Below are 57,671 nucleotides of genomic sequence, written 5' to 3' on the forward strand. Positions count from 1 at the left end.
ATCAGAGCCATGTTTAAGCGAATGTGGATGATCGCGTTGGTCTGGCTTTATCGTCCCTTGAATTGGCTATTAGGATTGTTCGCAATCCTTTGCTTGATCCTCACAGCGTTCATGCTTGCGGAGGGACAAAGTTCGATTCGGCTACGCCCGGCATATCCGTCCGCGACTCAGCAGTGGCCGGCGGGCACCCTGCGCAATTCGGACCGATTCATGCAAGTCGTTCGGGATGGTGTCGCCGAGCCATCCGTTCGCGGACTTGATTTTGACGCCATGAATTGGCGAGAGCCAGGATCGCCATTGGCGGACTTGTCGCCCTGGGTGGACTCACTGGCATTGTTTCCCAAAGCACGTTGGGCGAAATTCTCCGGCAATCAATTGATGGAGATCGGACCGGATCGCCTGGCCAGACTCGCTGCCTTGGAGGCGATTGTCATCGAAGCATCAACGATCACTCAAGATGACATCGACAGCATTGCCGGAGCGAAAAACCTGCGATGGCTGGAACTGATCACGTTGGACATGCCCGCATCTCTGCAGTCGCTGCAGCAGTTGCCGCATCTGGAAACACTGGTGTTATCGCATGGTGATTTTACGATGACGGACGAGCCGATATCGAGTTTGTTCGCACGCGACCGGTTATCCGAAATCAGCCAACTGTCTGGCGTGCGTTCTTTGGTCTTGGACCCACAGTATCTCCCCGGGCGTGCTTTTTTTGCTGGCAGCAAGACCCCAGATCCGGCATGTGATCCCGTCATCAAAGAAAACGCGGGCGAGCTACTTTCCGGAATGCCCCCACTCAATCAGCTTTGGGTCGGCACATCACGCACCCGCAACGGTCCAGCTGAGTTGGCTCAACTACAGGCAAAGCTTCCTGGAGTGAACGTTCGATCCTCCAAGTACAACGAAAACAGCGTGATGCGACTGTCATTCACTGCGTTGTATTTCTTGATCTACATGGCGCTCGTGCTTTACAACATGCACGGACATTTTGCCCTGCCTCAGACGCGAGTCATTCCCCGACACGGATCATCTCACCTACGATTTGTATTGGGAGTGGTTACCCTCTGCGTCGTGATCATGACGTTGGGATTTTGGTCGGCGGGCAACGTTCATGTGCTGCCATCGCTAGGAATGATCCTGGCCATCGCCGCCTTGGCGCTGCTGTTCTGGGCATGCATTTCCTTGTGGATGATCGATCACCCTGGGCTCGGTTGGTTGCCGACGATCCTGATGATGCCAATCTTTCTGTTGATGGGCGGCCAGACCTTTCTAACGAACCATCTCCCTTCACTTGCACCTGCGATTGATCATTTCTTGATGGGGCATCAGTTGTGGTTGGCCGGCGTGATGATCCCAACGTTCATCGCAATGATCGTGTGGCTGGCGTCTCGCTTTGCCGGCGAAGATCGTTTGGTCGCGGAGAACGCATTGGCTCCAATGTTGACCATTTCTGACTTTCAAACACAGCAAGAAACGCTGACGTTTCGTCGACGAGGAAAGTACTTTGATCGGCAGTTCGCTGCTTGGCAACAACAATTGGCGACGGCGAGAAATGCAACCACAAGTTGGTTGCACCGAGTCCGTATGCAGTGGCTTGGTGACTCGATCATGACGCTGCGACAATGGTTGACGACGCTCGTCGTTGTGTCGTTTGTCATCTTCGGCTTGGATCGATTTGTCTGGAACTCCGATGAAGCGGGTCGGCACGGTCAGATGACATTCCTGTTTTTCATGATCCTGACCGTGTCCATCATGATTCCTTGTGTCTCGGGGATGGGGCGCAGAGAAATGCTGGGGCGCGAGTTATTGCACCCCACCAGTCGACTGCAATTGGTTCGAGACCGGATGCTGTCGATGACCGTCCGCTATGCCGTGATGTTTGCGACTTTGTTGCTCTGGGTGATCGTCGCTCGATCGATTCGCGGTCCCGAACTTTCCGTGGAATCAGTCGCGCGAATGGTCGTCGCTCTTTCGGGACTGACGATCGCGGCAACGGGACTATCCCTGTGGGTATCGATCTCGCGCAGCGTCGTGTTAGCAGCCATCCTGATTTGCGTGGGTGCCCCGGTGGTGATGTTGACGGCGTTGATCTGCATCGAACAGACAGGTGATGCCCCGAGAGATGTTGCGAGGTTTTTGACAACAGCGATTCACAACGTATGGCCTTACCTCGTGCTTTACACACTTGCGATTCTGCTCACCTGGACCGGATATCGACGTTGGATGTCGTGCGAGGTGGCGCGACAGTAAATCAGTGAACGACGCTGAGCGATTGCCTGCTGCCGAGGGACTGAACAAAAAAGCAGGGGCATAGCGAAGCGATGCCCTGGGGGAGAGGATCGTCGAGCATGCCCAGTCGGCGTGATCAAGCCTTGAAAAAATACTGCAGGATGTAGCGAGAGGGAGTGACAGGAGCCATTGTTTCACGCAGCCGTTACACGGTGATCCTCAGAAACCTGTTCACCCCGTCTCGATACATCCCAATGCCCTTTTGGCGGCTGAGAGGATCGATGCCGCAGGCGAAGAGTACATAACCATACTCCTGCCAAAACGGGATTCCAGTAGAGGATGCGTAAAATGCTGCCAACACCGCAAACTTTTTACTTGATTTTCACAGCACCCTACTTATAGGGTCGGCGCAGGGCGTTTTTCGATATCAGATCGATGACAGAAGTCGCTTTGGCGAGCGGATTCGCATTTGGAATCACTCGCTGACGACCAATTGTCGAGCTCGGCGTGCCAATTCCACGAACTCGTTTCGCAATCCGAAGGGGTCCTCGCCCCTAGATTCTTCCGCTGTCTGGATCACATCGCTCAGCGTCCACGATCCGGCCAGTGGACTGTTTCGCAATTTCATTCCGAATCCTGCCACGGCGGCGGCGAACCGCACATCCGTATCGGATTCTTCGAACGACTTGCCTGCGTCCTTCACAGCGAATTCGATCTTGGTGCTCGTGTCCGAGTCCGGTTGCTTGTACCGCAGACGCAATGTCAGCACTTCATCGCTCTTGGCGGCTTCCGTGGGCAGCGGCTTGGTTTGATAAGGCGACGGGTCCACCGGTTCGGGCGATGCATCGTTGCCCACTCCCTTGGGAACCAATTCGTACAAAGCGGTGACTTGATGTCCCGCACCGATCTCACCGGCATCTTTGCGATCGTCGTTGAAGTCCTCCTTGTTGAGCATCCGGTTCTCATAACCGATCAATCGATACTCGCTGATCTTCTCTGGATTAAAGACCACTTGAATCTTGACATCTTTGGCAATCGTCACGAGCGTTCCATTGGTCTGGTCCACCAACACCTTCTTCGCTTCGTTGACCGTGTCGATGAAAGCGTAGTTGCCGTTTCCGCGTCCACTGATCTGTTCCAGCATGGCGTCATTGTGGTTGCCCATGCCAAATCCGAGCACGGACAAGAACACGCCTCCCTTGGCTTCTCGCTCGACCATCCGCACCAGTTCGTCGGTGCTGGTCGTACCGACGTTGAAATCACCATCGGTGCACAAGATCACTCGATTGACTCCATCGGTGATGAAGTGCTCACGTGCGGTTTGATACGCCAATTGGATGCCGGAGCCGCCATCGGTGCTGCCGCCGGCGGAAAGCTGCGTGAGGGCCTTGTTGATTTTGTTGTTCTTTTTTGCCGAAGTCGCATCGAGCACCAAGCCGGCTGAACCCGCGTAGACGACGATCGAGATGGTGTCTTTTTGGTCAAGTTGACCGGCCAGCATTTTCATGCTCTGAACAACCAACGGCAGTTTGTTCGGTGCGTCCATCGAGCCGCTGGTGTCCAACAAGAACACGAGGTTGCACGGAGGACGTTGGTTGGGTCGCATCGTTTTGCCTTGGATGGCGATGCGGGCCAAGCGATGTTCGGGGTTCCATGGACAACTCGTGATCTCCATGTCCGCGGCGAACGGATGCGGCGACTCTGTTTCAGGAGCCGTGTAGTCGTACTGAAAATAGTTGACCAGTTCTTCGATACGCACCATGTCTGGTCGCGGCAAGGTGTTGGCGCGAACCAGGAAGTCACGGATCTTGCTGTAGCTGGCGGTATCGACATCAATGGAGAACGTGCTGATGTCTTCATCGGCCACGCGTTTGAATTCGTTTTCCGTGATCGTGTCGAACTTGTCTCCCGGGCGTCCCGGTCCCATGCCATCGGGCGTGGGAATGCTGTAGGGGGATTCTTGAGAGGGCAACTTGGGCGTCGGAATTGCATCCATGAATATTCGATTCACGGCACTTGCCCGTGCGCCGACAGCTGGCTGCTTGCTTAAAATCGCTTCGCCACCACGTTTCATCCGCATCCCTCCCTTCGTCATTTCTGGATCGGAGACAACGGGCGCCATCCCTGGAGTTGGTTGAAACGGAGCTGGTGTGGGACGGGCTGCTGATGTGGATGGCGTCGGCGTCGACGAGAACATATCAGCAGACGGCAACGGCTCTTCGGCGTATGGCTCGGCGGGCATCGCAGCGATGCTTTCGCTCGTTTCTGTCAGCCCAAAGGGCTCCGTGGCATCGTCATGGGGCGAATCGGCTTCCTTGTCAGACGGGATCGATGCGTTTTGCGGTTGGCTTCTCGACATTCCCGATGCAGGCACCATTGAAAGCTCTGCACCGTCGGTTGCGGAAGCACTGTCTTTCTTGAGTGAGCGACCGAGTCCATCCACAACTTGGGAATCTACGCCGAGTGGTTCAGCGGTCGACGTGGAGCTGGGTGGTGATACCGCCGCGCCCGTGGGTTGCTGCGACATCGCCGTCAGATGCTCTTTGTTCATTCCGATCCAGAACGGCAAGCCGACCAGCAACATCAAACCCGCCGCCGTGGTCAGGATCAACAACGGCAACCGCATGCGTGATGCTTCCGCGGTGACAATCGGTGTGGTACTGGCGGCAGCGGTCCCGCCGGTATCGCCGGTGGAGGAGGAGGCCAGTTGGTTTTCACTCGACAGGATCGTGGCGCGTCTGGCTTCATCCAGCGGCGGCGTTGTTTCTTGAGCAAACAACTGCGTCAACTGTGTGGTAACGTCCTTCGCTTGCTCGACAGCCTTGGCCAACGCGTCATTGCCATGCAGTTCCAGTTCGAACTGTTCGCGTTCCGCTTCTGACATTTCACCCAGTGCGTAGGTGGTGATGCGAGGATCCGCCCAAACTTCAGGATGTTTAGCACCTGTCGCGGGTGGTGTCGGGTCGGCAGAGTTTTGAGAGTTGGATTCGCTCATCGTATTGATTCACAAGAATGTGCGGTGGGTGGTTTGATTTCGCGGTTTGATTTCGCCTGACGGTGTGGCTTGTGGCGATGCCATCAAGGCGATACGGCGAGGGAATCTTTCAAGCTGCGAACGGCGGCGTGCAGATGAAATCCGACGTTGCTGACTGTCAGCCCGGTGACTTCCGCGATCTCGCGGTAGCTCAATCCGGCTTGCAGCCTCAGTCGGATCACCTCCTGTTGCCTGGGCGTCAACCGCTCGACTTCGAGCGCCAACTGGGATTGTTCCTCGTCGTCGGCGGCGGCGGTGCTCGCGTCGGGACGGGGGTCGGCAACCATCACCTCCGACGTGTCCATGGGCCTGGCTCGCTTGGTGCGTTGCATATCAATCACTCGTGTTCGGCATACGGAATACAACCAAGGCACGACACGATGTTCGATCTTCCGGCGATCTTCGCGACAGAGCCTCAGAAACGTTTCCTGCACCGCGTCCTGCGCCCCCTGCCAGTCACCCCCGAGCATTCGCTGGGCATATGCCAGCAAAGCACGTTCATGGGTGCCCACCAAATCCGTCAGCACGTCATCGGGCCATGAAGCGTCACTGCCATGCCGGCCATGGGCATCATGGTTGGCAGCGGCGGAGACATCGGGGGGCCCGGTGGCAGCGTCTGGAGTGGACATGTGTGGTGAAGACAAGGAGAAAGAACGCGGTTCAATGAATCTGTTCAGTAGACACACGAGCGGCCTGGGTGATTTGTTAGGGCGTGCAACAGAAAACTACCAGAAAGTTCTTCACTTGACCTGGAAACCGCCTCGGAGCTATCACTGAACGCGTCCGAGTCGGAGTGCCCGAAGCGACGTTTTTCGCAGAAACCGCATCCCGCGGTGAACGTCCACACACCACCTCTGCTGCAAATAAAAAATCAAACCACGGAAGGTTTTTGAAATGGCTCAGCCCACCACGAGTGTCCCTCTTTTGGACATCAACCGCGATAATCGTCCTCATCGTGAGGAATTCATCGAAGCCATCACGGCGGTACTCGACAGCGGCCGTTTTCTGTTCGGCCCCGACGTGGTCGAACTGGAAAACGAGATCGCCCAGTACAGCCAAGCCGAGAACGCCGTCGGCTGTGCCTCAGGCAGCGATGCACTGCTGCTGGCCCTGATGGCTTTGAACATCGGACCGGGTGATGAAGTCATCGTGCCGAGTTTCACATTCTTTGCATCGGTCAGTTGCATCGTGCGACTGGGTGCCACGCCGGTCTTTGTTGACATCTGCCCTGATACCTTCAACGTCGACCCCGAGTGCATCGCAAACGCGATCACGCCACAGACCAAAGCGATCATTCCCGTTCACTTGTTCGGACAGTGTGCACAAATCGATCGAATCTGCCAGATCGCTGCCGAGAATGACATTCCTGTCATCGAGGACGCCGCACAAGCGATCGGGGCAGCGTATCACTCACGTCCGGCGGGCAGCTGGGGACTGGTGGGGTGCTTCAGTTTTTACCCGACCAAGAACCTCGGCGGCATGGGCGACGGCGGAATGATGACCAGCAATGACGCTGCCATCGCAGATCGGCTGCGGTTGTTGGCCGGTCATGGAATGCGACCTCGCTACTACCACCAAGCCGTGGGGATCAACAGCCGCTTGGATACGTTCCAGGCAGCCGTGTTGAGAATCAAATTTCGACACCTCAATGACGCGGTGAAGTCTCGTGCAAAGATCGCCGAGCGATACATGCGGATGTTGAAAGACGCAGGTTTGGTCGGTCCCGATCAAATCGTGTTGCCGACCGTTGACGAAAACGCGTTCCATGTCTGGAACCAATTCTCTATTCGCGTGATCGGCGGACGTCGCGATGCCTTGAAAGCTCACTTGAGCGAAAACGGTGTCGGCAGCGAAATCTATTACCCCGTTCCCATGCACCAACAAGAATGCTTCCGTGACATCAAACACGATCGCAACGCGTTGGTCGAAACCGAACGGGCCAGCTTGGAAATCTTGAACCTGCCGATCTTCCCATCGATGACGAGCAGCGAACAAGAAATCGTCGTCGATACGATCCGCAACTACTACGCCGCCGGTGCCAAAGCCGGTGAAAAGGCCGCTGCGTAGTCGCTGCGTAGTGCTTTGTCACAGCTGAGAATTAGGGATGGCTCAATCAGCCGCAGCGCGATAGCGTCCGGTTTTCCCGACGGAACCGTAAGCTAGCGCTCAACGGCTGACCCTAAGATTGAATCGTGACACAGCACTAGTGCTGCGATTTTGAATTGACCTTGATTGGAAACGATGCAAATACCAGCACCAAGCGCAAGCGAGTGAACAAAACGCCGTGAATCACTCGCTTGCGATTCGTGCTGGTATCAAAGCTCAACTCGCGTTCTTGGCACGCCAGACTGACGCTGTGGTTATCACTGAATGATTGGCGATCTCCATCTCGCTGGCGTTCAACGTCGCGGCGGTGGGAAGAAAGGCGGTGGTGGCGGTGAGCGTCGCCCGCCGCGCCCGCCTCGCGGAGGACCACCAGGAAATCCGCCTCCCGGTGGCGGCCCGTGTCTCATGAACGATTCATCGGGCGTGCCTCGAAACAAACGTGGTATGTACGGAAACTGCTGCGTCACCACATAGTGATAAATGCCCTCGGGATACTCCGGCGTGACTCCGATGCGGCCGTTGCACTCATCCAGATCTCCAGCACCGGCAACGTACTCCCAGTCCTGGACGAAGCGACCATCGTAGGTCCCTCCTGGCCCTGCCTCGCCGCTGGTTCGCTGGCCTTTGCGGACACGATAGCTGCTGACAAGTTGTTTCATCGGTGACTTGAGATCCCCGGCATCCGAGTGTCCTTGATCGTTGTAGATCGGAAAGCCGTCCGCCGCGTAGCCGATCAACAGCATCTCTGGTTTCTCGGTTTCCTTGCTCAGCGTCTCCAGCAACAGTCGGGGTGTTCCGTGGTAGTGATAGGCACCTGTTGGCTGCACATGACCGTTGCTTTGGTCCAAACCAAGATCAACCACACCTCCCAAGGCTTCGTATTGCCAACCTGAACGCCGATCGCGATTCCAAAACTCGGCCGCGCCGGGATCCAGTGGCACGCCGTTGATCGCCACGCCGAATGGATGCATCTGTAATGGTGTGGTCTTTTCAGCGACCTTCGGAGCGACGGGGACTCGAAAGCGGTGTGACTGAGCGGAAATACGATTCGGGTTGCGCGGGCCTGGAAACTGTCCCGTTTTGTGGTTCGGCAAGCCATCCGACTCGATCACGCGGAAATCCCCTTCGATGCCAATCGTGACGTGCCCAGCGGCAACCGATTGATGTGAATGTTCGTCAGCATGAGATTCGGTACCGATATCGTGGCCATGAGCAGCGTGACCGGAGGACAGCAAGACGACCAAGATCATCCCGGTGAATCCGGTAACGACACCAGCCTTGTTGAATCGAGCGTGAAAGCGAGCAGGCACGGCATGAAACCTTGATTTAGAATGGAGTTGATCATTACACCTGATAGCGTGAACGGCTATCCTTGCGGAATTCCACTGTCATCGGATCGGCATCGATCCATTTGTGGCAACTTTTTCAATTCCCCGTGGATCCAGCGGGGCCGATCCGTTACCAAGCTTGGAGCGATTTGTGCAATCGGCGTCATCAAACGATCGCAGTGAACCGCCAGACCAGTCGGCCGATAAATCGGAGCCGAATGACACCGCGCACAGCCAGCCCGATCCACTGGTCCTGGAGCGATTGCGGATCGAGCCCGCCGCAGTGCTCGCCGATGCGTTCGCTGCGGAACACGATCGACTTTGGCAACTGGCAATGTTTCGCATGGACCACCGAATTGCCGGACGTGTCGACGCGGATGATGTCTTGCAGGAATCATTCTTGGCTGCCGAGAAACGCGTCCAACACTATCTGAAATCACCCAAGTGCTCGTTATTCGTTTGGCTTCGCATGATCGTCACGCAAACGTTGGTCGACATTCATCGCCGGCATTTCGGTGCGGATATGCGTAGCGCGGCTCGCGAAGTCAGCTTCGGCGGCCCCCAACTCCCCGAATCCACTTGCGTGTCGATCGTTCGTCAATTGACCGGCAGCCAAACGTCCCCCAGCGGCGTGATGATGCGTGAGGAATCGACGATGGCTTTGGAAAAAGCGATCAGCGAAATGCCAGCCCTGGACCAGGAGACCATCGCCCTGCGTCACTTCGAAGGACTCAGCAACAGCGAAACCGCAGAAGTCCTCGGAATCAGCGTGACTGCGGCGAGTAACCGCTACGTTCGTGCACTGGCGAGATTGCGAGATATCCTGGAGGCTTGGGAAAACAGCGACAAGAACAAACCTGCTGGTGACGATGCCCCCCATTCAACCCACTGACGAAAGCAGCGCCGAGGAATCAGCATCGCAGCGATGGTGCGATGCCGATTCAGGGTCCTTCTCGTCGTCCTCGGCCGATGGGCTGCGCAATCCGGTTGAGTCCCTCGCGTCACAATGGTTGCAACGTGTGCGTCAGAGCGAAAGCGATCCTCGTGCAAATCACTTGGATGTCGCCACGGCGAACGGACCGACACCGACCGGTTCATCGGACGACGATACGGCAGACGTGGCGGCCAAACAACTCAGCGACCTGTTGCCGGTGCTGAAACGACTGGAGTCCGCTCGTCGTCAAAACGCGCAGCGACCATCCGGTCTCGCGTCCCTGGGTTCCAAACGACCAGAGCGTCTGGGCGACTTTCGCATCATTCGCCAAATCGGTCGCGGCGGCATGGGCGTGGTGTTCGAGGCCGAGCAGATTTCGTTGGGCAGAACCGTGGCGATCAAGGTGCTGCCGCAATCGATGTTGCAGGAGGACAAGCAGGTCCAGCGTTTTCATGTGGAAGCCCAATTTGCCGCTTCGCTGCACCACACCAATATCGTTCCGGTCTTTGGATTCGGCGAAGACGCCGGGTACCACTTTTACGTGATGCAACGCATCAATGGACAGGGATTGGATCGTGTCCGACTCTCCGGCAGCCCTTTGGACGTGGACTTGGTGATCAAGATCGGCAAGCAAGCCGCATCGGCACTCCACTACGCCCATCGGCAAGGTGTTTTGCATCGAGACGTCAAACCGGCCAACCTGCTGTTGGATCAAGACGACAATCTTTGGATCACCGACTTCGGTGTCGCCAAAGCGATCGAGTCGGTCGGCCAAACACGCACCAACGACGTGGTCGGGACGTTGCGATACATGGCGCCTGAGCATTTCCTTGGTTCCGCCAATCCTCGCAGCGATGTCTACAGCCTGGGGTGCACGCTCTACGAATTGCTGGCCGGACACCCCGCGTTTGATGATGAATCCATCCGTGCCGCACTGGTCCGCCGCATGCCCGTCGAAGCGGCCGCACCGATCCGCAAGATCAATCGCAGCGTCCCCCGTGACCTGGAGACGATCCTGAACAAAGCGATGGCGGCTGATGAATCCGATCGTTACCAGGATGCCGGCGAGTTGGCCGATGACTTGGAGCGATTGGCCAATGGCGATCCCATTCACGCTCGCCGACACTCGCCCCTGGAACTGACGCTTCGATTCGCCAAGCGGAAACCGGCCGTCGCCGCGTTGACCGCGCTCTCGACACTCTTGCTTGCTGCAATCGCGTTGACCTCCACTTGGGGTTACCTCCGCAACCAAAGTCTGCTGAGCGACGCGGTCGCATCGCGCGCCGCGGCTCGATCGACGGCCACCGTGGCAACCGATGCGTTGGATCAACTGTTCGCCCGATTTGCGGGAGACGATTTGCTCAGCGACATCATGCGGTCCTCCAACGGCGAGATCTCCAGTTCGTCCGCCATCACACCGGCGGTCAGCCCCGAGACGGCGGCCATCTTGCAGGACCTGTTGGGTTACTACGATCGGATCGCAAAGATGCAGTCGTTTGATTCCGTCGTTCAAGCAACCGAGGATGTCGACGAATTGGACTTGCACACCATGCAGTCCGCCGCGACCGCCAAGTTTCACATCGGCAGCATCCATTGGCGACTGGGACGATACTACGCCGCTGCCAACGCCTTCAAACTTTCACTGGCCGATCATAGGATGCTCGATCGAGCCAGCGGGCAATCGTCGACGGTTGAGTCGGTTGTACGACAAGTCGGTTTGCTCAACAGAATCGCATTGGCCTTGTATCAGTTGAGCGATCACGAAGACGCCGACCAGTACATCGAGCGCGCGTTGAACCTGATTGATCAATCTCCCGCTGATATCGCCAAGACACCCGCCTGTCGTTTCGCCAAGGCGAGATCGCACTACCTGCTCGGTTTCCACTTGCGTCCGGGGATGACCGCCGATTCCATGCCGTCCGCCATCATGGTCAACTCGATCGCTGCGGGGCGAGACCGCCTTGCACCACCGGGCCGCCCCGGATTCAATTCCCCACCCCGTCGACGTCCACCGCCCGATAAGTTCGGCGATCTCTTTGATCCTGGTTTTGATCCCGAGTCGTTGTTCGACCGAGCCAGTGATGTCACATCCGCGGATCCTGAGAGGAAATCTCCCGGCGGCAACCTTATGGCCCGTGCAGATGCCGCAGAACATCTAGCGACCGCCACGGAAATTCTGCGGCGACTGGTCGATGAGTATCCCGATCGGCCTGCCTATTCCTTGCAGTTAGCGATCACACTGCGAGAGCAAGCCGTTGATGTGTTGATGCCTGAGTCCTCCGAACAATCACAAGCCGCGGATCAGGCGATCGAGATCTTGGATGTTCTGCAAACGCAGTTTCCTGAGAACACTCAAATTCGCTGGGAGCGAATCCGTACACTTGCCGACATGAACGTGTTTCGAGTCACCGATGCAACCAAGCAGCAGGAGGGACTCAAGCGAATCATCCAAGCCGCAGCGTCACTGGACGCTTTGATCAGTCGCTACCCGGGTATTGATGCCTACCAGTCGCAACACGCACACATGGAGTTCAAACGTGGCACCCTGTTACGGCTCGCCGCAGAGAACGATGGGCGTCGCCGGCGTGAAGACATCGACTTTCAAATCTCTCTCGCGTTTCGAAATGCGGCGGAAAGCATGGCCGCGGTCGTATTAAGAAACCCAGATGCGAGAGGTTTTCAAGCATGGCATGCGACTTTCCAAATGTGGCTCGGTGACAGCCTGCGACGCATCGGTGAAGGAACCGAAGCGGTCGAGCAGTTTCGCCAAGCCAACGAGACATGGAAATCACTCGCCGAGAAAAGCGATGCGCCAATCATCCAACTCGGCATGCAACACACCGACGACGCACTGGTCGACCTCCTCACCGAAGCCTTCTAGCCCCCGCGCTGGTGTCCCGCCTTCAGGCAGCCGAGCCATGGGGCAATCGCGGCTGATCCCTGATCACTTGCCGCACATCTTTTCCGGTGCATCGGCACCTCACCTTTTACCCGGACCTAAGCTTAAAAATCCCGGCCGTGGGGATGCCCGCGCTGCTGAACCGTCTAACTTCTCGGCGCCAAAAACGATTCAACCCCTGCAATCAGAACTTTCCGGCCTCGCAACCTTCATCGAATACTTCATCCGTGCGCCCAGACCTGTCCACTGCCGCAAAACAGACCTTTCAGGTCGTTGCCCTTTTGGCGACGGTGTTGGTGGTAGGCATTCACTACAAATCCGACATTCCGGACTCGGATTCGGTTGCGATGGCAACCTGGAACCAGCTCACGCAAGAGTTCCTGTTTGGTGGCATAGCACGGGTCTCCGTCCCGTTGTTCGCTTTCGCCGCAGGGTTCTTCTATTTCCGCAGCCATGACGGCAGCCTCGCTTGTTCGATTCAAAAATGGCGTCAACGGGGTCGCACCGTCGCATTGCCTTATTTCCTCGTTGCAAGTCTGGCGATGTTCAGTTGGTTGATGATCCGCCGCATCAGTGGAGAGTCTGTGGACTGGACCTGGATGCATTTCATCGGTCAGTGGTTACTGCATCCACCCGCAGAACAACTCTGGTTTCTACGTGACTTGATGGTACTGGTCACGCTCGCACCGATCATCAATTGGCTGGGTCAGTCAGGACGTCGTTGCTACGTTGCCCTCGGCACGCTCGCGGTCGCATGGGCAGCGAATTGGCAACCATTTCCGACCCTGTTTGGTTGGCATGTGCTGCACATCGAGACGTTGTTCTTTTTCGTCGCAGGCATGGTCGCGTTGCGGCACATTTCATGGCTGGAATCAACATGCCAATTTCGGACGCAAACGATAAGTGTGTTGCTGGGCCTTTGGTCGACCCTGTTGGTCGTACGGATCTGTATCCGCCCGGACTTTGACATCTGGTACATCCATCGTTGCGGGTGGAGCGATCTGCTGTTGCACAAGGCATCGATCCTGATCGGTTGCGTTGCGTTGTTTGCCCTCTGCTCACGGGTTCGTCATTCGGCATTGACGCGGCTTTCCGGCGCGTCTTTCTTCGTCTTTCTTTTTCACGAGTTTCCTTTGCGTGCCGTCGCCCATCGATTGGTGGAGCGAATGGGTGACACGACGAATTCGTGCTGGTACCTCACACCGTTGGTATTGCTGATTTGTTTCGGCGGTGCGAGTCTCATGAGCCACTGGTTGCCGGCTTGGTTTGCTTTCCTGACCGGTGGCCGAACACCGCACCGAGCCACGTCGATCGTTGGCGTAGTAAGAACAAATGACTCTGCCTCGCAACGCTGCAACGCCGGATAGAGAATCATCATGGGATTTTTGACGTTTCTGTTTGCCATTGCAGCACTGGTTTGGACGATTCCTATCGTCCGTGCCGGGCGAATGTTTTTGATGCCGTTGGCGATACTGGCGGTGGGGACCGTCCTTGGTCCCGCCTTCTTTGCAATCGACGGACCGATCCAACTGAGTCTGGACCGCGTGTTGTTCTTTCTGATGGTTGCCCTGTCCGTGATCGCATGGCGAACCGGTCAAATCAGCATGCCGAAGCTCAATCGCGTGGACTACCTCGTGATCGCAACTGTCGTTTGGTTCTATTGGAGCGCGATCAGCGGTGGCACTTCGCCCAGTTCCTCGCCGACCGCGCGATGGTTGTTTTACATTGCCATGCCGGCGGGCATGTATGCGATCGCGCGTGTGATGCCGGTCAAGCCCCAGGACATTCGCTGGTTGCTGATTGGGTCTTGCGGTTTGGGGGTCTATCTCTCTGGCACCGCAGTTTTAGAGATCAGCGGAATTCACGGACTTGTATTCCCGCGGTTCATTGTCGATCCCGAAGTCTGGGAGTTCTACGGTCGTGGCCGTGGTCCCTTGCTCAATCCGTCGGGCAACGGGATTGTGATCAGCATCGCGTTGGCCGCCGCCACGATCGGCTTCATGAGCGTACCTGGACGCAAGAAAACGGTGTATGCCATTCTGATGCTGTGCACGTTGCTAGGCGTCTATGCGACGTTGACTCGCAGCGCGTGGATGGGTGCCGTCGCGGTCGTCGCGGTGATGGCGTTGTACCACGCACCGCGTTGGGCTCGCGTGCTGGCGATATCATCGGGATTGATTCTTGGTGGGCTGTCAGCGACCGACCTGAAAGACCAGTTCATGCAAATGAAACGTGACAAGAATCTGACGGCATCGGATGCGGAAAAGTCCGTGCAACTTCGTCCCTTGTTGGCCATCGTCGGCTGGGAGATGTTCCAGGATCGGCCGATCGTCGGTCATGGCTTTGGTCACTACATGGAAAAAAACGGGCCGTACTGTGACGATCGCAGCTACGACATGCCACTCCCAGAAGCACGACCGTACAACCAACACAACGTCTTTCTATCGGTCTTGGTCGACACTGGCTTGGTAGGCTTTTCGTTCTTTGGCGGTTGGTTCGCCATGTTGATTTTCACCAGTCTGCAACTGGTACGAAACCGTCTCGCCGCACCGGAAGTAAGACAGATGGGCTGGCTATTGTTGGGCACGATCTTGGCATACACATGCAACGGCATGTTCCAAGATGTCTTGATCATCCCGATGGTACACATGTACCTATTCTTTCTCGGCGGACTGGCGGTCACGGCATTGCAAACCCGACTACGGCCCTCTTCCCAGAATGAAAGCCCCGTACGTCAGCCTTTCCAGGTTGATACTTTCCCCCCACGTACGTCAGCCTTTCCAGGCTGACATTCACACCTGTACGTCAGTCTTTCCAGACTGACATTCACACCTGTACGTCAGTCTTTCCAGACTGACATTCACACCCATGTCAGGCTAGAAAGCCTGACGTACGAACCTCTGCCCGACACATCCCTGCCTGAAACGGTACACTGCCCTTACGTTTCACCCTCGCAGAGAGCGAAACCCGAGCACTTGAATCCGATGCGCAAGGACACCCACTGATGCAGAAACTCGTCGACGGCATTCACAAATTCCAGCGAGAAGCTTTCAGTGTTGACGAAAAGCTTTTCGAGACGCTTGTCCGAGGTCAGGATCCACTCGCCTTGTTCATCACTTGTGCGGACTCACGGATCGTCCCCAGTCTGTTGACGCAAACCAATCCAGGTGAGTTGTTCATCCAGCGGACTGCCGGCAATATCGTGCCTGCATATGGAACCGTGTTCGGCGGCGAAGCGTCGACGATCGAGTACGCGGTCACGGCGCTGAAGGTCAAAGACATCATCATTTGCGGCCATTCTCATTGTGGTGCGATGGCCGGGGTGTTGCATCCAGAGAAACTCGATGGGATGCCGGCCGTCCAAGCTCATCTGCAACATGCCGACGCGACTCGTGAGATCGTCGAGAAAAATTACCAGCACGTGACGGATCCGGCCGAGCGTTTGATGTTGGCGGTGGAAGAAAACGTCTTGGTTCAACTGGAGAACTTGCGGACCCATCCATCGGTCGCCGCCGCGATCGATCAGGGAGACTTGAAACTACACGGTTGGGTGTATGAGTTCGAGACCGGGAAAGTCTTTGCGTACAACCCACAGTTCAGCCAATTCGTGCCCTTGGATGCCGCGCCGCAATCCATCGTCGAAATGGACGCCGCACTGCCACCGATCTAACCTGAACCAAAACCGGGTCGTAGAATTTTGATCCCTGCAATGAACAAGATGCGGAGTGCGATCCGTTGTCCCGAGCCCAGATGATTCCTGTCAAGAACGCCGAGAGGTATTTGCTCCCATGAACGCAATCAGCAGATTTCTGGCTTCGGAAATATACGCCGTTGCCGGTGCATCCAATCGTCAGCACAAGTACGGCAACAAAGTCTTTCGCGCACTACTGGCCTCTGGACGCAAGACATACCCGCTGAACCCGGCCCAGGATGAGATCGAGGGGCACAAGGCTTACCCGTCGATCTCTGAGTTGCCGGTTGTTCCGGCAGCACTCTCGATCATTACCCCGCCCGAGGTCACTCGTCGAGTGGTCGCCGACGCGATCGAGGCCGGGGTGAAACACATCTGGATGCAGCCCGGCGCCGAAGACGAACAGGCGAGCGAATCTGCACGCCAAGCCGGCATCAACGTCATTGACGACGGCAGTTGCATCCTCGTGCTCTTGGCTCGTCAATCATGACGCGCTTTCGACGAGCCAATCAGCCCAATGCAATCAGCCCAATGCAATCAGCCCAATGCAATCAGCCCAGCAGTTTGGCCAGTGTGGTAGCAAGATCTCTCAGGGCATCCTGACTGGGCAACGTGATCTTCAACTGCGGCCGTCCTTGTTCATCGGTGTCGATTGCTTTGGACAATTGCTCGGTAAGTCGATCCACCGTTTCGGACTTTGCCGCATTGGCATCGTCCCCACCGATCAAGCTGCCAGCGAGCGTGAGCGCCGCTGAGACAAGGTCTCCGGTTGCTTTGGAAACACTTTCTCGGCGTTGACTCAATTGCTGAATCTCTGCTTCGACCCGCCGCTGATTGCTTTCGTCCACTGGAGCGGCGAGCTTTGGCAACGCCATTTTCTCCAGGCGACGTCGCAGGTCGTCCGTGCTACTGCTCACCGCGACTTCACCGACATCGCTGTCGATGTCCAGCGATGCATTGGCCAGTTCCTGTTTGGATGCCAGTGTGTCCAGCAGTTCTTCTTCGATCGTTCCCGCAGAGACCATGTTGTAGATGTGCACGGGATTCTTTTGTCCCATGCGGTGGGCACGGGCGATTCGTTGCTCCAGCACGGCGGGGTTCCACGGCAAGTCGCAATTGATGACGACGTTGGCGGACTGCAGATTCAGCCCGGTGCTGCCGGCGTTGGTCATCAGGATCACTCGGCACTCGGGATCGTCCTGGAACTTTGCCACGATCGGCGGCCGTTTCTTTTGCGGTACACTGCCGTCCAGCCGAACGTAATCACATCCGATTTCGTCCAACCGTTTCTCCACGCGGTCCAGCATTCGTTTCCATTCGGAGAATAGAACAATCTTGCGTGACGGATCGTCGATCAAGCCTTGCAACAGTTCTCCGAGTCGTTCCAGCTTGCTGCTGTACTCGGGTTCTTGCTGGTTCACCAGGAATGTACTGTCGCAGGACATCCTCGCCATCGCGAGGGCACGCCGCAAACGCAGCAGGTCCATTTCGGTCAAGTATTTCTTACCCACGATCTGCGCCACGACCTGCATCTGACCGGCGTGGATCTCCATCTGTTCATCGGTCGGGGTCACGCGGACGATTTCGTCGGTGCGTTCGGGCAACTGCTTGGAGACTTCGCCACGTGTGCGACGCAGCAGGATCGGCTGCAGCGTCTTGCGCAGTTCGTCCAAGCGGTAGTAGCCGATGGTCTTGCCATTGTCGTCGACCACGCGGTGACGATTAAAGAATTTGAATGCGGAGCCGAGTCGATGCTCATCGACGAAGCGGGCGACGGTAAACAGTTCGCCGAGATTGTTTTCCAATGGCGTGCCCGACAACACCAAGCGGAACGGGCTTCGCAAAGACCGGATCACATTGCTGGTCTTTGACTCCCAGTTCTTGATCCGTTGTCCTTCATCCAGAATGATCAAATCCCAATCGACCGACTCGATCGGCTCCAAGTCACGCAGGACTTGCTCATAGTTGCAAACGGTAAAGAACGTGTCGCTGCGGTATTGTTCACAGCGTTCGGCCGCGGTTCCCAAGACGACTTGTACGCTGCGGCCACAGAACCGCGCGACCTCGGTCCGCCACTGGCTTTTCAAGGACGCGGGGCAAACGACCAGGACTCGCTTGATATCCGCCATGCGTGAGAGCAATTCGGCGACCCCGATGCCTTGGATCGTCTTTCCCAGCCCCATGTCATCGGCCAAGATGGCTCGACCGGCGGAGGCGGCAAACGCGATGCCGTCCATTTGATACGGCAGCAGTTCGGCGCTGAGCAACTCGGTCCGCAGCGGATGGCCGTGCGGGTTTTGGCGAATCTCAGCACACTGGCGCGTCAATTCATTCTGTAGCAGTTGGCGTTGGATGAAATCTTCCGCATCGGGATAGATGGTCACCTCTCTGCCATTGGACTCCAATGCTTCGATGCGGTGCATCACGTCGACTGCGTCAGTGGATGATACATCCACCAAGTCGCCAACGATTTCTTCGATCGCGGGGTTGCGACGAGTGGGAACGTTGAAACGGAGGCCAAAATCGTCGCCGTATTGCAAACGCAACGAAACGTGTTTTCGTTTGTACGGTGTCGATATCGCGGCAACACTGAATCGTTTGGACGCCTTGCCCAGTGCGTGCAGGATGTGCTTGCACGTGCCCAGCCCGTTGGTGCGGAAATCGGGGCAGGAACAGTAGGACTGATGCGGCTCGGTTCCCCGCAACGCCACGCGGTAGGATTTGCCCGTGTTGTGACTGGTCAACACATAGTCTGCCCACGGGGTGCTGGCATCGCTGCTGCGAACTGTCATCGGTTCTTCGGCCGCCCGCTTTTCTCGCTCCGCCAACGCGCGTGCATGCAGTTCATCCTCGGTCAAATTTTCCAAGGGCACGGACTCATCCGGCGGAACGGCAAGCCCCAGGACGCTCTTGGCATCGAGCAAATAAGACAGCGCGGCGCCGAGGTGATGGCAGGGGGCATCACAGTGGTCGCAATTGTGCTGGATCTGTTTCGCACGGGCAGATTGCAAAGTCAGCGTGACGATCGCGGTCCCTACACGCGGCGGAGCGTCATCGGCGTCCAAATCACGTTTGTCCGAATCACGGACTTTGACTCGCAGCAAGTCGCCGCCGAGGAAAACATCTTGGCCGGGATCGATTTCCGTGAATCGATCGCCCAGACGCATCAGCTTGGCGCCCTCGTCACCCAGTTTTTGGCACGCCTGGTGGTAGGTCAGCGAGCCCAGTCGCTGGTGGAAGACGTTGACCTTCTTTTTTCGAGGGTCGGGTTTGCTGGTCGTTTTCTTGCCGTTGCCCTTCTGACGCGTCGTTTGAGTCTTTGTGGAGGCCATCGCCATTGATTCCTTGCTATTGCCCAAGATTGTCCCGTACCGCACTGTCCCATGCCATGGCAAATATTGGAGCGATTCACGGCTGATCGATCAAGCGACATCGGGGGTTCCAACCGCTGATGCAAATCAGATTCTTTGATTAAACTGCCGCCCATGAACAAACGACTTACGAAAATCAGCAAGTATTTGAGCTTCGTCCTGAAGCACCATCCCGATGCCATCGGCCTGAAACCGGATCCATGGGGCTGGATCAATATCGAAGAATTGGTTGCCAACGCAGATGCCAACGGAAAATCGATCACGGCCCAGCAAGTCAAAGACGTCGTCGCGCAGAGCGAAGTCCAGCGTTTTTTGCTGAGCGACGACGGCCTTTCGATTCGTGCCTGCTAGTAACCGAGAGTTTTCACCGTGCCGCTGTCGCCCATTCCCATTCCTGATTCCATCACGCAGTTGCCCATCCCTGGGCAGACTGAGCAGTTGATCGACACCGCTTATGAGCGGATCGAAGCGTTCATGCTGTCCGATCAAGAGGTCATCGAGAACTTTGTGAATTGTGATTTTCATTTGATCGCTCAGTCGATCGAGTGGATCTTTGAAAACCATTTGTTGGCAGGCAACCGCTTCTGCGAATGGGGATGCGGATTCGGCGTGGCCGCCATGCTGGCCGCGGCTCGTGGCATGGAGTCGGTGGGCATCGAGATCGAATCGGTCTTGGTGGAGCAGTGCGAGGACTTGGCCGAGCTGGTCGACAATGCCGCGGAGTTCTATTGCGGCAGTTTTGTGCCACGCGATGTTCCCGGCTTGACCGATCTGGCCGCCGAAATGAAGCACGTCGATGTTCAGGAAGGCGACATTTATGATGAGATCGGCTTGTCGATCAACGACTTCGATCTCTTCTTTGCGTTCCCCTGGCCGGGCGAACACGAATTCTTTGAAGCCATCTTTGAAGCTTGCGCGGCCGACGGTGCATTGCTGCTGACCTATCGAGGCCGCGAGGGGACTCATTTACTGCGGAAAGTGGGCTGACGCGGATTATCCATTAGCCGAAACGCGATAGCGTCCGGTTCCCGATTACAGGCGTGAGAACCGGACGCTATCGCGTGGCGGCTGATATGTGCAGACTGATTCCGTACCAATCCGCGTAAGCCGTTTCGTGCAAACGTATTGCGAAGACTGTAGTGAGTCGCGTGAATCATCCGGGCCTAGCGGATCGCTTTTCAGAGAAGTTCGCCGACGTTCAATACCGTCATTGCGAAAATGAGACCTCTGGACGGTCTGCTAAAGTGAACGTGTCTGGCTTGGATCACGCCAAATGAAAGCCGAGCGGCCTGATCGCTTGACCTGCGGTCGACAAAGCGAGTGCCGCGATCAAACTTAGGCGTGTTGCTCAATGAAATTGGCGATCGCAGGAATTGGCGCTGACAGTAAATCTTTCTTCCCTCAACCTCGGAGTCCGACGTGTATCCTGTGGAAATGGTGTCTAGGTTTCGCTGTTTGGTTGCCATCGGTTTGGTTTCCGCCTGCGTTATTGTGTCGGCAGACGATTGGCCTCAGTTTCGAGGAACAAACGCCGATGGAATCGCTGGTTCGACATTGCCCACGCAGTGGGCTGCTGATGAGGGCGAAACTCAGAACATCAAATGGCAGGTGCCGATCCAGGGCGAAGGCTGGTCGTCGCCCATCATTTCGAACGGCCAGATCTTTCTCACGGCAGCCGTCCCTGTCGACGAGGACAAAGCAGATGCTGCGAAGCCGACTGAATACAGTGGGGGTGGCGGATCGCGGCGAGATGACTTGACGTCAACTACCTTTCACTACGACGTGATCTGCTTGGATGCGGCCACCGGCAAAGAAAACTGGCGTCGTACGGCCAAACAAGGTCGACCGCCCATGCCCCGCCACAGCTCCAACACGTACGCAACCGAAACCCCCGTCACCGATGGCAAGTCGATCTTTGCTTACTTCGGGATGAACGGAGTCTATTGTTACGATCTCGCCGGCGAGCTGCGTTGGCAAAAGGACTTGGGTTCGTTCGAGATGCGGGCCGGCTGGGGAACGTCCAGTTCGCCTGTTTTGTTCGACGGCAAACTTTACATTCAAGTCGACAACGAAGAACAGTCGTTTGTTATCGCGTTGGACGCGGATTCCGGAGAAGAAGTCTGGCGAGTCAATCGAGAAGAAAAATCTCAATACAGCTCTCCGATCATCTGGACCAACAGCAAACGAAGCGAACTGATCGTCGGTGGAGTGGTCTACCGATCCTACGATCCGATGACCGGCGACTTGCTGTGGCAGCTCGACATGGAGAAAGGCCGCAGCTCGGCGACACCGATCGCCGTCGGTAATCGTCTGTTCGTCGGCACCGAATTGCGTAACCGTGGTGGCGATGACGACGGCGGCGGATTCTTGTTCGCCATCAAGCCGGGCGGATCCGGCGATATCACTCCGCCCAACGACGCGACCGACAGCGAATTTATCGCCTGGAAAACGGACTCCAGCGACATTCAAATGGCATCGCCCACTTTCTGTGACGGACATCTCTATTTCTTGGAGCGACGCGCAGCCAGCGTCACCTGCGTGAACGCGGAAACGGGCGACATTGCTTACAAACAGCGAATTCGCGGAGCCCGGGCGTTCTGGGCGTCGCCTTGGTCGGATGGCAAAAACGTCTATTGCTTGGACACAGGCGGAACGACCTACGTCATCGCAGGTGGTGCCGCGTTTCGACTCGTCAGCGAAAACGTGATCGATGAACAAGCGTGGTCGACTCCGGGCATCGCCGACGGTGCGATCTACCTGAGAACCCTCAGCCATCTCTACAGCATCGCTGAACCATCTAAATCAAGCGAGTGAGGCGTTGACCGTTTCCTTTTCAATCGTGGGCGGTTACAAAGACAACTTGTCGGACAGCACGTAATCACTCCTCGATTCAAGAATCACACCATGGCCAAAAAGAAATCCAAAGTCGCAAAGAAGGTTGCCGCCAAAAAGGTTGTTGCCAAGAAGGACGCCGCAAAACCATCGCCCGTCGAACCTGATGCTGTCGTAGACGCTGCGGAATCCAGACCTGCGGCATCCAAACCTGCGGAGAAGAAGAAAGCCGTCAAGAAGGCTGCCAAGAAGAAGTCGACGAAAAAACAGCCGATGACGCTGGGCGACATTTACGACCAAGTGTCACGGAAAGCGGATACCCAGGGCGTGAAGATCAATGTTGCCGAAACCAAACGCGTGATGGCATGTTTCTTTGACGTGCTGGAAGACTACAAGCCCGTTGACGCATTCGATTTCATCGCCAAAGGCCTCAAGCGCGCCGGCACCCGCCGTCGCTAAAGTACGTCAGCCTTTCCAGGCTGACATGCACCCGTACGTCAGCCTTTCCAGGCTGACATGCACCCGTACGTCAGCTCTTTTTCAGGCTGACCATCCCACCGTAGGTCAGCCTTTCCAGGCTGACCTGCGAATCTGCTCGGTCCCAATGGGACGAAACGTACCCTATGAAACGCATCCGCAATTTTTGCATCATCGCTCACATCGATCATGGCAAGTCGACCTTGGCGGATCGACTGATCCAGGCCTGTGGTGGCGTGACCCAGCGTGACTTTCATGATCAGATGCTTGATTCGATGGATATTGAGCGTGAGCGTGGAATCACCATCAAGAGCAACACGGTTACGTTGAACTATCGTGCGGCCGATGGCAACGACTATCAGCTCAACTTGATCGACACGCCCGGCCACGTGGACTTTTCTCATGAGGTCCGCCGGTCACTGATGGCGTGCGATGGTGCGTTGATCGTGGTCGACGCGTCACAGGGCGTGGAAGCTCAAACGGTCGCCAATCTGTATTTGGCGTTGGAATACGACCTGCAGTTGCTGCCCGTGATCAACAAGATCGACCTGCCGGCGGCTGACGTGGATCGTGCCCGTGAAGCGATCGATGCCGAGCTGGGCCTGGACCCTTTTGCCGCCATCCCCGTGTCGGCAAAAACCGGGGTCGGGATCGAGGACGTTCTCGAAGGAATCGTGAACCACCTGCCGCCACCCAAGGGTGATCCTCAGGCTCCTCTGAAAGGCCTCGTGTTCGACGCTCATTTTGACAAGTACCGCGGCGTGATCCTGCAATGCCGTGTGATGGAAGGAACGCTCAAGAATCGTGACACGATCCTTTTCATGCACGGAGGACACGACTACAAAGTCGACGAGTTGGGTTACAACCAACTGAAGCTCAATCCGCAAGCTCAGCTCCGGGCTGGCGAAGTCGGCTACATCGTGGCGGGTGTCAAGAGTGTGCAAGACATCGAGATTGGGGACACGATCACGTTGGCCGACCGCCCGGCGTCGGAGCCCATTCCAGGCTATCAACCAGCCAAACAAGTCGTGTTCTCGTCGGTCTACCCGATGAGCACCGATGAGTACCCCGAGCTGACCAAGGCCCTTGAAAAACTGGCGATCAACGACGCCGCTCTGACTTATGAAAAGGATAGTTCGGCGGCGTTGGGTTTTGGGTTTCGCTGCGGGTTCCTCGGCCTGTTGCACTTGGACGTGATCCAAGAGCGGTTGCAGCGTGAGTTTGACCTCGGTTTGGTAATCTCCGCGCCGTCGGTCAAGTACAAACTGACGCTCAAGGATGGATCGACAATCGACGTCGACAACCCCAGCTACTGGCCCGATCCGACGAACATCGATTCGGCAATGGAGCCCTATATCAAAGCGTCCATCTTGACGCCGGAGGAATACGTCGGGCCGGTCATGGAGTTGTGTCGCGAGCATCGCTCGGAAAGCCAAACCATGAACTATCTATCGGCAGGACGAGTGGAAGTGAGCAGCGAAATGCCGCTGGGCGAAGTCCTGTTTGATTTCTACGGCAAACTCAAGATGATCACGCGTGGCTATGGATCCTTTGACTACGAACCGATTGAGTACCGGCCAACCGATGTGGTGAAGGTCGATATCTTGGTGAACAAGGAGCCGATCGACGCACTTTCCTACCTCGTGCACCGCGACAAAGCGAGAACGCGTGCGTTGCACTATTGCGAACAATTGGCCGAAGAAATCCCGCGTCACCAATTCAAGATTCCTATTCAAGGTGCGATCGGCGGGACGATCATCGCACGAGCAACGATTCAGCCCTACCGCAAGGACGTCACCGCGAAGCTGTACGGGGGCGACGTCACTCGGAAGAAAAAACTGTTGGAGAAACAAAAGAAGGGCAAAGCAAAGATGAAGCAATTCGGCAGCGTCAACATCCCCCAAAAAGCCTTCGTTTCCGTCCTCCGCGCCGACAAAACCTAAACGCTACTCTGGAAATTTGACATGGAACCCAAACTGAGGATTCGTCTGACCGGGTGCGCCGACCTTGTTAGAATGGTCCAAGTCAAAGCTCTTTTTCAATCGGCTTGATCGAGAAAATTGAGCATTACGAACCCAAACAGAAAGAGGGCTTCCGATGATCAGGCAAGACCCGATTCCACTCGAAGACCGAGTGAGTCAGCTAGAGCAAGAGGTCAGACGTTTGAAGTCTCGATTGCCGGATTGCAACGATGAAATGGGATGGTTGGCATCTTTTGACGGAGTTCTAGAAGACGATGCACTGACAGCCGAAGCAGAGCGTCTCGGTAGGGAGTGGCGAAAATCCCAGCAAGACGGGGCTAATGAACCGTAATGTTTATCCTAGACACGGATCATTTGTCGATCATCGAACGACGGACCGGTGATGAATACGAGCGGATTATCTCGAAGGTCAAGGAGCACGGGGCAGGCAATGTTTTTGTTACCGTCGCCAGCATGCACGAGCAATTCTTGGGATGGCATAACGCGATTGCGAAGTGCAAGGACGAGGTAGCACGAGTGCAGCCGTACCGCCGACTTGCGGCATTGTCTGCAACGTACCGCCAAAGCCAGATGCTTAGTTGTACGGATGCTGCTGCTCGAGAATTCCAAAGACTGCGAGGTGAGAAAATCCGCATCGACACGATGGACTTGCGGATTGCTTCGATCGCATTGGTAAATCAAAAGACGATTGTCACACGCAATCGTATCGACTACGAAAGAGTCCCGGGATTGCAAGTTGAAGATTGGACGAGTCAGCCATAGAGATAAGATTGTCGCCGACAGAACCTAAACGCTCCTCTGGAAATTTGACATGGAGTATCCATTCGCCGGTTTTGTTCCTCCATTTGGGAGATACGCCGAAGGCGTTTAACATCATAGCCCAGGGTAAGGTTCCCACGAGTGCAACGAGTGGGACCGCCACCCTGGGTTCAAAACTCGTCGCCGGTTCTGTAGTGCGGCCGAATTCGAAACCAGTATCACGCAACGAATCTCCGAACGATGTCCCATCAAGATGCCCTCAGTAGCCCTGGCTCGAACCCACCCGAGGCTCCCGTCACACCGGACTTGGCGTTGGTGCGAACCGATTTGGCCAACGAGCGTACCTTGCTTGCGTATGGACGCACCGCGTTGATGATCATCGGCACGGGATTTTCGTTGATTCAATTTCTTGAGCCCACACCGGGGTTGCTGATCGGCGGTTGGACATTGATCGGATTGGGGGGAGTGCTGGGGTTGGTCGGAATTCATCGATTCACCTCGTTGCGTCGGCGGCTTCACTAGCGGGCTGTTGATTAAGTGAGCCGCGACGCGTAAGCGGCCGGGCCTACCGTATTGCCCGGTGCCTGACGGCCCACGGCTCACCCTTGCGTTCCCAATTTCGATGAAATCAACAGGCCACTAGCGGGGCGGAGTTGTCGATCCGGCAAGCCGAGCTTTTTCGACACTTCTCGCTGATCGCCACCCCGCAGAACGCTCGTTCCCAGGTTCGCGCCTGGAAACGCACTGTCATGGAGGCTCTGCCTCGCGAAAATCAGCGTGGCTTAGAAAATGTCAGCAGATCGGCAGGCAGGAGCCTGCTGATCATTGGGTTCCCAGGTAGGAGCCTGAGAACCAGTGGTGGCAATCAGCGAAAAGTGTCGCTTTTTCCAGTGAATTCTGGTGGCTTTGCCTCGTGTTTTACGCGATTTCCGTGTTCCGCCGCTGGCTCGGCTGTCAACAAACGCTAGCCCGACGCCTATACTCGGATGCCCCTGGCGAGCCCCCTTTTTTGCAAGAGAACGATTGACGTGAGTTTCGAAGATACCCCTGTCGCACACCATTCCAGCGAAGCAACCGCGATGAATTTGCCCGAAAGTGTCTCCAGTGGCGGATCACGTTGCGATGTGGAGGCGCCCATTCACGTTGACCCGAACGAGCCTCGAAACGAACGCGTTGATCTGAAACGGATCGAAGCCGCGGTGCGTGTCATCTTGGACGCTGTGGGAGAAAACCCTGATCGAGAAGGACTACTGGAGACGCCTGCACGCGTCGCCAGAATGTACGCAGAGATGTTCGCGGGGCTGCACAGCGATCCTGGTCGTCACTTGGCCAAGGTTTTCACCGAGCAGTACGACGAAATCGTTTTGGTCCGCGACATCAGTTTCTGCAGCATGTGTGAGCATCACTTGCTACCGTTTACAGGACGTGCCCATATCGCGTACTTGCCCAGCGGCAAGGTCGTCGGGTTGAGCAAGTTGGCTCGGGTGGTCGAGGAAGTCGCTCGTCGTCCACAGGTACAGGAACGCTTGACCCAGACGGTTGCCGATTTGATCGAGGATCGTTTGTCGGCTCGCGGTGTTGCCGTGGTGGTCGAATCGACGCACAGTTGTATGACCATGCGTGGCGTCCGCAAGCCCGGCAGCATGTGCTTGACCAGTGCCATGCGGGGGACTTTTCGAACGGATAGCAAGAGCCGCGCCGAAGTGTTGAATTTGATCAATCGGCACACGACCGGTTGACTTGGTTGCCGTTTGCGATCGAAATACACTCTATGGAGATTGATCGGCAACGGGTTCAAGACGACTTGCGGGGAATCGTACGCGGCGACGTGATGTGCGATCGCGTTTCCGCGCAGATCTACGCGTCGGACGCCAGCATCTATCAGATGACGCCCATCGGCGTCGTCCGGCCACAGACCGCATCCGATGTCATTGCGGTGATGGAGTATGCCGACCAGCATGACTTGGCGATCCATGCCCGAGGTGGCGGGAGCGGTTCGGCGGGGGAATCCATCGGCCGCGGACTGGTCATGGATTTCTCGCGATACATGCGTCGCATCGATGCATCCTCTGACGGCGCTCTGGTGACGTTGCAAAGCGGCTCGACGCTTGCCGAGTTGAATCGCAATGTCGCCAAGCATGGTCGATGGTTTGGCCCGGACCCGATGACACGCAGCATCACGACGATCGGTGGCGTGTTGTCGACCAATGCATCAGGGAGTCATTTTCTGAGAAGCGGTTCGGCACGCGATGCGATCTCGTCCATGCGAGTCGTGACCGCGGATGGAAATCTATTGGATCTGTCGGTACACCGCGTCGATGAACCGGGGCCGGCCGGTCGGCTCGCCCGCGGATTGCTGGAAATCCGAAATCAGTACCGTGAGCAAATCGAAGCCCAGTCGACGATGCCCGCGTGTCGAGGCGGCTACCGCCTGGACGGTTTGTTCGGCGAAGACACCACGGGGCATGGAGTCACCGTGGATTTGGCCAAGTTCATGGTGGGAACCCAAGGCACATTGGCATTGATCGTTGACGCAACGGTGCGCACCGAATTGATTCCCAAGCATCGTGGCGTGCTGTTGCTGTTCTTCCATCGCTTGGAGTTTGCCGCTCGGTGTGCCGTTCGCGCCTTGGAACATGGCTTGGTCGCCTGTGACATGATGGACCGACGGCTGTTGGAGATCGCACGTGAAACGGAGTCCCGTTTTGCCTCGATCCTGCCGCGGGAAACCGAAGCGATGTTGCTGATTGAATTGCAAGGTGAATCCCTCGCCGACTTGAACGATCGCCTGGCGTTGGTCCAACGCGATTTGTCGACCGGCCCCGACGCGGCGTTCGCCAGCACGGCAACGACCGAGCAGTCACAGCGAGATATGTTTTGGGCGTTGTGTCGACGAGCGATCCCGCGTCTGGCACGGGTCAAAGGCGCTGGCGCGCCGGTTCCATTCACCGAAGACATCGCGGTGCCACCAGAGAAACTGCCAAGGATGCTGACGGAGATTCAGGACACGCTGAAAAAGAACCAAACAACGGCAACGATCTTTGCGCACGCCGGTCACGGCCAATTGCATGTTCGCCCCTTCCTGAACTTGAGAGACCCTGAGGACCACAAACTGTTGGTGACGCTCTCTCAGCAGATCGCAGAAGTGGTCTGGCGATCAGGCGGACACATCGGGGGTGAGCATGCGACCGGGCTGAGTCGCAGCTATTTGATGCCCAAACAGTTTGACGAGTTTTGGCCGGCAATGGGCCAGATCAAACGATTGTTCGACCCACAGCATCGACTTAACCCCGGAAAGCTTTTTGGAGCCGTGCTGCAACGGCCCAACGAAAACCTGCGACCGTTGGAGCGAACGATCGAAATCTCCGCCGACAGCCGCGTGATCACCAAAGCCCATGAATCGGTGATTCAAGCATCACGGTTGACAGGTCGCAACGTGCCTCAGCTACCCGTGTTGCAGAGCTGGCCGCCCAACGCACCGATCAGTCGACAAACCGAATCCTGCAACGGGTGCGCTCGATGTCGTACCACGACCGACTCTGAACGCATGTGCCCGGTGTTTCGTGCGACGCGTCGCGAGGAGGCGTCGCCACGCGCCAAGGCGAACTTGTTGCGGGGCGTGCTGAGCGGACAGATTCCGATCGAAGATCTGGCCGGCGCGAGGGCCAAGGAGTTTGCAGACCTTTGTTTCAATTGCCACCAATGTCGTGTGGAGTGTCCAGCGAACGTCGACATTCCCAAGATCGTTGGTGAGCTAAAGGCGCAGTATGTTGCCACCAACGGGTTGCCATTCTCGGATCAGTTGATCGGACGTATCGACACCGTTGCTGCGATCGGCTCGCGTCTGCCTTGGATCTCCAATCTGGTGATCCGAAATTCCGCCATGCGATGGCTCGCGGAAAAGCTGTTGGGTTTGTCCGCTGCTCGAGAGTTGCCGCCGCTGGTCGGTGAAACATTCATCCGCCACGCCGCTAAACGACGGTGGACCAAATCGCTACCGCACGGCGGCACCAAAGTCGTCTATTTTGTGGACCACTATGCCAATTACCACGATCCGGACATCGGCCGCGCCTTTGCTGAGATCCTGCAGCAAAACGGGATCGGACTGTATGTCCCGACATCGCAAGCCAACAGTGGGATGCCACGGATCACGGCGGGCGACCTCAAGGGCGCTCGAAAGATCGCACGCCGAAACGTACGCTTGCTGTCCGACGCCGTTCGGCAAGGATACACCGTCGTCGCCACCGAACCGGCGGCAGCTCTGTGTCTAAAACACGAGTACCCCAATTTGCTCGATGACGAAGACGCTCATGTGGTCGCCAAGAATTCGCACGAAGCGTGCCAGTTCCTGTGGTCGCTGCATGAGAACGAGCGGCTCAACTTGGATTTTCACGATGTCGATACGACGGTCGCCTACCACCAGCCCTGTCATCTGCGTGTCTTGGATCCGACGCAATCGAGCACCAAGCTGCTGGGTTTGATTCCCGGCCTGGGTGTGGAAACGATCCGAGGTGGCTGCACCGGAATGGCGGGCACCTGGGGCTTGCAACGCAAGAACTATCGAAATAGCTTGCGAATCGGATGGCCGATGATCTCGGCAGTGCGAAATTCACCGGTCCAGACTGCCTGTACCGAGTGCAGCGCGTGCAAGATGCAGATCGAACACGGCAGCGGCCGAGACACGCTGCATCCACTGAAGCTGCTTGCCTATGCGTACGGTCGCTTTCCTAAAATCGAAACCATGCTGATGCCGAGCGAATGATGCGTTTGCGAGTGCTCCTGTTTGCAGCCGTCCGCCAATCCGCTCAACAAGATTGGATCGATGTCGACGTCGCCGAGGATTCTCCCGTCGCCGGCGACGTGCTGGCCGCGGTCGCAGATCAACTGCCCGCGATCGCTCCATTGATTCCTAGCTGCCGATTGGCCGTGGACGACAGCTACGTCGGCAACAACACGCCAATAGACGATACGTCGATCATCGCGTTGATTCCCCCAACAAGTGGCGGATGATGGACAATATCAATCGAACGTTCGTGCAATTGGTGCAGACTCCGATTCGCATGGAGCCACTGCTGCCTTTGCTGGACGATCCCGACTGCGGAGCGCAAAGTTGGTTTCACGGCGTGACCCGTCGCACCACGATGGTCGACGCCCCATCGCAATCCGAACCGGGCTCGCGTTCGCAGTGCCAAATCACCGAGACGTTGTTCTACGAGTCGCATCAGACGATGGCGTTGAAGCAGTTGCATGAGTTGGCCGACAACGCGTTGCAACGATTTGGGCTTTCTCGGATCGTCATCGTCCATCGCTTGGGTGAGGTCCCCATCGGAGAGGCCAGCGTGGTTATCGGATGCTGCAGCGCGCACCGCCGAAACAGCTTTGACGCGTTGCCTTGGATGATGGACGAGTTGAAATCCAATGTCGCCATTTGGAAGCAAGAGCGTTTGCAGGATGGCTCCACGCTTTGGGTTCATCCCACTACACCATGAAAGACGAACACGCATCCGAAACAAGCGGCGATGCGGACACCAACCGAGGACGCCGGATCTACTTGGACCACGCCGCCACGTCGTGGCCCAAGCCAAATCAATGCATCGAAGCGATGATCGATTTCATTCGCGAATGTGGCGCCGCATCGGGTCGGGGTGCGTATGCAAACTCTGTTCGGGCAACCGCGATCGTCGATTCCTTGCGTCGAGAGATCGCACGTTGGTTGGGCGTTTCGTCACCACGGGACATTTCCTTTCATGCCAACGGAACCGCGGCAATCAACGCCGCGTTGGGCGGCTTGCTGAGAGTCGGCGACCACGTCGTCACCACCGGGGCCGATCACAACAGTGTGTTGCGTCCACTGCATGCAATGGCTGGGTCGTCGCTGATCGATTGGACGATTGTTGACTGCGATCGATCGGGGCGTGTGTCACCGGACGATGTCTTGGCGGCCGTGACTGACCGAACGCGAATGGTCGCGGTGACGCACGCGGCCAACGTCACCGGTACGGTTCAGCCGATTTCAGAAATCGGCCAGCGGATCGCCGATCATCCCGCGATCTACTTTTGCGACGCCGCCCAAACCTTTGGTTACTTGCCGATCAACGTCCGCGAGATGGGAATCGATGTGCTCGCCGCGCCAGGACACAAAGGTGCGTTGGGGCCGTTAGGGACAGGCTTTCTGTATCTCGCAGAGAAACTGCACAGTGAAATCCGGCCGACAATCCTTGGCGGCACCGGTTCGGCATCGGAATCACTGGACATGCCAAGCAACTATCCAGACAAACTGGAATCGGGCAATCTGAATGTTCCCGCGTTGGCCGGTTGGCTGGCGGCGATGCGAGCGATGGGATCACCCGACGCGCAATCGGTGTTGAAACTGAAAACGATTGCGGCGCGGCTGCATGCCGGTTTGCGATCGATCGATACGATTGATGTTATGGGCGATGAATCATCACTGCCGATCGCCAGCATCGTCATGCAATCACTCGCACCACACGACCTGGCCTCCATCCTGGACGCGGAATACGGAATCGAAACGCGATCAGGATTTCATTGTGCGGCAAGAATCCATCATGCGTTGGGCAGCGAAGACGGGGGAACCCTGCGGATCAGCGGCGGGCATGGCACAACGGCCGAGGAAATCGACGCTTTGATCGCAGCGATTCGCGAGATCAGCGATCAAGTCAACGGCTGATCATTGTTTGCCGCCTGGTAGCGATTCAAGAACTCGTCGACTTGTCTGCGAATCTCGGATGCCACCGAGCCAATGTCTTGCTCCGCATCGATGACCATCGTCTCGGGGCTGCTGTGGGGCAGCTGCTGCAAGAATGCTTGGCGGACTGATTCCATGTAGCCCGTCCCGCGTGATTCCATACGATCGGTGGGCCCGGTGATTCGTTGCATCGACGTGGCGGCGGACAAGTCCAACAGAATCGTCAAGTCGGGGATCAGACCGTTGTTGGCTAGTCGGCCCAACTGCCACAAGTCGGTCGGCGCGATGGCCTGCTTTTCAGAATCGCCGATGCTCTGATAGACAACCGTGGAGAGCAGGAAGCGATCTGAGATCACCACTTTGCCGAGGGCCAGCGCCGGTCGGATGATCGTCTCGACCATCTCGCATCGACTGGCCATGAACAACATCGCTTCGGTACGGCGATGCATCGTCAAATCGGAATCCAGCAGCAGGGATCGCAAGCGGGCTCCGATCTCGGTGCTGCCGGGGTCTCGGACCGTGACGACTTGATGTCCGGCATTTTCCAAGTGCGACTGCAGAGAGGCAATCTGAGTGGACTTGCCCACTCCGTCGATACCGTCCAAGGTGATGAACATTCGGGCTCAATTTCCTTCTGATCAGCGGATCCGCTGGCGGATTGCCGCCAGTTTTTTTGGTTTTTTGGGCGGCCAGTGGAGAACCGTAGGAGTGGCAATAGAGTGCAAAATCCTAGTGTTTTGGGCCCCCGAGGGCACAATTTGGGCGGCTGGCGAACACTCGTTCAGGTGGCAGGCATGAGTATCTTGGCAGGAAATGTTTGCCCTAGCGAACCCAAAAGGGTAGGATCTCGTCCACTAGTCTAGCGTAACGGAATTCTCTTTTCTGTGGAGTGGCAGATGAATCTAGGTACTCACATTCGATTTTGTCAGTCGTGTCCGACCTGCGGTCGACGTGTTCAGATTCGCGCATCTTTACTTGGGACGCAAGTGGCCTGTCGCCATTGTCATGCGACGTTCACGGCCAGCGCCTTCGAAGACGAGCCGGGCGCAGTGGACGACGCGAAACGCTTGATGGATCGCGTCGAACAGATGCTTGTGCGTGCAGAGCTGGATGCTCCCATGACAAGTGAAACGACATGTGCCTGAGCTGAACGTTCAGGCGACTCAGATCCAGCCGGGCTCAGGGACGCCCCCGACTGGATTCTTTTTTGATGAGATCCTCTTCTTTGTCCCTGTGATCACGTTCTGTCGCGTTCACATCTCACGTGTTCACATCTGTTGGGTTGTCTCCAGAGGTGCCTCTGAGTCGATCAAGTCACCCAGGGTCGGTGCCGGCGCGATGATGACCTCTTGTTCGTCGATCATGGACATGGGCATGTAGGACGGCTCCTGCGGAGGCGTTCTCAAGCGGATACCACAGTTCGTGCATTCGCCCTCCAGCATCGCTGAAGCGTCGGTTGTTCCTGGCAACCCGATCAGCATCTCTGCGGAAATCGGACCTGGGTCGATCCACATGCCTTCTGGAGTCAGTTGCATGGTGCCCAAGTCAAAGTCCAGACCACGCCGGATCACTTCATAGTTGACGTAAACGTTCAGCAATGCGTTCTGAGCAGTGAGCAAGTCGTTGAAGGCCGAGATCGTGTCCCGAGCAGCCGTTGGACCACTGTTGAGCCCCCGGGCGTCTCTCAAGATCCGAATGTCTTCGTTGAGTTCGATCTGCATTGCGGCAATCCGGACGCTTTCGCGTTGCAACTCAAACGTCAACTGGTTGGACTGCAGTTGGCGGATCTGGCCTCGAACGAGTCGCCAAATTCCGTCCTCGAAAGCATAGTAGCTTCGTCTTGCCTGTTCGAACTCAATCAGCGACTGACGGTAGGTGTTACGTTCCTGCAGTCGTGTGATGGGAGCATCCCACTGCAGCCCGACACGCAGCGAAGCGGTATCTCCACGCAGTGCGAACGGGTTGTTGCCGTCGTTCGAGATGCCTCCGTCAAAGGTGAGGTCGAGTGAACTCTCCAAATTGTCCGCGTTGAATTCAATCAGACGCCACGCGTCCACCAGTGAGGCTCGGGCGTTGGCCCAATCGCGTCGGTGGGTGCGTGCAATCTCAAAGGCAGCATGGGGAACAAGATCGACTTCTGGCAAGACAACACTTTCGGTCCGAGCGCGTGCTTGGATCAACTGCATTGCCAAGACATCGTCGGCCAAATCCGACAGCAGATCTTGGGAGGCGAGAACCAGTTTCTCTCTGACGGCTTTGGCGGTATCTGCCTCTGTTGCATCCCCGGCGCCTTCTTTGGCAAAGGTTTCCAGGTTCTCACGTAGTTCTGCCAGTCGCTCGGTATGTTGCTCGAGTCGTTTCAGAAGCGCATCGAAGTCGGCTCGCAACTCTGGTTGTAGTTCGTCAAGTTCGCTGATGTCGAACACTGACTCGTCCACCTCGGTCAGATTCAACAACGTGCACTTGTTTTCTTTTTCGAGTGCATACAGTTTCCGCAGTCTCTTGTTGCGAGCCTTGCGTTCGGGGATCGATTCGCTGAGCTTCTCGATATCCGAGTCGATTTTAGGCGCGTCGACTTCGGTCAGCTTGGTCAAGAATTCCCGCAGCGGGTTGATGGTCTTCTGCAGGTCGCCAACGGCTTGAGCTACATTCTCATTCCATTTCAAAGTCGATTCGGGGAGTCCGGTGTCTGGATCGATGATCGCCTCACCTTCCTCCAACAACCTGACATTGTAGGCACCCACCTCGGTTCGCACGCGAATCAGCTCTTCGCGACGAGTTCGAAGTTCACGATCGATCAACTCAAAGCGATTGAGCATCGGGTCATCGATTTCGACACACAAGTACGGCGGCAGTCCGAGGTCCCCGAGAAAGGCATCCAGTGACGCTTGGAAACCGGTTTGACGAGCGACCAAAGCGTTCTGCTGACCCAACAGAGCCGATCTCGCCTGGGCAACTTGCAATCGCTGACGAACGATCGCCTCAGGATCCTCGGGGATCGTGGTGAGCAACTCGATGAGAGTGCTCTCCAGGACCAGCAAGTTTTCACTCAGTCGAGCGATGTTTTCTTCCAGGTTGCGAATTTGCAGTTGATCCTGTTGCAGACCCAGGAATCCGCCCGCGTCGGGCACGCCGCCGCCGGTGCCGAATCCACCACCGCCGCCGCCACCGCCGCCGCCCAGACCTGCGAATCCGCCACCGAGTCCCGTGAATCCTCCGAGTCCCACTCCGAACACGCCACCGCTACGCTGGACCGTGCTCTCAATGCCACGGCCAATGGTGATGTTCAGATAAAAGCTCCGACGATAACGTTCGAATGCACGAACATTGGCCAGCAGCCGGCGTTCAGAAAGCGTCAGACGTTCCATCACTCGATCGCGTCCGGCGCCTCGCAGCAATGGTTGGATCAGCGAAAAGTCAAGTATCGTGGTCGCGCTCTGCGTGTTGGGACCACTGAGTTGCCAAGTGATTTGGTTTGCCAATCCGACGACGAGATCCGCCCCGGTTCCAAAGAAACGTTGCATCCTGAGATTGTTGTTACCCAGGGAAACGCTTGAATCACCGTTGCCGCGTACGGTTCCCGAGGCACCAAGCCCGCCAAAGAACTGTGTATCGAACTGGAATCGTTCGCTACTGACGTCCAATGCGGCCAAGTACAACTGCTCCAATTGACGCTGGTAATCGGGCGAGTGCAGCAGCGCCAGTTGGACCGCCGTATCGGCGTCCAGGACCAAGATCCCCTCGTCATTGAGCGGCAGATGCTCCCACCATCCGGGATTCTCCACCGCGTTGGTGACGCCGGCGGCTTCCCACATCGGATAGCCTCGACGGCCGTCCACGCATTGCATGTATCGGTGGGAAGCAGGATCGTCCACCGGCATCGGCTGAAAATCCAAGTCGAACGGATTGAACATCCGGCTTCGCTGATCAATGTCGATCCGCAACGCCGTATTGGGTGAACGTGCGATGTGGTTGCCCTTTTCCTCGATCAGCAGGTGAGCCTCCTGGTCGGCCTGCAACCGGTAATGCTGACGGTGACACCCACTGAGGCTGAAAAGAGCGATACCGAGGACCAAGGGCCAAAATGCGTAGTGCAACGTTGTCTTCACTTTGATCCGCCAAACCGAGGGATTTGATAGCAAGCTCACAATCGCGATAATGCGAACGCGTTGGGACGCTGTTTTCTCCGTTCGGTGATGATCCGGTGCCAACTTCACCGATAACAACGATGGCAGCCGCCGAAAGAGGGCCGTTCAGACCTGTTTTGCCGGATGTGCGGCTTATTCGGTCGGGCGAAAAAGGTTCGACGGACTAGGTCAACAAGGCCACACGGGGGGGTGCTGCCAAGATCAAAGATGCGTGCAGAGTGTGCCGATTGCACAGAAATGCTTGACGGTCCAAACCACCCAACTTACTATCCAGTGAAACGTTTCGTCTCGTCTACTGCATTCATTTCGTCCGTGACTGGCTCTTTGCAGCCATTCTCATTGACGCCGGCATCGGACGCATCCCTTTCCAGCGCGCGTCGTAACCTCGAGCGATCATGAAGTTTGTCATACTCGGTCTGCTGATCGTTCTCTTCATCGGCTTCTGCGTGGCTGTTTGGAAAGCCGCTCAGAATTGGCGTTGGTACCACATCACCGCAGCCGTGATCACGATGATCCTTTCGATCGTCTTTCTGTTCCCCACGGCGAACGTCCTGAAGTCACGTCAGGCGTGGCACAAGATCAAGGAAGAGTTGGAGGAGCGATTGGAGAAAGCTGAGCAGGAGACGCACCTGATCAGATATGGCGATCTGAGCGATCCGACAGCCGCCGTCGGATTGAGCGATCTAACGCTTGAGTTGAGCAAGATCGGTATCGAGGCAGGACGGAGATGGCGAAACCTGCGTATGCGCAGTGGCGATGCCAACACGGTTTCCTTGACCAAGCCGGTTCTTCAACAGCCGGTTGATCCCGCGCTGGCAGCTGCAGCTGATCCAGCGGCTCCCGCTGCTGCTGATCCGGCTGCCGGTCCCATGGTTCCCGTTGGGCTGATCGTTTATGGATTCGCCGAAGGCCCATTCCCCAATGTGGATCGTCCGATACCGGTGAAGTACTTGGGTGAGTTCAAGGTCACCGCGAGCGACCCCAACTCGGTCACGCTGACACCGACCAGTGCACTGGAACAAACCCAAGTCGCCGCGATCACGGGTGGACAAGCCGTCTCGTGGTCGTTGTATGAAATGTTGCCCTTGGATGGTCACGATCCATTCATCGTCGATGCGAGCAAGCCCACCGACGACAACATTTTGGGCCGCGTGGACGAAGCACTCGTCAACGCACTGCTGCGAAACGCTCGACCGGATACGCTTCAGGCCTACCTGAACGATGGCAAGAAGGGCAAATCGAGTAAGACCGAAAACAACTGGGTCAAGATCGAATTCATCAAGAAACACCAGATTGATGTCGACAGCCCGGAGCAGCGAGGCGCGTTGGACGGAGGCTTCTTTGACAACAACGGACGTTCGGTTGACAGTCGTTTGCAAAGAGACGATGACGGCATGGTCCGATTCGCTGTCGGTGATATCTTGGTCGTTTCCGAGGAAACCGCCAAGCAACTCGTCGACGTCGAAGGCGTCGCCCGTCTGTTGGACAACTACTATTTGCGGAGACTAAACGATTACCGTTTTGTTCTGCGTCGTCTGCGTGTACGAATCAGCGAGTTGGCGATTCGTCGTCAGGAACTGGAGTACGAGCAAGAGGTCCTGCAGGCTGCTGACAACGCGAACGGCAAGATGCTGGAACTGGGGCAAACGGAAAAGGTCATGTTGGAACAGGACCTGACTCAAACACGCGTGGAAGCCAAAGCGATCGGCGACTATCACGACGCCCTCGTCGAGGATCTGCGTCAAGCCCGTGAAACGCTGACTCGTCTCTACAAGAGCAACATCATGCTCGAGCAGCAATTGGACCAGCTCAACGGAACGGTGGCCCGCTGAGGCGGTAGTGGGATTCGCCAGAATTCCGTTCGGACAGTCGCTCGATTTTCCAAATCGATATTGTAGATCCAAGCGTTTCAAAAACTCAACAGCTCCCCATGGGCGACTCGGCCACCTCTCGAGTCTGGAAACGATTTCTTAAGGCCCAGTCGGCGATTCGAACCGCACTGGCAGCGATTTGTCCGCCGCCAAGGCAAGCCACTGCCTGCGGCGACCGGCTTGCTGCCCTGGCAACCATCGCCCATCTCAAAGAAGCCTTCAAAGCGTCGACGCTCAACCTGATCGCGGCCTACCAAACCCATACACAAAGCTTCTTCTAAGTCGCGACGTCGCATCTCTCTGGTATTGGTCAGCGACCGGCCAAAAGCACGCTTCACATCAACGGTGCGACCATCGATCTGATCGCTTTCATCGATGATGCCAGCCGCGTGCTCTGTCACGGCGAATTCTTCTTCGAGGAAAACGTCGACTCGATGGTCCGCGCTATCCGCAGTGCGTTTTACAAACGCGGACTTCCCCAGCAGTTGCTCGTCGACAACGGATCGATCTACTGTTGCCAGGAGATCACGTTGATCTGTGCCCGGGTGGGATGCATCTTGCGACACACGGCGGTTCGAGACGCGGCGGCCAAGGGAAAGATCGAACGCTTCTTTCGCCGAGTCCGCGATCAGTTCTTGATCGACCTGCGTGGCCGAAAGATCGTGCTGCGTCACGAATGTCATCGCGATGGCGACGTGATCGTCTACGAAGGTGGCCGCCGGATCGGTAAGGCCCGCCTGCTGGACGCCGTGGCCAACGGCATGATGCGCCGGAAAGAAACCTCGTGAGCCTCAGGCGCTAGCCGTGGGCCCCGAACCACAATCCGCACCTCGATGCCTCGTGGCCTCAGACGCTAGGCGTGGATTGGCACGAAGACAGTCTGCGCATATCAGCCGCCACGCGATAGCGTCCGGTTCTCACGCCTGTCATCGGGAACCGGACGCTATCGCGTGCCGGCTGATGAATCATCCGCGCCTAGCCGTGGGCCCCGAACCACAATCCGCACCACTCGTCCACCCTTCTCCCCCAGCTTTTCTGGGGGAGAAGGGCTGGGGATGAGGGGGCTGAGCGCTGAAACGTTGCTTCACCCAACACGCATCCATCCCAAGCGACTTCGAGCACGAAAAGCCAACTACCAACTTCACTCCTCCCATTTCCAACATCCACCCATGATCAGATCCTACTTTCTCTGATTCGAAGCTCCTTCCGTCGAGCTTGTCTCGGCGGAGGAAACAACTGACGGCTACTTGCCCAGGCCAACAAAATTTCCCCACCGCCCGCGAATCGCCTTGGGCGATTCGCGGGCGGTGGGGAAGTGAATGCGATTGTGTTACCGGGTAGCTGCCAGTTGTTGCTCCGAACCGGGGCAAGCCCGTCGGAAGCAAAGAATCCATCTTGCGTCGACCGTGAATGCCGCCAGCCGCAACCTTTTGCAGCCCGGCTTTCGACAGCCAAGCGTCCCCGTAACTACCCCCGTCCCATTTTCTCGTCCAAGCGGACGGATACTTTCGTTTTCAGTGTCCCCGTTGCGGCGAAGTACGTGCGACGGTGAATCCGAAAAACAACATGGCACATTGCTTCTGTTGCGGGGAGAACACCAACAACATCGACTTGATGATGCACTACGGGCACGACTTCTTGCCGGCGGTGAAAATCCTGGAAGGTTGGCTGGAGCAATACCGAAGCGACCTCGGCCAACCCGCCCCGTCGCAGCAGGCCTCATCGCAATCTTCGTGAGCTAAACCTGTTGCCACCGCATCGTGCCGGTATCATCGGAAACAAGCAGATCGCAATGCGACCGTTCCATCAGGACGGTCGCATTTTTCATGCGCTGTCGAGTCGATCCGGCCCCAGCGATCGCAGAAAGAGACCGTGAACAATGAGTCACTTCTGGTCAATAAAACCATCCGATCTCAATTCGGCCAAGAACATCCCAAGAGAATCGATTGAGAAAACGCCGTCGAGAAGTCTCTCCAATCTTCGCAACAATTCGGCCACGCACCCCTCAAGAGAACCAAAAATCCACCCAGTCTCAATTCGGCCAAAAATGCGACATCAAAAAGGCCGGTAACATATACTTTCTTCCTCCATACTCGCCAGAGCTGAATCTAATCGAGATTGTCTGGAAGAAGATCACGCATCAATGGCTACCATTGCAAGCTTATAAATCCGCGCAGAGTCTGTGGGATGAACTCGGAGCAGTCTTAGCAGAGATCGGCAAAAAACTATAAGTCAACTTTGATCCACTATGATTTATGATTCATGCATAAAACTTACGTGCAGGTGCTTTATCGTCCGAAGCCGCCTATGTCCGTTGCAGCTATTCTACTTTTAGTCGATCCGAATATGGCCTGTTTCCCCATCCAGAATCTTTGAAGTACTCTTCTCCATAGCCCATTTCTGCGAGCTTTTGTATCATTCGATCTGGCTTCGGCTCACCTTCAATATCCGAGTAACTTCTTCGACTAAGTGAATCCAGAAAATCGGCAGTGTCGTGCTTGGCGGTCGGCGAGGCTTTGTGATCAAGAAGGCACACAACTTGATCCCCGTTTGCGTTGAAACTTGCTTCCCTAAGTGGCGTTTGCCCAATTGAATCAGATGGTAAATCTGGGTCGGCGCCAGACTTCAATAGTATCTCAAGGCAATCCAGTCTTTCATTTATAATTGCAAAGTGAAGCGGTGTTCCCAAAGCCGATCCGCCTCCCTTGCTCTTTAAGTTGACATCGATATCGCCTTTGACAAGTTGACTCAGCCACCAAGAATCAGGAGCACCAGACGCATTGTGAACTATCGCAAGTCCATTTTTGTCGAAAACGTCCACTGCCGCGTTGATCTCCAGCAGCTTCTTAAACGACTCTTTCTGCTTACACTTGAATGCGTACTGTAAGAGCGATTCCTTTGAAATCGGCTTTTGAAGCCTTAAGTTTCCCCCTCCCTCGCCGAATTCTTCAATGGCACTCACGTCCCCTTCGCTAATCGACTTCCAAATGCTGTTAGAGAAACTGCTGTTCATGCCATTGTTGTAGCTACATCCAACAGTTGCCAACAAGATTACGGGAAGCAAGACAAATTTGTTTCTCATGCTCATGGCACATGTTCTTGGATAAAAAGGACGGAATACGAAAGCTGGTCAAATCTGATTTAGTCCGTCGAATAACACGTCACTCGTATGGCGAATGAACGTATTTCCCTCTCCGGGTAGGTAGTAAGACGTACCATTGCTGTCAGGCATGACGTAACCGACGATCGATCCTGAATCCTGGAATGTCGACAGGAATTCATCTTGGACTCTAAATGCATTGACTCGCTGGTCGATACCGGCAAGCGTTGCGTTGTATGGTGCCAGTGTCAATCGGTTTACACCTGCCGCGTTGTAGGTCGTCGCTTTGGTATTGTGCACAGCAGCAGCTGCGACTGCGAGCCCACCACCCAATGAGTGCCCGACAAATCGAACGTTGTTCGCACCAAATTGATTCACGATTTTTTCACCGTCGGCAATCGCGTGCTTATAGTCCGTCCCTCCGCCAAATACTCCCTGGAAAATGTCCGTGATTAAATCTGGGAAATCATTCGTTCCAGCGTAGGCAGCGACCCAGGGCGATTGCACGGCGATTTACCGACTGAAAACGACCTTTTCCATGTAGTCATCGTCCCACCCGGCGGTGAGCCGCCTGTTCTTGACTCCACACTTCGCAGTTTTCTCTTGCTTGAGCAAGCTTAAGGCCGTCCGTCTAAGCGTGCTGAAGTTCTCGTCACCATGACCTTTGCGAATGCGACATTGGTCTTCGCCAAACGTCACGTCCAACTGCCAATGACAGCTGTTCTCGATGCCCCAGTGGTTACGCACAGCACAGGCAAACGATTCTCCTTCAAGTGTTTTGCTGAGTATGTAATAACGCACTGCGATCTCGTCGCCCTTTCGACGTTCCGTGTTGTTGATCGACATACCGATGGCACTGAGATTTTTCCAACGACTGGCGTCTGGAAGATCGCTGGGAACCTTGCACAAGTAGTAGCTACGCTCATCCACACGTCCGTGATCGGTCTCCTTCGTGTGATGTTCAAACACCTCGATTCGGGCAAAGTCATCCTCAAGATGATCCAAGAAGAAGGCCTTGATTCCCTCGTGAAGTGTCGGTTGGTTCCCTTTCACTGCCAAGCAATAGTCCGCACCTTCGTCAACGATCTTTGCAGCGATCTCTGTTTGGCAGCCCATTGCATCAATCGTTACCAAACCTCCGGAAACGTCGATGATTTCCAGCAATTTAGGAATCGCTGTGATCTCGTTGCTCTTCGCATCGACCACCGTTTGTCCAAGGCTGATGTGGTTAGCCGTCGCCCATGCACTGACCATGTGGATGGCAGCTTTGCCGGTCGCAGTGTCGTAGCTTCTGCGAAGAGTCTTGCCGTCGATCGCAATGACTTGGCCATCGGTGATCTTGTGAAGCTGAGTGATCCATTCGAGCAGCATCGGTTCAAACTCTTCAGGTTTGACCGCATTGAGGATGGCGTTGAAACGATCGTGCGATGGAACTCCTGCGGTCATATCCAGGAACTTGGAGAACCATTCTTTCTTTGTGTTGGCAAACTTAGCGATCGCAACGAAATCATCCGCACCAGCGATCACCGCACAGATCGTCATAAAGAGAATATTGACAAGCGGATAAATCGGCTCGCCCGGTCGTGGATCGGAAACGGTATTAAGTTTTTCAATCAGTGAAGCAGAGCGTTCCATCAAGCCAATCCTGAGCGAGTCGATTCGCCCAGCCACTGCATCTCAGCGACCCAAACACGAATCTTCGCTCATCTTCGCAAATTACCCAGTGTGGCGCAATCGCCCTGGGCAGCGACCACTTCTCCCGTTGCATTGTTCTCATAGACTCGCAGTTTGTAATTTGGTGCATCTTCATGAGTAATTTCCTCTCGAAAAAACCAGTTGTTCAACGGAACATTTCCTCGGAAATCTCGCGGATCATCTTGGTAAGTCACGTAGGCAAATTCCATGTATAGCCTACCTTCGTCTGCTATACCTTGAGGTACGGCCCTTATCACTTGCTTTGCAACTGTTTCCGGGAGAGATGCGTAGAGGTCGATCAGAATTTGGCCGAAGACTTGAAAGGCCAAGAAGGGGTTCAGCACTGCAACGACTCCGATCGCAGCACCAATTCCAGCGGCGACAGCTATCGTGTTTGGATTCCCACCTGCCGAAACTGCGAACGCAGCGCCGGCGATTGCACCTGCGATAGCGCCAACAGCTAGACGCCCGCCTATGCTGAACTTTCCGGTAGGATCTAAGTTGCCAATCGGATCCCCATGCACGTAGGCGTATTTGTGCAAACTCTGCGGATCCTGCATATTGCCCGTGTAGGGGTCTAGTCGATTGAATCTGCCGTTGGTCGGGTTGTAGAACCTTGCTCTTAAATACTGCTGTGATGCTTTGGCGTCGAAGTGTTCTCCGCTGTAGCCGAGCGATGAGAGCCGATTGGTGACGGCGATCGATTGAGCGACTGCATTGTGCAGCGCGATCATTTCGCCATAGGCGGCGAAGGTGAAGACTTGTGCAATGGTGGCTGCGGTATCGTAGAGGACGCGGACGCTGCCGTGGCCGTCGTGACCGAAGACGTGGAGTTGGTCATTAGTCACTTGTCCTTGGTCATTTGTGTCGACGACTCGCTGAGTGATTTCATCTTGACCGAACGTGTAGTCGATCGTTTTGACTACGTTGCCTTGGTCGTCGTACGTCGTCTCACGGATCGTTTGGGTGTAGCCGGTGTGGTTGTGGTGATCGGCTAAGAACGAGGTTTCAGACTTCACGCTCCAGGTTTCAGTGGTGGGGTCAGCGGAGAGCGACGTGCCGTCTTCAGTTAGCAGATTGTCATCATCTAAGGGGTCAGGCCTCTTTGTTGGGATTTTCCGGGAACCGGACCCGCTTTCGGCCCTTCGGTCGCATGGTCGATTCCAGATGAAGACGGCGGGCAATGCGTTCAACCCAACCCTCATCGCCCAGCGGCTTGCCACGTTGGGCCGACAGGCGGCACGCGGCCAATTCTTCGTCGCTGAGGCATTGATTGACTCGCTCGGTCCAACGGGGAAGCCGCGATTTCGGCCAGCGCGAAAGCAGGTTCGGATCCGGAGCGTGCAGCCAGTGCCATAGCGATCCCCAACGCCAGTCCTCCGCTCGCTCGACCAAACCCGCTCGCAACGCGTTGCGTTCGACGTACCGGCAAACCACGAAAAAATGCTCATCGTCTTGGATCGGAAAGCTCTTGTATCGTTGTTGATAAACATGTCCCGTGCCGCCGGTGTGGTAGTGCGAATGATACCGCATCGTGTGCGTTCCTCCGACCCACGCCATGAATCGACTCATCTCCCCATCGACCAACGGTCGCAGAACCAGATGGTAGTGGTTGGGCATCAACTGGAAGGAATACAACTCGATTTGGTGAATTTGCAACGCTTCATGCAGGATCCACTCGAAAGCAGCGTAGTCGGCATCTTTGTGAAAAATCGTCGCTCGCAAGTTGCCGCGATTCAGCGCGTGATACAAACCGCCCGCTTCATCGGCACGTGGTGGTCGGGGCATGGAAAGGTTCTCCGAAAAGGGACGTTTGACACAGCGTAACCTGCGAAGAACCAAAAACAAAGAGGCCTGACCCCTTTGATTTCCCCACCGCCCGCGAATCGCCAAAGGCGATTCGCGGGCGGTGGGGAAGTGAATGCGTTTGTGTTGAGGGTAGCTGCCAGTTGTTGCTCCGAACCGGGGCAAGCCCGGCGGAAGCAAAGAATCCATCTTGCGTCGACCGTGAATGCCGCCAGCTGCAACCTTTTACAGCCCGGCTTTCGGCAGCCAAGCGTCCCCAAAACTACCTCCGTCCCATTTTCTCGTCCGTCCCATTTTCTCGTCCCTTTCGACTCGGAGAGTCGAACAACAGTCGCTCGATTTTCCATATCGATAGCGTGCCCTTCGCAACGTCTTGCCCGTATTTCGTCATGCAGAGCATGACCTACAAATACTAGAGCCGTCGTCGATTTTTAACGTGGGGCAGATTTGCAACCTGCCGATGGAGAGAGGCAGGTTACAAACCTGCCCCACGTCACGGACACTACTTGCGCACTGCGACTTTATCGACGCTCGGGCCGGCAGCTTCCAATGCGTTCAGGACGCCTTTCTGGGTGACGATGTCACGCAGGATGATTGGCTTGTCGGGCGTGGCACCGGGATAGATCGCCAGCAGCGGAATCGACTTGCTGTTCAACTCGTCCAGCTTGTTCTTGATCGTCTTGTCACGATCTGTCCAATCGGCCAGCATCGGGATCGCATCGAGTTCTTTGATCCGCTGCAAAGTGGTCTCGGTGTCGATCGCGGTTCGTGAGTTGAAAATGCAATTGACGCACCATTTGGCGGTGAAGTCCAGCATCACCGTCTTGCCTTCGGCTTGCAGCTGCTCCAAGCGAGCGGGATTGAAGGGTTCCCACTGGATGTGTTCACCGGCGACATATTGAATGGCATTTCCGGTGGCACCTGCTACAACGATCGGCGGCTTGGTTGCCAGATAGGAGAACGAGAGAATCCCAATCAGGATGGCCGACGCAATCCCGCTTCCCCAGGCGAGCAAACGCTTGTTGATGGTTTCCCACGCGGGGACTTTGCCGATGATCCAGCAACCGAACCAGACGCCGATCAAGGCGACGAACACGGGGAGCTTTTCACCGTCACTGAACTGATTAAAAAAGTAAGCCACGGTGGCCAGGAACAGGAACGCCAGGAATTCTTTCAGCGTCACCATCCAGTCGCCCGGTTTGGGCAGGAAACGGATCAGGCTGGGGAAGATGCCCAGCACGACGTACGGCGACGCCATCCCCAGCCCGACGGTCATCATCACCAGCATGGTGGCCATCGGGGAGAGCGTGGTGGTGAATCCAAGGACGATCCCCAACAAGGGACCGCTACACGGGGTCGCCATCACGGTGGTGAATGCGCCCTTGAAAAACGCCCCCGTCAGACCTTCTCGGCTCTGCAGTTCCTGAGAAGTTTTGCCGGCAGCCATTCCAGGCGCGGGGATCTCCCATACACCGAGGTAACTCAGCGCTAGTGCAAAGATGCCCAGCGTCAGCCCCAGTCGGACCGGCCAGTAGGTGAATTGTTCGCCCCAGGAAAATGAGAGGAACACAGCCAGAACGGTCAACAACGCAAAGATCAGCAGAATACCGCCGACGTACGCCAAGTTGAGCAGCAGCACTCGCTTGCGATCCTCACCGGCTTGCGAAACAAAGCTCATGACTTTCAGCCCCACCACGGGCAACACGCATGGCATCAGGTTCAAGATCAAGCCGCCGACGAATGCAAAGGCCAACATGGCGGGCAGTCCGAAGCGGTTGACGAAGGCGTTGATGGAAGCCTGCAAGCCCATCGACTGAGTGCCGGCGTCGTTGCCGTCGTCAACGAGCGTGGTCCGCGGAGCGTCCGCGATGGCGACCTTCGGCTCTCTATCTTGGTTGTCCACGGAAGCCTGCGCGGTGGTGTCGGGCGTCGTCGAATCAGGAGAGGACGGACCCGACGGCATCGAGTCTGGTGTCTGATCGGTCGGCGTCGTGGCGTCTGTCGGCGGGACGGACTGATCCACCCATTTCGTCGCACCGGCCAGTTCCATCGCTGCGTCGGAATCGGCCGCCGTCAACTGCACGGCTTGGGGAGTCGCATCGGTGGCGTCGCCCACCGTGATCGTGGCCGCGAACTTCAACGCCTCGGGGACCATGCAGGAACCCTCGTTGCAGGCTTGGTAGGCGATCATCCCGGTGACGGGAAACTCACCTGTCGCGTGACCGGCGGGCACCTGAATCGGCAGGGTCCAGGTCACGGTGCCTTCGTGAATACTCACAGCGGGCAATCCGATATCCGGAACGCCCGGTGGCAACTTGGGCTTGTTGGTGATGACTTCTTGATCGGGCTCAGGCCGCATCACACGCAAGCCACTCTTTTCGGTGACGACGAAGTTCGTTGCGGATTTGGCATCATCGATCGCGGCGGCGTAAACGTGGAAAGTCTCATCAGGGGTGGCCATGAACCGCAGAAATCCGGTTTCACCGGCAGCAATAGACGCTGACGTCCATGCTTTCCACTCGACCTGATAGTCCTCATTACGGAACGCCGGCAGATCGGCGATCGCCGGGTCCGCATCCGCTGAGGGACCGCCACCGACTTGATCTTGCCACGCTCGCAGCAGATCGGCCGAGGAGTCGCCGCCTGGAGTCAGGCCGGCGCCGGGCAAGAAGCCCGAACTTGGCAACATGCCGGGCATCGAGCCGGTAGATTGCGGCTTGTCCGTCAAGGACGCCGAGACGGGCGCGGGTGTATCTGCGGCGGGAGGCTTACCGGCGAAGTTTGCCGAAAGTGTCACGTCGATCGGGACGCAGGTTCCGGTCTTGCACGCCAACGCCGCAACCGTGACCGCGATATCACTTTGGAAATCGGTCGGCAATTCGATCGGCGCCGTCCAAGCCACCGTGCCGCTATGCTCTTCGATCGTCACATCTTTGTAGATGTCCGACACGCTCTTGTCCGGTTCCGAATCCGCGACGAACTTTCCGGTCAGCTTCACCGTGTCCGGCCCACTGATGGACAACACCGTCGGCGATGGCCCCGCAGGATCTTGCGTGACGGAGTACACATGCCAAGGTTTGTTCAGCGTCGCCTCGACGACCAACTGTCCTTTGCCCTCGGCAGCGTAGTACTTGGCCGACCATGAGGCCGGCTCGCCGCCATTGTCGCCGAATCCTCCCAGGGTGACGCTGGGAAAGACGTTGCCGCTGAAATCGTCCTGGGCAATGGAGATCCCGGGCATCACCATTGCGAAGGCGACGGTGAGCAAGGAGACGAGGAGTCGTTTTGGTGTTGTCATGGCTTTCTATGTCAAGGAATCGACTTGCCGAATTCTACTTGTCGGGCAAAACGAGCGTCAATGTTCACGCATCGTCAGGCAAAGCCGTCGCGGGGACGGGTGGTGAGCTGATCCAGCAACTCGCCAATGCGTTTGGCGACCTGCTGTGGCACCGGAAACGTACGTGATTCTACCAGGAGCCAAACCACCCAGTTTGCCAGGCTGATAAAGATGCTGGATTTAGCCAACGCAAAAACCAGCTCCCGAAACTCGGGGGCAGCCATCTGGGCGACCTGGGCATCAGAGAATGACGTTTGATCCACATAGCCCGCCAGGGTCGCCCTCCAGATTTCGTCGCTTTGACACGGCCATTGGGGAAAGCTGGTGACCCAGCGGCTCAGATCCGACGCCGGTGTATCAACCCGAATGGCATCAAAATCCAAGATCGCCGTCGCCCGAACCCCCAAATGATCCGTCCCGAAATCAAATAAAACATGCTCACGATGCACATCCCGCAGCACATATTGCGTGGATACGGCAAGGTCTTGATAGCATTTCAGCTCGTTTCGGGTTTCGTCAGCCGCTCGCATCCCGTTCAGCCCCAGCCAGTGGGTCGCTTGTTCCAGCGGCGGAACCAACTCGCTGGGCACGCGACCGGGGAGCGACTGAGGAATCGTACGAGTCATGTCGCCACGCAAGAGCGTGTTCAGTTCTTCAAGACGCTTCAGTCGTGATCGGACGGCCAGACAGGGCTGCAAAGTTTGACCGATCGACGCGGCTGCGACATGAAAACGTCCGATCGCGTTGCCTCCCACACCGATCTCTCCGATCGTTGCATCGGGCTTCAAAGGTCGTCCGGGCATCCACTGGGCCAGCTCCCAAATCCTGTTTCGCGAGTCGGCCCAGAACGTCGCTCCGCTGCCGTCGATCGGAACGTAACGCGGAACAAGCTTGCATCCGTTGTCTCTCACCCGTGAGACCACACGATGGACTTCGGCAACCCGTCGGGCCAACGTCGTTACGGGCCACGCTCTCAAGGCGAATACTGGCTCTGCTTTTGAAAGACAACAATAGACAGACGCACCGCTCATCCCCGGAGTCGCACACTGTGTCTCGTCGACCGCATGGAACTCTCTCAATCGCGTGGCGATGAAAGCAGGGATGTTCGGATCGATCATTCGGCCGATTGATCCCGTTCATCCACGAGTCGTAGATACTGACGTTGCAACTTCTGAAACGTTTCGTCGAACCGCACAGACGCCGACGCAAAACGTAGAGACCTAAGATCGTCGGCGTTGCCACTTGCCGAGTCGGCATCAAAGTCGATGTGAATCCAGATGGTTTGACGGGGCATCATCGATTCGACGCGATCGGCCCATTCGATCAGCGTCCACGCTTGGGGATCGTCCATCAACTCTTCGACACCCAACTCCAAGAACTCGTCTTCGTCTGCGATGCGATAGACGTCCATGTGGTGCAGCGTGATCGGTCCCGAAGCGATGGACGCGTCGTAGCTATTGAGCAGCGTGAACGTCGGGCTCGTTACGTCGCCTGCATCCACGCCGGTCGCCGCGGCGATCTGTTGAACCAGTGTCGTCTTGCCGGCGCCGAGCGTACCCACCAAACCGAACGTGACTCCCGCAGGAATCGTGCGAGTCATCGCTTGGGCAAGTGATGAGATCGCGTTCAGATTCAAGCCACGTAGTTCCAGTGTTTGCATCGTTCCGTCGCCGGGATGGTGATCAGGGAATCAGCCAGAACGCGCCGGTCATGAACGCACCTTGAGCGATGGCTCCGCGGGCGCTGATCGGCACCGGTGGGATGATCCACGGAGCACAGTTGCCCGGTCGATAGTACCCCAGTGCGTACTGGCACTCGTTGGGTGCATGCACGCCCATCTTGTAAGGCAGCACGGCGATGTTGGCAAAGAAGTGCGCGGAGGAAACCACGGGCTGCAAAATCGGTCCGGCGGTGTGCCCGTAACGCTCCAAGTTGACTTCCTCAAAGTACTTCGGCTTGTGACAGATGTTGGACGCTTTCCAAGTCATCGTCATCGGGGTCCAAGTCCGCGGTGTATAGGCCACTTGTTGGACCAAGCATTCACGTGGCAGTCCCCAATTCTCGGTCAAGTAAGCCACGTCGCCTTCGCTGAGTTTATACAGCGGCAACGTTTCGCGAGCGCCGTACTCTGTCTCGATGATGGCTTCTTCGTATGCCAAGTCGATCAGACGTCCGGTGCCCAGTGGAGTTCCGTCGATCGCAAACCACTGTCGAGCGGTTTGGCTTTTGTCAAACAACTCGCGTTCTTCTGCGTACTTCTTGGGGTCAAAGATGTCCGGTCGGAATGGTGGGCTGATGTCCAAGGTCAGCTTGTCGATCGTCTCACTGGCTATTCGATCGCGAAACTCGTCACAAGACAACTCCTCGGGACGAATCCCACCGGGACGGCGAACATCTCCTGCCGCTCCGCCTTGACCGTTTTCAGCTTGCTGACGCAGCCGATCACGATCAGCTTGGTCGCGATCAGAAAATGGGTTTTGAAATGGAGGAAGGTCCGAAGGAGAATCTTGCCCGTTGGCCTTTCCTGCATCAATTGCCCGAGGATCGGTTGCATCCGCGGGCTCGGACTCCGCGGGCTCGGGCTCCGCGGGCTCGGGCTCCGCGGGCGGCAAGGTCTGAATGGAGTCGGGTGTCGGAGCGTCATCAACCGGTGGCGGTTCGCTTTGGAACAAGTCTCGCATGGTCGTCTCATCAGCCGCATTTGCCGCATTGTTTGGCTGAGCAGCATTGTTTGGCTCAGCCGCTGCTGGCGGCAACATGGTTTCGCCGGTGTCCACTGCCGCAGGCGGCGGTGGCAGCTCGAGCGTTTCGCCGCCAAACCCGGGCAGCTGCATCCCTGTGTCGCCACCACGATACGGATTGGCCGGTGCATCACCAGTCGGTGCTTTTGCGGACGGCGCATTGGCGGGTGGTTGCGGCAACGCATTGAACACGTCGTCGGTCGGATTCTGCGTCAGTTGCTTTGACGCATCGTCCATGAAGGGGTTGCTAAAGAACGCGTCGGCAGGCGACTGCGTGCCTTTTGACGCAGTGCCCGTCGTGTGATCGACGCGACGAATCGGAGCAGCGGAACCGTTGCCATCTTGTTGCCATCCGCTTTGGCGAATCGAAGGCTGAGCAACCCGTTGTTGCGCGACCTGTTGGGTTGTGGGACGAGTCGGTTGCTGCGTCGATGACGAGGCCGGTCGCACGTTGTTGTCGAATTTATTGTCGAATTTATTGTCGGCGAACTTGTTGTCGGCGAACACATCGTCGGTCGGGACATGAATCGGAGCCGGCGTCACCCGACTGCTTTTCCGCCAACGCAAGTTCCAGCCTTGCGGCGTGGTGTTGATTGGGGTCGAGGCCTGGGTCGCGGTGGGGGCAGGTTGCCCGAGCGTCGCGGTGGGTTGGCCTTGAGAGACACGCGAGCGTTGCTGGAAAGCATTCTGGCTCGCGTCTTGAGCAGCTACGTTGTGAGACAGGGTGGCTGCGAGCAGCACATTCACGCTGCACAGCATTCCCAGTGCGCGTCGCAACCAGCGGCGCGACGCGTCACGGGGGCGATCAGTTCGGGTCGCCCAACGATCCGTCGGGGCTGTAGTTCGGTGCTTCTTGTGTGATCGCGATGTCATGTGGATGGTTTTCCCTCACCGTCGCTGCTGAAACGCGGATGAATCTTGCATCACGCCTCAGCTCCTCAATCGTATTCGTTCCCACGTATCCCATTCCCGATCGCAGCCCACCCACCAACTGATACACGTAATCGTTGAGTGGTCCTTTGTACGGCACTCGGCCTTCGACGCCCTCGGGGACAAGCTTGCCCTCCATGACGCCTTTTTGCCGGTACCGGTCACTGCTGCCTTTCACCATCGCTCCCATCGATCCCATCCCGCGGTACGTCTTAAACGTACGACCTTGGTACAGGATCACTTTGCCGGGGCTCTCCGTCAGACCGGCAAACAGGCTGCCGATCATCACGGTGTCGGCCCCCGCAACGATTGCTTTGGTGATGTCACCGCTGAAGCGAATGCCGCCGTCAGCGATCACGGGTGTGTTCGTCTTTGCCGCAGCTCGGGCTGCGTTCAAGATCGCCGAGACCTGGGGCACGCCGACGCCACTGATCACGCGTGTCGTGCAAATCGATCCCGGGCCAATGCCCACTTTGATCGCATCCGCTCCGGCCGCTATCAGTGCCTCGGCTCCCTCCGCCGTCGCGATGTTGCCCGCGATGACGTCGATGTCCCAACTTCTCTGCGTCTTGATCTCCTTGACGGTCTCGATCACGTTGCGACTGTGACCGTGCGCCGAATCCACCACCAGCAAATCAACGCCCTGGCGGATCAAGCTTTCTGCACGTTCAAAATCACCCACTCCGATTGCCGCTCCGACCCGAAGGCGACCCAATGGATCTTTGCAAGCAAGCGGGAAACGCTTCATCATGTCGATGTCGCGAATCGTAATCAGTCCCGTCAGTTTCCTTTCTTCGTCAATTAGCAAAAGTTTCTCGACCCTTTTTCCCGTTAAAATCTTCTCAGCTTCCTCAAGCGTTACAGTCCCCACTGCAGTCACCAGATTCTCACGAGTCATGACTTCGGAGACTGGGAGGTCTGGGTCTTCTAGGAATCGCAGGTCGCGTCGAGTCAGGATCCCGGCGAGGGTTCGGTCGGCGTGAACGATCGGGATCCCCGAAACGTTGGCTTGGTCCATCAGCTCGGCAGCCCGGCTGACCTTTTCCTGGGGGGGCAGAGTGACCGGATTGACAATGATACCGTTGGCCGATCGCTTGACTTTCAACACCTCAACGGTCTGTTCTTTGACCGACAGGTTCTTGTGAATGATCCCCAAGCCGCCTTCTTTGGCCAGCCCGATCGCCATCTCGGCTTCGGTCACCGTGTCCATGGGCGAGGAGATCAAGGGGATTTGCAAGCGAATTCGCTTGGTCAACCTGCTGCTAACATCTACGTCGGACGGGACGACTTCGCTGTAGCGTGGTTCCAGCAAAACGTCATCGAAAGTGACACCATCGTAGGCGATTTTATCTTCAAACATGCCGGCTCGGACCAATGGGGGGGGCGAGTGTCAGGAAAAGCCCAGGAGTATGACGGACGAATCGACTTCTTTGAAGCCCGCCACGAGGCGACGCTTCAGAATGGGCAGGACTCGTGGCTTGGGCTGGAATCGACGACCTCAGCCTATTCTTTCGGGGCACCAATTGGCACTCCCTGTCCACATTGTGCCCGATTTCGGTTTACACGCGTGCCGCCGCTTTCCTACACTCCCGCAGACTGTCGGTTTTCCTGCCGTCGTGAGCGGCAAGGCGCTCTAGCGAGCTGTTGATTGAGTGTGTTAACGAGTTCTTGTGAGCCGATGGCGCTAGCCACGGGCCTCGAAGAAATGCGTAATCACCATTGGGCCCGCGGCCAGCGCCGTGCGGCTCACTTAGTCGACGACCAAAATTTCGAAACGATGCCAAAGGATTGGCCATGTACCGCTGGTTGCTCTGCTTCCGCTACCTCAAGACACGTTATATCGCGCTAGCGTCGATCATCAGTGTCACGCTCGGTGTGGCGACATTGATCGTCGTCAACGCTGTGATGTCCGGTTTCAGTGTCGAAATGCACGAACGCCTCCACGGCTTGGCGTCGGACATCATGATCGAATGCCACAGCAGCCAAGGCATGCCGGATCCAGACGCACACTTGGCAGAGATTCGCCGTGTCTGCGGAAATGACATCGAAGGCGCCTCGGTCAGCGTCAGCGTGCCGGCCATGTTGGGCTTGGAATACAACGGTCAACGCATCAATCGGCACGTCAACCTGATCGGGCTCGACCCGGTCACCTACGACACCGTCAGCGATTTTGGCAAGTATCTGCTGCATCCGGAGAACAAAGAGAACGTCTCTTTTGAGCTTCATGAAAACGGTTACGCTCCCGATCGTCCCGAGCTGGCGCAATCCGGCTGGGAACATCGTCGGCTTTGGACGAAACGCCAGAAGGAGAATCAGGCGGAAAACGAGCGGCTGCAGAAACTAATGACGCCCAGTGTGCCGATGGCACCGCCGGAAACACTTGATGGTGAGATGACCGCAGACATCACAGCGGGGCCGAGTTTCTCACCGGCGATGCCCGGCGGATTTCCGGGCATGGACATGGAGGCGGAGCAACAAATCTTTGATCCCGAAAAAGACCAACTGCCGGGAATCATTTTGGGAATCAGCACCTGCAGCACGCGGTACCGTGATGCCGACGGCAATGTCGTGGATCACTACTACAGTCGTCCCGGCGACGATGTCCGCATGATGTTTCCCAACGCTGCCCAGAACCCCAAGGTGATGGACCAGAAATTCACCGTGGTCGATTTGTACGAATCGGGCATGAGCGAATACGACAGCACGTTCGCGTTCGTGCCGCTGGATAAACTGCAAGAGTACCGTGGCATGATCGACCCAATGACGGGCGTCCGCAGCGTCACGACGATTCAACTGAAACTCAAACCCGAGTCGGACTTGAACGCCGTCCGCGACGCCTTGCGACTCCGCTTCCCCGCCGAACTGTACGCCTACAACATTCAAACCTGGCGAGACTTGCAGGGGCCACTGCTTTCTGCCGTTCGTTTGGAGACCACAATTTTGAACATCCTGTTGTTCTTGATCATCGCGGTCGCCGGTTTCGGCATCCTCGCGACGTTCTTCATGATCGTGGTCGAAAAGACTCGCGACATCGGCACACTCAAGGCGCTCGGCGCATCGGGCCGTGGCGTGATGAGCATCTTCCTCAGCTACGGACTTTTGTTGGGATGCGTTGGCAGCGGAGCGGGGCTGATCGGTGGCGTCGTTTTCGTCAAGTACATCAACAAAGTCGCATCGGTGATCGAAAAGATCACCGGCCAAGAGGTCTTTGATCCGACGGTCTACTACTTCACCGAAATCCCCACCATCATCGACCCCTTCACCCTGGTCTGGGTGATGTGCGGTGCCGTCGCGATCGCCGCAATGGCTAGCGTCTTGCCCGCTCTGAGAGCCGCCCGCATGCACCCCGTCCGCGCATTACGTTTCGAATAACCCAACTCGCCGAAAAAGGGGTCAGGACTCTTTTTCGGTGATGGCTGCAAAAGAGTCCTGACCCCTTTTTGGCTCAACTGACCCCGAACAACGGTATGTCTTGATGCACGATCACATTGTTCTCAAAGCTCGCGGTCTGACCAAGAGTTACCACAAGGACCGTATCGAAGTCCCCGTCCTGCGAGGCATCGACTTGGATGTCGCCGACGGACTGGTCACCGCTTTGGTGGGCCGCTCGGGCAGTGGCAAGAGCACCCTGATGCACTTGTTGGCAACCTTGGATCGCCCCGACACGGGCGAGATCTTCTTTCGAGATTTTCGCATCGACAATGCGTCTCGATCACATCGTGATGCGTACCGCAATCGTGACATCGGGATCATCTTTCAGTTCTACCACTTGCTGCCTGAACTCAGCGCTCTGGAAAACGTGCTGGCGCCGATGATGATCAGCCGCAGTTTCTGGGGCTATTTGTCGACCCGCAAAGAACTGCGGCGACGAGCCGAAGCCATGTTGGATCGCGTCGGTCTGTTGCACCGAGCCAAACACAAACCGAGTGAAATGAGCGGCGGTGAAATGCAACGCGCCGCGATCGCGCGGGCCTTGATGACCGATCCTGGAATGCTGCTCGCCGATGAACCGACAGGCAACCTGGATACCGAAACCGGCCACGAAATCCTGAGCCTATTGATGGAACTCAATCGCGACGACGGATTGACGATCCTGATGATCACGCACGACGACGCGATCGCCAAAGGTGCCGATGTGTGCTTGCGAATGCAAGACGGCCAGATCACGGATGAAGTGTTTGTCACCGCGGAGCAAGACAGCAAGCCAACCATGGCCATCGCCGGATAGAAATCGACGACTTCTAAAACTGAAAATTCCCCCTCACACCCTCTCCCACCAGCTCGGTGTCATCACAATCGCCCACTATCAGATGCCGGTCGACAGCCCACGCTGAATCCCGTCAGCGTGGGAGCAGGTTTTGAGACCTCAGTTCTCAAACTCTTTGACGGTCAAGTTCTCGTATTTATCGAACATTTCGTCCAGCACGTCGTTACCGATCGATGTGTTGGCAACGTTGATGAGTTTCAGTTCGGGCAAGCTGGCCAGTTTCAAGAAGCTCTCGTCGGTCAATTGCGTGCTGGCGACATTGAGCGTTTGCAGCTTGGTGAACTTCATCAACGTATCGATGGATTCATCCGTCACCGCGGTGGCTTTGAGGTCTAACTCTGTCAAGTTGACCAGGGCACCCAACTCATTGAGTGCTTCGTCGTTCAGTTTGGTTTCCCAGAACCCGAGGTAAGTCAGGCTGGTGGAGTCTTTGAGTTTCTTGAAGGCCTCGGCGCTGACCAAGCGGCACTCCGCCATGTCGAGATAGCTCAAACTCGGCAGGGCTGCGATGACTGCCAATCCGGCGTCGTCCAGCGAAGTCTCACGAAGCTCCAAACGCGACAGCTTGGGCATACCCGCCAGATTGGCGATGCCCTCACCGGTGATGTCGGTCGCACGGATGCGGACGCGTTCCAGATTCTTGAGCCCCTTGAGAGCCTTCATGCCTTCGTCGCTGATCCCCGCATCGTCAAGTTGAAATTGTTTCAGCGTGGGAATGCTGCCGAGCACTTCCAGCGTCTTGTTGGTCAACGAAGTGCATTTGTTGGCATTGAAAGAGGTCAGGGGCAAATTGCTCAAATGCGCCACGCCTTCGTCGGTGATCTTTGATTTTTCCAATTGCACGTCGACCAACGAAGTCAACTTGGCCAGCGCCGGCATCGCTTCGTCGCCGACGTTGGTGTTTCGCAAATCGATCATGCGAAGCTTTTTCAGTGGCGCCAGCTTCTCCAACCCTTCTCGGGTGATAGCGGAGCGACGAAGCATCAGGACTTGCAACCCGGTCAACTTGGCGACGTGATCCATCGCAGCATTGGTGATCGCGGAGTCCGAAAAATCAAGTTTCTTGAGTTTCGTCCACGTCGTGATCGCTTCCAGGCCTTTGTCGTCGACACTCGGGCCCGAGAAGCGAGCTTCCGTGACATTTGGGATGCCCGCGAAGTGTTGGTACGCGTCCGATTTATCACCGTCGCCGGCCACGACGACACCGACCACGGTCCCATTGCTGTCCTTGGTCAACATGATTCCGGCTTCTTCCAGTGCCGCGATCGCGTCGGGGTCATCCGCCGCCGGTTTGGCAGCGGGTGCGTTTGCCACTGCCGCTGAATCGCCCGGCTTCGAGTTTTCGACTTGATCTGCTGGTTGCGTCGGAGCAGGAGATTTTTGTTTGCAACCGCCCATCAAGGTAATGAAACAGACGGAACAAACGAC

General features: G+C 56.5%; 46 protein-coding genes (2 of these 46 only partly in view). 28 read left to right on the forward strand and 18 right to left on the reverse strand.

The window, feature by feature from the left end:
* Both Pla52nx_RS03985 and Pla52nx_RS03990 read left to right on the forward strand, forming a co-directional pair.
* Nucleotides 1-17, forward strand: the final stretch of a protein-coding gene (locus Pla52nx_RS03985; RefSeq protein ID WP_146518384.1) for an ABC transporter ATP-binding protein. 745 nt of this gene lie to the left of the window's left edge; 17 of the gene's 762 nt are visible here — the last part of the coding sequence; its start codon lies off the left edge, out of view; its stop codon occupies nucleotides 15-17.
* Nucleotides 10-2,250, forward strand: coding sequence for a hypothetical protein (locus Pla52nx_RS03990; protein WP_146518385.1), 2,241 nt, complete (start codon nucleotides 10-12; stop codon nucleotides 2,248-2,250). Before Pla52nx_RS03985 ends, Pla52nx_RS03990 begins: the two co-directional genes overlap by 8 nt.
* A gap of 454 nt (nucleotides 2,251-2,704) precedes the next feature.
* Here the strand turns inward: Pla52nx_RS03990 and Pla52nx_RS03995 are convergent, their stop codons facing one another.
* Nucleotides 2,705-5,224: a VWA domain-containing protein gene (locus Pla52nx_RS03995; protein WP_146518386.1), complete on the reverse strand. Its 2,520-nt coding sequence runs from the start codon at nucleotides 5,222-5,224 to the stop codon at nucleotides 2,705-2,707.
* Nucleotides 5,225-5,307: 83 nt separating this feature from the next.
* On the reverse strand, nucleotides 5,308-5,892 hold the full coding sequence (locus Pla52nx_RS04000; protein ID WP_146518387.1) for an RNA polymerase sigma factor: 585 nt from the start codon (nucleotides 5,890-5,892) through the stop codon (nucleotides 5,308-5,310).
* A gap of 265 nt (nucleotides 5,893-6,157) precedes the next feature.
* On the opposite strand from Pla52nx_RS04000, the gene Pla52nx_RS04005 reads away from it, so the two are divergent.
* Complete coding sequence (locus Pla52nx_RS04005) at nucleotides 6,158-7,330, forward strand: DegT/DnrJ/EryC1/StrS family aminotransferase (protein WP_146518388.1); 1,173 nt, start codon at nucleotides 6,158-6,160, stop codon at nucleotides 7,328-7,330.
* 332 nt (nucleotides 7,331-7,662) lie between these two features.
* Here the strand turns inward: Pla52nx_RS04005 and Pla52nx_RS04010 are convergent, their stop codons facing one another.
* Nucleotides 7,663-8,679: a YHYH protein gene (locus Pla52nx_RS04010; protein WP_197454274.1), complete on the reverse strand. Its 1,017-nt coding sequence runs from the start codon at nucleotides 8,677-8,679 to the stop codon at nucleotides 7,663-7,665.
* Between the two features lie 103 nt (nucleotides 8,680-8,782).
* Here Pla52nx_RS04010 and Pla52nx_RS04015 point away from each other — a divergent pair, with 103 nt between their 5' ends.
* From Pla52nx_RS04015 to Pla52nx_RS04040, 6 genes are all read left to right on the forward strand, one after another.
* Nucleotides 8,783-9,589 carry a sigma-70 family RNA polymerase sigma factor gene (locus Pla52nx_RS04015; protein WP_146518389.1) on the forward strand — a complete coding sequence of 269 codons (807 nt, stop codon included), beginning with the start codon at nucleotides 8,783-8,785 and terminating at the stop codon, nucleotides 9,587-9,589.
* On the forward strand, nucleotides 9,567-12,512 hold the full coding sequence (locus Pla52nx_RS04020; RefSeq protein WP_231741747.1) for a serine/threonine-protein kinase: 2,946 nt from the start codon (nucleotides 9,567-9,569) through the stop codon (nucleotides 12,510-12,512). The genes Pla52nx_RS04015 and Pla52nx_RS04020 overlap by 23 nt, the downstream gene beginning before the upstream one ends.
* Nucleotides 12,513-12,757: 245 nt before the next feature.
* Nucleotides 12,758-13,897: an acyltransferase family protein gene (locus tag Pla52nx_RS04025; protein ID WP_197454275.1), complete on the forward strand. Its 1,140-nt coding sequence runs from the start codon at nucleotides 12,758-12,760 to the stop codon at nucleotides 13,895-13,897.
* A gap of 9 nt (nucleotides 13,898-13,906) precedes the next feature.
* Nucleotides 13,907-15,319, forward strand: coding sequence for an O-antigen ligase family protein (locus tag Pla52nx_RS04030; RefSeq protein WP_146518392.1), 1,413 nt, complete (start codon nucleotides 13,907-13,909; stop codon nucleotides 15,317-15,319).
* 215 nt (nucleotides 15,320-15,534) lie between these two features.
* A complete protein-coding gene (locus tag Pla52nx_RS04035) occupies nucleotides 15,535-16,200 on the forward strand; it encodes a carbonic anhydrase (RefSeq protein ID WP_146518393.1) in 666 nt (221 codons plus the stop codon).
* Nucleotides 16,201-16,318: 118 nt separating this feature from the next.
* Nucleotides 16,319-16,711 carry a CoA-binding protein gene (locus Pla52nx_RS04040; protein ID WP_146518394.1) on the forward strand — a complete coding sequence of 131 codons (393 nt, stop codon included), beginning with the start codon at nucleotides 16,319-16,321 and terminating at the stop codon, nucleotides 16,709-16,711.
* A 61-nt stretch (nucleotides 16,712-16,772) separates the two neighbouring features.
* On the opposite strand, the gene Pla52nx_RS04045 is transcribed toward Pla52nx_RS04040, so the two are convergent.
* A complete protein-coding gene (locus Pla52nx_RS04045) occupies nucleotides 16,773-19,553 on the reverse strand; it encodes a DEAD/DEAH box helicase (RefSeq protein WP_146518395.1) in 2,781 nt (926 codons plus the stop codon).
* 153 nt (nucleotides 19,554-19,706) lie between these two features.
* On the opposite strand from Pla52nx_RS04045, the gene Pla52nx_RS04050 reads away from it, so the two are divergent.
* The 13 genes from Pla52nx_RS04050 (at nucleotide 19,707) to Pla52nx_RS04110 (ending at nucleotide 32,330) form a co-directional block, all read left to right on the forward strand.
* Nucleotides 19,707-19,943 (forward strand): RNA 2'-phosphotransferase, encoded by a 237-nt coding sequence (locus Pla52nx_RS04050; RefSeq protein ID WP_146518396.1) that lies wholly within the window; start codon nucleotides 19,707-19,709, stop codon nucleotides 19,941-19,943.
* Nucleotides 19,944-19,961: 18 nt separating this feature from the next.
* Nucleotides 19,962-20,579 (forward strand): hypothetical protein, encoded by a 618-nt coding sequence (locus tag Pla52nx_RS04055; protein ID WP_146518397.1) that lies wholly within the window; start codon nucleotides 19,962-19,964, stop codon nucleotides 20,577-20,579.
* A 450-nt stretch (nucleotides 20,580-21,029) separates the two neighbouring features.
* On the forward strand, nucleotides 21,030-22,406 hold the full coding sequence (locus Pla52nx_RS04060) for a PQQ-binding-like beta-propeller repeat protein (protein ID WP_231741707.1): 1,377 nt from the start codon (nucleotides 21,030-21,032) through the stop codon (nucleotides 22,404-22,406).
* Between the two features lie 90 nt (nucleotides 22,407-22,496).
* Nucleotides 22,497-22,883, forward strand: a complete 387-nt coding sequence (locus tag Pla52nx_RS04065) for a hypothetical protein (protein WP_231741709.1) — start codon at nucleotides 22,497-22,499, stop codon at nucleotides 22,881-22,883.
* A 164-nt stretch (nucleotides 22,884-23,047) separates the two neighbouring features.
* A complete protein-coding gene (gene lepA, locus Pla52nx_RS04070) occupies nucleotides 23,048-24,844 on the forward strand; it encodes a translation elongation factor 4 (protein WP_146518398.1) in 1,797 nt (598 codons plus the stop codon).
* 154 nt (nucleotides 24,845-24,998) lie between these two features.
* Nucleotides 24,999-25,214: a hypothetical protein gene (locus tag Pla52nx_RS04075; RefSeq protein WP_146518399.1), complete on the forward strand. Its 216-nt coding sequence runs from the start codon at nucleotides 24,999-25,001 to the stop codon at nucleotides 25,212-25,214.
* Nucleotides 25,214-25,645 carry a type II toxin-antitoxin system VapC family toxin gene (locus Pla52nx_RS04080; protein WP_146518400.1) on the forward strand — a complete coding sequence of 144 codons (432 nt, stop codon included), beginning with the start codon at nucleotides 25,214-25,216 and terminating at the stop codon, nucleotides 25,643-25,645. The genes Pla52nx_RS04075 and Pla52nx_RS04080 overlap by 1 nt, the downstream gene beginning before the upstream one ends.
* A 237-nt stretch (nucleotides 25,646-25,882) precedes the next feature.
* Nucleotides 25,883-26,164: a DUF202 domain-containing protein gene (locus tag Pla52nx_RS04085; RefSeq protein WP_146518401.1), complete on the forward strand. Its 282-nt coding sequence runs from the start codon at nucleotides 25,883-25,885 to the stop codon at nucleotides 26,162-26,164.
* A gap of 557 nt (nucleotides 26,165-26,721) precedes the next feature.
* Nucleotides 26,722-27,381 carry a GTP cyclohydrolase I FolE gene (folE, locus tag Pla52nx_RS04090; protein WP_390620369.1) on the forward strand — a complete coding sequence of 220 codons (660 nt, stop codon included), beginning with the start codon at nucleotides 26,722-26,724 and terminating at the stop codon, nucleotides 27,379-27,381.
* Nucleotides 27,382-27,413: 32 nt separating this feature from the next.
* Nucleotides 27,414-30,404: an anaerobic glycerol-3-phosphate dehydrogenase subunit C gene (locus Pla52nx_RS04095; RefSeq protein ID WP_146518402.1), complete on the forward strand. Its 2,991-nt coding sequence runs from the start codon at nucleotides 27,414-27,416 to the stop codon at nucleotides 30,402-30,404.
* Nucleotides 30,401-30,652 (forward strand): MoaD/ThiS family protein, encoded by a 252-nt coding sequence (locus Pla52nx_RS04100; RefSeq protein WP_146518403.1) that lies wholly within the window; start codon nucleotides 30,401-30,403, stop codon nucleotides 30,650-30,652. Before Pla52nx_RS04095 ends, Pla52nx_RS04100 begins: the two co-directional genes overlap by 4 nt.
* A complete protein-coding gene (locus tag Pla52nx_RS04105; protein ID WP_231741711.1) occupies nucleotides 30,649-31,131 on the forward strand; it encodes a molybdopterin synthase catalytic subunit in 483 nt (160 codons plus the stop codon). The genes Pla52nx_RS04100 and Pla52nx_RS04105 overlap by 4 nt, the downstream gene beginning before the upstream one ends.
* Nucleotides 31,128-32,330: an aminotransferase class V-fold PLP-dependent enzyme gene (locus Pla52nx_RS04110; RefSeq protein WP_146518404.1), complete on the forward strand. Its 1,203-nt coding sequence runs from the start codon at nucleotides 31,128-31,130 to the stop codon at nucleotides 32,328-32,330. The genes Pla52nx_RS04105 and Pla52nx_RS04110 overlap by 4 nt, the downstream gene beginning before the upstream one ends.
* On the opposite strand, the gene tmk is transcribed toward Pla52nx_RS04110, so the two are convergent.
* Complete coding sequence (tmk, locus tag Pla52nx_RS04115; protein ID WP_146518405.1) at nucleotides 32,315-32,965, reverse strand: dTMP kinase; 651 nt, start codon at nucleotides 32,963-32,965, stop codon at nucleotides 32,315-32,317. The two genes, Pla52nx_RS04110 and tmk, sit on opposite strands and share 16 nt — an antisense overlap.
* Before the next feature lie 651 nt (nucleotides 32,966-33,616).
* Nucleotides 33,617-36,445 carry a hypothetical protein gene (locus Pla52nx_RS04120; protein ID WP_146518407.1) on the reverse strand — a complete coding sequence of 943 codons (2,829 nt, stop codon included), beginning with the start codon at nucleotides 36,443-36,445 and terminating at the stop codon, nucleotides 33,617-33,619.
* 446 nt (nucleotides 36,446-36,891) lie between these two features.
* Here Pla52nx_RS04120 and Pla52nx_RS04125 point away from each other — a divergent pair, with 446 nt between their 5' ends.
* Nucleotides 36,892-38,328 carry a hypothetical protein gene (locus tag Pla52nx_RS04125; RefSeq protein WP_146518408.1) on the forward strand — a complete coding sequence of 479 codons (1,437 nt, stop codon included), beginning with the start codon at nucleotides 36,892-36,894 and terminating at the stop codon, nucleotides 38,326-38,328.
* Between the two features lie 77 nt (nucleotides 38,329-38,405).
* Here the strand turns inward: Pla52nx_RS04125 and Pla52nx_RS04130 are convergent, their stop codons facing one another.
* Nucleotides 38,406-38,768, reverse strand: a complete 363-nt coding sequence (locus tag Pla52nx_RS04130; RefSeq protein ID WP_146518409.1) for a hypothetical protein — start codon at nucleotides 38,766-38,768, stop codon at nucleotides 38,406-38,408.
* Here Pla52nx_RS04130 and Pla52nx_RS04135 point away from each other — a divergent pair.
* From Pla52nx_RS04135 to Pla52nx_RS32865, 3 genes are all read left to right on the forward strand, one after another.
* Nucleotides 38,757-39,155, forward strand: a complete 399-nt coding sequence (locus Pla52nx_RS04135) for a DDE-type integrase/transposase/recombinase (RefSeq protein WP_197454276.1) — start codon at nucleotides 38,757-38,759, stop codon at nucleotides 39,153-39,155. The two genes, Pla52nx_RS04130 and Pla52nx_RS04135, sit on opposite strands and share 12 nt — an antisense overlap.
* Before the next feature lie 778 nt (nucleotides 39,156-39,933).
* Complete coding sequence (locus Pla52nx_RS04140; RefSeq protein ID WP_197454278.1) at nucleotides 39,934-40,104, forward strand: hypothetical protein; 171 nt, start codon at nucleotides 39,934-39,936, stop codon at nucleotides 40,102-40,104.
* 209 nt (nucleotides 40,105-40,313) lie between these two features.
* Nucleotides 40,314-40,598 carry a transposase gene (locus Pla52nx_RS32865; protein ID WP_197454279.1) on the forward strand — a complete coding sequence of 95 codons (285 nt, stop codon included), beginning with the start codon at nucleotides 40,314-40,316 and terminating at the stop codon, nucleotides 40,596-40,598.
* A gap of 89 nt (nucleotides 40,599-40,687) precedes the next feature.
* Here Pla52nx_RS32865 and Pla52nx_RS04145 read toward each other — a convergent pair whose 3' ends face one another.
* The 10 genes from Pla52nx_RS04145 to guaB form a co-directional block, all read right to left on the reverse strand.
* The gene (locus tag Pla52nx_RS04145) at nucleotides 40,688-41,455 is read right to left on the reverse strand and encodes an ankyrin repeat domain-containing protein (protein ID WP_146518411.1); all 768 of its coding nucleotides are present in this window, start codon (nucleotides 41,453-41,455) and stop codon (nucleotides 40,688-40,690) included.
* 42 nt (nucleotides 41,456-41,497) lie between these two features.
* Nucleotides 41,498-41,974 carry a hypothetical protein gene (locus Pla52nx_RS04150; RefSeq protein WP_146518412.1) on the reverse strand — a complete coding sequence of 159 codons (477 nt, stop codon included), beginning with the start codon at nucleotides 41,972-41,974 and terminating at the stop codon, nucleotides 41,498-41,500.
* A 6-nt stretch (nucleotides 41,975-41,980) separates the two neighbouring features.
* On the reverse strand, nucleotides 41,981-43,102 hold the full coding sequence (locus tag Pla52nx_RS04155; RefSeq protein ID WP_342190214.1) for an ISAs1 family transposase: 1,122 nt from the start codon (nucleotides 43,100-43,102) through the stop codon (nucleotides 41,981-41,983).
* A gap of 68 nt (nucleotides 43,103-43,170) precedes the next feature.
* Complete coding sequence (locus tag Pla52nx_RS04160) at nucleotides 43,171-44,181, reverse strand: RHS repeat-associated core domain-containing protein (RefSeq protein ID WP_197455185.1); 1,011 nt, start codon at nucleotides 44,179-44,181, stop codon at nucleotides 43,171-43,173.
* A 76-nt stretch (nucleotides 44,182-44,257) separates the two neighbouring features.
* Nucleotides 44,258-44,950: a transposase gene (locus Pla52nx_RS04165; protein WP_342190332.1), complete on the reverse strand. Its 693-nt coding sequence runs from the start codon at nucleotides 44,948-44,950 to the stop codon at nucleotides 44,258-44,260.
* A 520-nt stretch (nucleotides 44,951-45,470) separates the two neighbouring features.
* Nucleotides 45,471-48,266: a thioredoxin family protein gene (locus tag Pla52nx_RS04170; protein WP_146520086.1), complete on the reverse strand. Its 2,796-nt coding sequence runs from the start codon at nucleotides 48,264-48,266 to the stop codon at nucleotides 45,471-45,473.
* A gap of 74 nt (nucleotides 48,267-48,340) precedes the next feature.
* Nucleotides 48,341-49,423, reverse strand: a complete 1,083-nt coding sequence (locus Pla52nx_RS04175) for a phosphotransferase (protein WP_146520085.1) — start codon at nucleotides 49,421-49,423, stop codon at nucleotides 48,341-48,343.
* A complete protein-coding gene (tsaE, locus tag Pla52nx_RS04180) occupies nucleotides 49,420-49,965 on the reverse strand; it encodes a tRNA (adenosine(37)-N6)-threonylcarbamoyltransferase complex ATPase subunit type 1 TsaE (protein ID WP_146520084.1) in 546 nt (181 codons plus the stop codon). The genes Pla52nx_RS04175 and tsaE overlap by 4 nt, the downstream gene beginning before the upstream one ends.
* A 22-nt stretch (nucleotides 49,966-49,987) precedes the next feature.
* Complete coding sequence (locus Pla52nx_RS04185) at nucleotides 49,988-51,793, reverse strand: hypothetical protein (RefSeq protein WP_197454584.1); 1,806 nt, start codon at nucleotides 51,791-51,793, stop codon at nucleotides 49,988-49,990.
* Nucleotides 51,794-51,851: 58 nt separating this feature from the next.
* Complete coding sequence (guaB, locus tag Pla52nx_RS04190) at nucleotides 51,852-53,336, reverse strand: IMP dehydrogenase (RefSeq protein ID WP_146520083.1); 1,485 nt, start codon at nucleotides 53,334-53,336, stop codon at nucleotides 51,852-51,854.
* Between the two features lie 434 nt (nucleotides 53,337-53,770).
* On the opposite strand from guaB, the gene Pla52nx_RS04195 reads away from it, so the two are divergent.
* A complete protein-coding gene (locus tag Pla52nx_RS04195) occupies nucleotides 53,771-55,348 on the forward strand; it encodes an ABC transporter permease (RefSeq protein ID WP_146520082.1) in 1,578 nt (525 codons plus the stop codon).
* 103 nt (nucleotides 55,349-55,451) lie between these two features.
* Nucleotides 55,452-56,204: an ABC transporter ATP-binding protein gene (locus Pla52nx_RS04200; protein WP_146520081.1), complete on the forward strand. Its 753-nt coding sequence runs from the start codon at nucleotides 55,452-55,454 to the stop codon at nucleotides 56,202-56,204.
* 138 nt (nucleotides 56,205-56,342) lie between these two features.
* Here Pla52nx_RS04200 and Pla52nx_RS04205 read toward each other — a convergent pair whose 3' ends face one another.
* Nucleotides 56,343-57,671: the 3' portion of a leucine-rich repeat domain-containing protein gene (locus Pla52nx_RS04205; protein WP_231741977.1), read on the reverse strand. The gene runs 30 nt beyond the window's last position; 1,329 of the gene's 1,359 nt are visible here — the last part of the coding sequence; the start codon falls outside the window, past its right edge; its stop codon occupies nucleotides 56,343-56,345.

Source organism: Stieleria varia (assembly GCF_038443385.1).
GTDB classification, from domain to species: domain Bacteria; phylum Planctomycetota; class Planctomycetia; order Pirellulales; family Pirellulaceae; genus Stieleria; species Stieleria varia.

Coding starts and splice junctions, on each gene's coding strand:
- Pla52nx_RS04095 (WP_146518402.1), top strand. CDS start 27,414: ATGGAGATTGATCGGCAACGGGTTCAAGACGACTTGCGGGGAATCGTA.
- Pla52nx_RS04100 (WP_146518403.1), top strand. CDS start 30,401: ATGATGCGTTTGCGAGTGCTCCTGTTTGCAGCCGTCCGCCAATCCGCT.
- Pla52nx_RS04035 (WP_146518393.1), top strand. CDS start 15,535: ATGCAGAAACTCGTCGACGGCATTCACAAATTCCAGCGAGAAGCTTTC.
- Pla52nx_RS04175 (WP_146520085.1), bottom strand. CDS start 49,423: ATGATCGATCCGAACATCCCTGCTTTCATCGCCACGCGATTGAGAGAG.
- Pla52nx_RS04200 (WP_146520081.1), top strand. CDS start 55,452: ATGCACGATCACATTGTTCTCAAAGCTCGCGGTCTGACCAAGAGTTAC.
- Pla52nx_RS04050 (WP_146518396.1), top strand. CDS start 19,707: ATGAACAAACGACTTACGAAAATCAGCAAGTATTTGAGCTTCGTCCTG.
- Pla52nx_RS04020 (WP_231741747.1), top strand. CDS start 9,567: ATGCCCCCCATTCAACCCACTGACGAAAGCAGCGCCGAGGAATCAGCA.
- Pla52nx_RS04155 (WP_342190214.1), bottom strand. CDS start 43,102: ATGGAACGCTCTGCTTCACTGATTGAAAAACTTAATACCGTTTCCGAT.
- folE (WP_390620369.1), top strand. CDS start 26,722: ATGAATTTGCCCGAAAGTGTCTCCAGTGGCGGATCACGTTGCGATGTG.
- Pla52nx_RS04145 (WP_146518411.1), bottom strand. CDS start 41,455: ATGAGCATGAGAAACAAATTTGTCTTGCTTCCCGTAATCTTGTTGGCA.
- Pla52nx_RS04000 (WP_146518387.1), bottom strand. CDS start 5,892: ATGTCCACTCCAGACGCTGCCACCGGGCCCCCCGATGTCTCCGCCGCT.
- Pla52nx_RS04075 (WP_146518399.1), top strand. CDS start 24,999: ATGATCAGGCAAGACCCGATTCCACTCGAAGACCGAGTGAGTCAGCTA.
- Pla52nx_RS03990 (WP_146518385.1), top strand. CDS start 10: ATGTTTAAGCGAATGTGGATGATCGCGTTGGTCTGGCTTTATCGTCCC.
- Pla52nx_RS04045 (WP_146518395.1), bottom strand. CDS start 19,553: ATGGCCTCCACAAAGACTCAAACGACGCGTCAGAAGGGCAACGGCAAG.
- Pla52nx_RS04110 (WP_146518404.1), top strand. CDS start 31,128: ATGAAAGACGAACACGCATCCGAAACAAGCGGCGATGCGGACACCAAC.
- Pla52nx_RS04125 (WP_146518408.1), top strand. CDS start 36,892: ATGAAGTTTGTCATACTCGGTCTGCTGATCGTTCTCTTCATCGGCTTC.
- Pla52nx_RS04165 (WP_342190332.1), bottom strand. CDS start 44,950: ATGCCCCGACCACCACGTGCCGATGAAGCGGGCGGTTTGTATCACGCG.
- tsaE (WP_146520084.1), bottom strand. CDS start 49,965: ATGCAAACACTGGAACTACGTGGCTTGAATCTGAACGCGATCTCATCA.
- tmk (WP_146518405.1), bottom strand. CDS start 32,965: ATGTTCATCACCTTGGACGGTATCGACGGAGTGGGCAAGTCCACTCAG.
- Pla52nx_RS04195 (WP_146520082.1), top strand. CDS start 53,771: ATGTACCGCTGGTTGCTCTGCTTCCGCTACCTCAAGACACGTTATATC.
- Pla52nx_RS04030 (WP_146518392.1), top strand. CDS start 13,907: ATGGGATTTTTGACGTTTCTGTTTGCCATTGCAGCACTGGTTTGGACG.
- lepA (WP_146518398.1), top strand. CDS start 23,048: ATGAAACGCATCCGCAATTTTTGCATCATCGCTCACATCGATCATGGC.
- Pla52nx_RS04140 (WP_197454278.1), top strand. CDS start 39,934: ATGGCACATTGCTTCTGTTGCGGGGAGAACACCAACAACATCGACTTG.
- Pla52nx_RS04170 (WP_146520086.1), bottom strand. CDS start 48,266: ATGACAACACCAAAACGACTCCTCGTCTCCTTGCTCACCGTCGCCTTC.
- Pla52nx_RS04005 (WP_146518388.1), top strand. CDS start 6,158: ATGGCTCAGCCCACCACGAGTGTCCCTCTTTTGGACATCAACCGCGAT.
- Pla52nx_RS04080 (WP_146518400.1), top strand. CDS start 25,214: ATGTTTATCCTAGACACGGATCATTTGTCGATCATCGAACGACGGACC.
- Pla52nx_RS04105 (WP_231741711.1), top strand. CDS start 30,649: ATGATGGACAATATCAATCGAACGTTCGTGCAATTGGTGCAGACTCCG.
- Pla52nx_RS04040 (WP_146518394.1), top strand. CDS start 16,319: ATGAACGCAATCAGCAGATTTCTGGCTTCGGAAATATACGCCGTTGCC.
- guaB (WP_146520083.1), bottom strand. CDS start 53,336: ATGTTTGAAGATAAAATCGCCTACGATGGTGTCACTTTCGATGACGTT.
- Pla52nx_RS03995 (WP_146518386.1), bottom strand. CDS start 5,224: ATGAGCGAATCCAACTCTCAAAACTCTGCCGACCCGACACCACCCGCG.
- Pla52nx_RS04085 (WP_146518401.1), top strand. CDS start 25,883: ATGTCCCATCAAGATGCCCTCAGTAGCCCTGGCTCGAACCCACCCGAG.
- Pla52nx_RS04065 (WP_231741709.1), top strand. CDS start 22,497: ATGGCCAAAAAGAAATCCAAAGTCGCAAAGAAGGTTGCCGCCAAAAAG.